This window comes from Streptomyces sp. NPDC054842, from assembly GCF_053611025.1.
Window position 1 is genome coordinate 1 of record NZ_JBSGZN010000044.1, and the last position, 43,331, is coordinate 43,331.

Here is a 43,331-nt window from a genome sequence, read left to right on the forward strand (position 1 = left end):
GGCTCGGGGCGCCAAGCGGTATGCCCCGGCATTCGCCCGCCTGGCGCCCCGCCCCCCCCCCCCGCTGGCTGACGCGCCCCGTTCCCGCCGCCGGGCGTTCCGGCAACCGCCCCGCCGGGCGTCGGGCACTCGCCGGCAAAAGCCCCCGGCCCTCGCTGATGGGAGCCGCCAAGCCGAGGCGCCTGCCGTACGGCGGGGCGCCTCACCCCCTCGCTCCGCGGGGTCCCCGCAATCGCCCCGCTGCGTGCCCGGCACTCGTCCACAGGCGCGGCCCGCTCCCCCCCCGCTGTCCGGAACGCCCCGCCCCCGCCGGCCGGGATGTCTGGTGCCCACCGGCGGACGCCCGCCGTCGCCCGCCGGGCGCCCCGGACCGACCGGCGGGTTTCGGCCACCTCGTCCCGCCGGGGCGCCGTGCCCTTCCGTTTCCGCCCCGCGACAGAGCCCGCCCGGACCTCTCGCGAACCCTCGGGGACCCCGCCCGGCGGCCTCCCCGAACGGCCCCCAGGGCATTCCGTTTGGGTTTTCGGACTGTCAACCGGAAGACTGCACCCGTGACGTCCCGTAACCCGCGCGACTCCAGGCTCCGACTCGTCCGCCCGCGGCCCCTGGCCGCCGCCCCCCGAGCGGTGGCCCAGAGCCGCTCCCGCCGCCCCGCACCCCGACCGCCCGAGGGCACGCCGGCGCCCGCGGAACTGGCCCGTATGGCGCGCGCCGGCCTGGCCGGCGCCGCCCGCGTCGCCCGCTGGGCCGACACCGCGCTGCGTCCCGGAGGCGACGGCGCGACCCCCGACGGCAAGGGCACCCTCTCCGAGGCCACCGCCGAACGGGCCGCGGCCGAACTGGGACTGACCCCCGCTCAGGTCCGCGCCGACTGGGACACCGCACGCCTGGCCGGCCTCGTCGAGGTGCACGGCAACAGCGCCCGGCCCGGCTGGCGCCTGCGCGCCTGGAACCGCGACGACAGCGCCGTACTGCGCGGCTGGGTCGCCCTCTTCGACGCCTGGTCGCTCGCGTATCCCGAGCCGACGGACCGGGAACCCGCCGCCGTCGCCGAAGTCGTCTCCGCGATGCCCCAGGTGCTCTCCTTCCTCCAGCTGTCCGCGGGCCCCGTCGACGTGGCGCAACTGCTGGACCTGCTCGAACAGCGCGTCACGGAACTGCGCACCGAGCGCTGCGAGATCCCGTACGGCCCCGGCCCCGAACCGGCGGCCCAACCCCAGTTCCCGGACGCCCCGGACACCCCGCTGGCCCCGCTCCTCGACTGGGCCCTGCACGCCCTCGCCTCCGTGGGAGCGCTCACCTGCGCCGACGGACAGGCCACGCTCACCCCGCTCGGCAGCTGGGCGGTCTGGGTCAAGCTGGAGCAGATCTGCGTCGCCGCGCAGAGCCCCGCGGGGAACATCGAGCAGTCGGCCGAGGACATGCTCCGCGGCTGTGCCCGGCTGCGGCCCAACGCGGCCCGTGCCGAGTACCGGGCCTGGCTCGCCGCCCGCCCCGTCGGCAGCGCCGTCACCGAGCTGCTCACCGCGGCCCGCGGTGAGGACGCCCTCCTGCGCGGTCTCGCCTTCGAGGCCCTGCGCGTGGTCGGCGCCCCCGCCGAACCGGACGTGCGCGCCGTCGCCGACGAGACCCCGCTGCGCCCCTACGCGCTGCTGTGGCTCGCCGAGCACGAGGGCCACGACCCGGAGGACGCGCACGAGGTGCTGACCCGCGAGGAGGCGACCTGGCTGTGGGTGGACACGGCGGCCGCCGTCGCCGACCACGGTGAAGCCCCGCTGCTGGTGCGGCACTTGGAGTCCGCCGTGCAGCCCACCGTGCCGGCGCTGCTCGACGAGGTCCGGGCGGTCGGGCACCCCCGCACCGTGCAGGTACTGGTCGCGCTCGCCGCCGCCCATCCGGACCCCGCGCTGGCCAAGGCCGTGCGCCGGGCCGCCTTCCAGGTGCACACCGGGGGGAGCTGACGGGGACTCAGGTCCCGGTGTCGGGCGTGTACGTCCCGAAGCTCCATATGTTGCCCTCCAGGTCCCGGGCCATGTAGTCCCGGGAGCCGTAGTCCTGGTCCGTCGGGGGCATCAGTATCTCCGCGCCGTGGTCCACGGCCTGCTGGTGGTGCGCGTCCACGTCGTCCACCACGACGTACACCCCCGCGGGCCCGGCGTCCTTCATGGCCGTGTCGAAGACGCCGCCGCGGCCCTTGGAGCCCAGCATCACCGCGCCCCTGCCCTGCGCCAGCTCGGCGTGCAGCACCGTGCCGTCCTCGCCCTCGTACACCGACAGTTCGGTGAAGCCGAAGGCGTCCGTGAGCTGTCTGATGGCCCCCTTCGCGTCCGCGTACAGCAGTGTCGGGTAGATGCTCGGGCGGCCGCCGTCCGTGCCTGCCATGCCGACCACGCCCTCTCGTCTCGGCGCCGAATGTGACCTGTCCCACAGTCTCGCACCCCCCACTGACAATGCCCCGGCGAGCGCACGGGACCGCGCCCCCGCCTCGGAGGGCCGGCGGGGGCGCTGAAGCAGGGCTCGTGGGTCGGCGGAGGCACCCGCTGCCGGAGGGTCGTCAGCCGGCGGAGGCGTCCGCTGCCGGAGGGTCGTCGGTGAAAGGCGCCCGCTGCGGGAGGGCGTCAGCGCGAGGCGCCCGCTGCGGAAGGAGCTTCCGCGAGGCACCCGCTGGACAAGAGGGGCCTCGGCGGAAGGCGCCCGTCGCGGGAGACGTCGTCACCGGAAGGTGTCGCACCGCGCCATGTCGCCGGTGCGGTAGCCCTGCCGGAACCACTCCTGGCGCTGCTCGGCCGAGCCGTGCGTCCACGACTCCGGGGACACCCGGCCCTGGAACCTCTCCTGGATCCGGTCGTCGCCGACGGCCGCCGCCGCGTCCAGACCGTCGCGGATGTCCGCGGCGGTCAGGCTGGTGATCAGCGGCCTGCCGGTCTTCTCGTCCTTCGCGGTGGTCGCGTGGTGCGCCCACACACCGGCGTAGCAGTCCGCCTGGAGTTCCACCCGCACCGCGTTGCTGTTCGCGCCGGTACGCCCGTCCTGCGACCTGTCCAGCGTCCCCGTCAGGTCCTGCACATGGTGTCCGTACTCGTGGGCGATCACGTACGCCTGCGCGAACGGCCCGCCGCTCGCCCCGAACCGCGTCCGCAGCTCCCCGAAGAAGTCCAGGTCCAGATAGACCTTGCGGTCACCCGGGCAGTAGAAGGGCCCGACGGCCGAGGTCGCGTTCCCGCACGCGGTATTGACCCGCTGGCTGAACAGGATCGTCGGCGACGACGTGTACCCGTCGCCGCGGCGCTCGAACTCCTGGCCCCAGTAGTCCTGCACGCTGTTGACCACGGCGACGACGCGGCAGTCGTCCCTGGTGTTCGCGTCCCGCCCGGTGTGGCAGTCCTGGCTGACCTCGTCCAGGGAGGAGGCGCTCGCCGAGGGTTCGTCGCCGTCCGACGAGAGGCCCAGCTGGTCCGGCCCCACGCCGAAGAACAGGCCGAGCAGCAGCGCGATCACACCGGCGACGCCACCTCCGACGGTCGCTCCGCCGCCGGGGATCCGGCTGCCGCGCCTGTCCTGCACCTCCGAGGTGTCCAGGCCGGCGTCGTCGTCGAACTGCATGAGCGCACCACCCTCTGCGTACGTCGTTACGTGGCCGCGTCCGTCCGCGGCCGCCCCTGGTCGCGGCGCCGCGGACCTCCGTCCGGGCGACACGTCCCGCCCGTACGCCGTGTCCCGGCGCCCCCGCACCCGCTCCCGCCTACGCTCTGCGCCTGATCCGTGGGCCGGGGCGATCGCAGGGGGCAAGGGTGGTCGTACCGCCGATCAAGGCGACCGAGCCGGACCCGGCCAGCCCTCGCGGAGGACCGCTCACCGTGTCCGGCCGGGCGACCGCCACGGCGCATCCCCGGTACCCCCGAACCGATCGGCGAATCTCCCGCCGTCTGCTGCCCGCCGCCGTCGCCCTCCTCGCGGCCGCCCTGCTCCTGGCGGCGGCCCACCGGGCCCGGCCGGCCCCCTACGGGGACCGCCTCACCCTCCACGCGCGCGTGGAGCACCCCACGCAGATCCGGCTGCGGACCGGCCCGGGCGGTGTGCTGGCCCGCGACGCGGAGACGGGCCGCGCGCGCTGGACGCACGCCCGTGACGGGCACCGCCCACTCGCCGTCCTCCACGCGCGTGTGCACGCCTTCGCCCTGTGGGACGACGGACTGGTCACCGACACCGAACCCGACGGCGGCGCGGTCCGCTGGCACCGCGCCCTGCCCGGGGCCGCCGGCTGGCTCGCCGCCCACGGGGGACGGGGCGTCCTGCGGACCCTCGACCCCGGGGCCCGCATGCTCGCCGTGCTCACCCCGCACCGGATCGCCGCCTACCGCACCGCCGACGGCGACCTGCGCTGGACCCTGCCCGCCCCGCCGGGCTGCTCCTTCGCCCCCGGGCGGGCCGTGCACCACCGCGGAACACTGCTGGTCGCGCAGCCCTGCGCCGCCGACGCAGCCTGGACCGCACAGATCGTCGCCGTCGACGGACTCGGCCGGATCACCCCCCACCGGACACCGCTGGGCAACGGGCGACGGGGCGTCGAACACGCGTACACCGGAAAAGTGGTTGCACGGTCCCGTTAGACTTGGCCCATGGCCATTCTCCTCGCGCATTAGACGGCGGGAACGTCATCAGCCGTCCAGTCCGTCAACGACCCTGCCCAGGAGTCTGTCCGTGATCTCCGCCTCCGGTATCGAGCTGCGCGCCGGCGCCCGTGTCCTCATCGAGTCCGCCACCTTCCGCGTCGCCAAGGGCGACCGCATCGGCCTGGTCGGCCGCAACGGCGCGGGCAAGACCACGCTCACCAAGGTCCTCGCGGGCCAGGGCATCCCCGCCGCGGGCACCGTCACCCGCTCCGGCGAGGTCGGCTACCTCCCGCAGGACCCGCGCACCGGCGACCTCGACGTGCTCGCCCGCGACCGCATCCTCTCCGCCCGCGGCCTGGACACCCTGATCCGCAAGATGCGGGAGAACGAGCAGCGCATCGCGAACGGCTCCGGCGCCACCCGCGAGAAGGCCATGCGGCAGTACGAGCGCCAGGAGACGGAGTTCCTCACCAAGGGCGGGTACTCCGCCGAGGCCGAGGCCGCCACCATCGCCGCCGCGCTCAACCTGCCCGACCGCGTGCTGGGCCAGCCCCTGCACACGCTCTCCGGCGGTCAGCGCCGCCGTGTCGAGCTGGCCCGCATCCTGTTCTCGGACGCGGACACGCTGCTGCTCGACGAGCCGACGAACCACCTCGACGCCGACTCCATCGTCTGGCTGCGCGACTACCTGAAGACCTACCGGGGTGGCTTCATCGTCATCTCCCACGACGTCGACCTGGTCGAGACGGTCGTGAACAAGGTCTTCTACCTGGACGCCAACCGCGCCCAGATCGACGTCTACAACATGGGCTGGAAGCTCTACCAGCAGCAGCGCGAGGCCGACGAGAAGCGCCGCAAGCGCGAGCGGCAGAACGCCGAGAAGAAGGCGTCCGCGCTGCACTCGCAGGCCGACAAGATGCGCGCCAAGGCGACCAAGACCGTCGCCGCGCAGAACATGGCCCGCCGCGCCGACAAGCTGCTCGCGGGCCTGGAGGCCGAGCGGAAGTCCGACAAGGTCGCCAAGCTGCGCTTCCCGGAGCCCGCGCCGTGCGGCAAGACCCCGCTGATGGCCGAGGGCCTGTCGAAGTCGTACGGATCGCTGGAGATCTTCACCGACGTCGATCTGGCGATCGACAAGGGCTCCCGCGTCGTGATCCTCGGGCTGAACGGCGCCGGCAAGACCACCCTCCTGCGGCTGCTCGGCGGCGCCGAGAAGCCCGACACCGGCCAGGTCATCGAGGGGCACGGCCTCAAGCTCGGCTACTACGCGCAGGAGCACGAGACCCTGGACCCGGAGCGCACGGTCCTGGAGAACATGCGCTCCGCCGCCCCCGACCTGGACCTGGTCGAGGTCCGCAAGACGCTCGGCTCGTTCCTGTTCTCCGGCGACGACGTCGACAAGCCGGCCGGGGTGCTGTCCGGCGGCGAGAAGACCCGTCTGGCGCTCGCCACCCTCGTCGTCTCCTCCGCGAACGTCCTGCTGCTCGACGAGCCGACGAACAACCTCGACCCGGCCAGCCGCGAGGAGATCCTCGGCGCGCTGCGCACCTACAAGGGCGCGGTCGTCCTCGTCACCCACGACGAGGGCGCGGTGGAGGCGCTGCAGCCGGAGCGGATCATCCTGCTGCCCGACGGCGTCGAGGACCTGTGGGGCTCCGACTACGCGGACCTGGTCGCCCTGGCGTGACCCCCCGGCGGGCCGCCGCGCGCGCCGGCCCGCCCTTGATCGAATGACTGATCCACTGCGTATGGATCATTCGGCCGATCCGTGATCCATCATCTGTGTGAGATCTCCTCATACCGAGGTGTGTCGTACATCGATTTCACGGTCGAGCCCCCGGCCCCCGGGGGCTCGGCCGTCTCGCGTCGCTGACCTGCTGCTTCGTCCACGAACCCGTTCGGCCTGCTGCGGGCCACTGTGCGGAAGCTTGAGTTCCGCTCGTGGGGACGGGCTCCTGTCGTCAAAACCGTGTCTTACGGACCTTGCCGAATGGGTGGCCATGAAGCGCGGAAGGGGTGATCATGAGAAGTCCAGAGCGCACTTCCCATGAGGAGGCACGGGTGGCCGAGACTCTGAAGAAGGGCAGCCGGGTTACCGGCGCCGCGCGCGACAAGCTCGCGGCAGACCTGAAGAAGAAGTACGACTCCGGTGCGAGCATCCGGGCGCTGGCCGAAGAAACCGGTCGCTCGTATGGCTTCGTGCACCGGATGCTCAGCGAGTCGGGCGTCACGCTCCGTGGACGTGGCGGTGCGACCCGGGGCAAGAAGGCCGCTTCGGCCTGAGGCCGGGCGTCCCCATCGGCTTCGGTGGTGGCCACCCGGTCGGTCAGTCGATCGACCGGGTGGTTACTGTGCAGTCACTTGAGGGTGCCGTCGTACGGCATCCTCCGTGACCGCACTCATCGGAGGCTTCCCATGGCTTCGCTCGACCCGGTACTCGACAAGGACGGCGTACGGCTCACCGTCGACGAGGCAGTCGCCACGGTGACGCTGACCAATCCGGCCAAGCGCAACGCCCAGAGTCCTGCTCTGTGGCGGGCGTTGACGCAAGCCGGGCGGTCGCTGCCGGGCACCGTCCGGGTCGTCGTGCTGCGCGCCGAGGGCAAGTCCTTCTCCGCGGGGCTGGACCGGCAGGCGTTCACGCCCGAGGGCTTCGACGGCGAGCCGTCGTTCATCGACCTCGCGCGTGGCTCCGACGCCGATCTCGACGCGACCATCGCCGAGTACCAGGAGGCGTTCACCTGGTGGCGGCGCAGCGACATCGTCTCCGTCGCCGCCGTCCAGGGGCACGCCATCGGGGCGGGTTTCCAGCTCGCGCTCGCCTGTGACCTGCGCGTCGTCGCCGACGACGTGCAGTTCGCCATGCGCGAGACCGGCCTCGGCCTCGTGCCCGACCTCACCGGTACGCACCCGCTGGTGCACCTCGTGGGGTACGCCCGCGCGCTCGAGATCTGCGCGACCGGACGCTTCGTCTTCGCCGAGGAGGCCGAGCGCACCGGCCTCGCCAACCTCTCCGTCCCGGCCGAGCAGCTCGACGCCGCCGTCCGGGACCTGATCGCCCCGCTGCTGGCGGCGCCGCGCGACGCCGTCGTCGAGACGAAGGCGCTGTTGCGGGGGGCGCAGGACCGGTCCTACGAGGACCAGCGCACCGCCGAGCGCGCCGCCCAGGCCCGCCGCCTGCGTGACCTCGCCGGCGTCGGCGACTGACCCACCCGAGCAACCACGGCCCGCCCACTCCGCCCGTGCCGGGACTGAGTGACCTTCCCTCCCGTGCCGGGGACTGAGCCGTGGCTTCCCCGAGGTCGTCGGCATCCGCAGGTCTCTCGCCGGGGAGGGACATGCGGCGCCTCGGGGGCTGTCCGCCTGTCGCGCGCCGGGGGGCGGACCGGCCGTATCCCGGCGGGGCTGTCGCGCCCCCGCGCCGGGGCGGAGTGGTCGGGCCCTCGTCGCCGTAGGACTCAGTCCGTCGCTGTGACCAGGACCGCCACCGACGGGTGGTCCGGCAGGGCGGCCGTCACCGCGGCGCGGACGGCGCGTGCGGTGTCGACCGCCCGCGCGTCCGCCGTGACCGCGATCTCGACGCGGACGTGGCGGCGCGGGAGAGCGGCGCCCCCGTCCGCGGTGTCACCCGTCCGGTCCTCGATGTGCACCGGACGGCCCAGTACGTCCGTCAGACGGGCCACGCCCGGAACGGCCAGCGCGGCCGCGCCCGCGCCGGACTCCTCACCGTCCGCCGGGACGGCCGCGGCCCGCCGCTCATCGGCGGTCACTGCGGGCGCCTCCCCGTCCTCCAGCAGCCCGGTCACCCGCAGGTCCACCTCGGCGACCCGCAGCCCGAGCCGCTCCGTCGCCGCCGCGAGCAGCGCCACCCGCAGCCGGGCCGCGGTGGTCGGCAGGGGCTCCGCCGCCGGTGCCGTCGGGTCCGCCGAGGCCAGGAACTCCGCGTCCACGCGCAGGGGACCCGGCGGCAGGGCACTGGGCGGCGCCGGCACCGCGGCCTCGTACACCTGGTCGGGATCGGCGAGCGCGATCCTGAGTTTCCCGAGGCGGACACCGCCCACGGGGGCAGCCGCCCGCCGCAGCACCGTGTCGGCCGCGGCCTCAGTGATCCACGCCCCGTCGCGCGCGCTGCCCAGCGGCAGCAGCCTGCCGAGTCTCAGCTGATTCCGTACCGCCTGCGTCCATCGGTCCGCCGTCATTCCTCCAGCCTGCCGCATCCCCGGCGCGAGACGGCGCAACCCCGCTTACTGTGGGTGAAGAAGGACGAACGAAAGGGACAAACGGCGATGACCGAGATGACGGAGCGGAACAGGCCGGACAACCCCCAGGGCGAGTCCGTCGGAAGCGCGCAGACGCGCAAGGAGAACGTGACCAGGCGTGGTGGCGGGGACCCGGGCGGCCGGGGCCGGACCACCATCGCCGACGGTGTGGTGGAGAAGATCGCCGGTCTCGCGGCCCGCGACGTGCTCGGCGTGCACGCCATGGGCAGCGGGATGAGCCGGACCCTCGGTGCCATGCGCGACCGGGTTCCCGGCGGCGGCCAGAAGTCCGTCACGCGCGGGGTCAAGGCCGAGGTCGGTGAGGTGCAGACCGCGCTCGACCTGGAGATCGTGGTCGAGTACGGCGTGTCGATCGCGGACGTCGCCCGCGACGTGCGGGAGAACGTGGTCGCGGCCGTCGAGCGCATGACCGGGCTCGAGGTCGTCGAGGTCAACATCGCCGTCAGCGACGTGAAGCTGCCGGACGAGGAGGACGAGGAGCCGGAGTCCCGGCTGCAGTGAACGCCGGACACCCGGACTGTTGAGGAGCACGCATGAGTGTGGCCGTGATCGGCATGTTCGCCGGTATGGCACTGGCCTTCGCCGGGTATTTCGGCGGCTTCGGGGCCTTCCTGCTGGTGGCGGCCCTCGGGGCCGTCGGCTTCGTGGTCGGGAAATTCGTGGAGGGCGACCTGGACCTGAACGATTTCATCCGCAGCCGCGACGACCGGCGGCGGTGACGCGTGCCGTCCCACCTCAGCCGGCCCGGTGAGACCCGAAAGCCCGTGAAGGCCGTCGCGGCGGCCGAGCGGGGTGCCACCAGGATCGCCGACCGGGTCGTCGCGAAGATCGCCTCGCAGGCGGCCCGGGAGGCGCTGGACACGCTGCCCGCCGACGCCGGGCGCCCGCACGCCTCGGTCGCCGTTCACCACGGCACCGCCCGCGTCCGGATCAGCCTCGAACTCGACTACCCCTCCGACATCGGCGGCCAGTGCCGGGAGGTGCGTCGGCACGTCGCCCAGCGGGTACACGCACTGGCGGGATTCGAGGTGCCGGAAGTGGCCGTCCACGTCGAGCGGCTGCATCCGGCACAGGCGTACGCAGCGGCACAGGGGAGGACGCAGTGAGTGAGCCCCGGGACCACGACGACCCGTCCGGAAGCACCCGGCGGCTGCCCGTCCTGGAGAAGGACCCCGTGGAGGGGACGGACGGCGGACCCGGCCGCGATACGGCCGACCGCGACCCCGAGCCCACCCCGGACGACGAGGGCGGGCACGCCGGCCGCTTCTGGTCCGCGCGCCGGGTACCCGCCGGGATCCTCGCGCTGCTCGTCCTCGCGGGCACCGGTCTTCTCCTCTACGACATCGTGGCCGTACGCGCCGACCGCCCCGGCATGCAGTGGCGCCGGTGGCTGGCCCGTCAGCTCGACGAACGCCCGCTGGACGACACCTGGGTGCTGGTGGCCGCCGGGGTCGCCGCGGCCCTCGGCCTGTGGCTGCTGCTCCTCGCCCTGACCCCGGGGCTGCGGGCTGTGCTGCCGATGCGGCGCGCCCACACCGACGTCCGGGCCGGACTGCACCGGGACGCGGCCGCCATGGTGCTGCGGGACCGGGCCATGGACGTCTCCGGGGTGCGCTCGGCCAAGGTGCGGGTCAAGCGCCGCAAGGTCGACGTCCGCGCGGTCTCCCACTTCCGTGAACTCGACGACGTACGCGCCGACTTGGACGACACGCTGACCGACGGCATCCGGGGGCTCGGGCTCGCCCGGCGGCCCTCGCTGTCGGTGCGGGTCGGCCGTCCCGGCCGGAAGGGATAGGTGAGGTCCGGTGCTGAGGTCCGTCAACCGTGTGCTGCTGGGGATCGCCGGGCTGGTGCTCGTCGTCCTCGGGGGCTCCGTGCTCGCCATCGGGCTGGGATTCGACCCGCCTTCCTGGTGGATCCACGACGGGCGGCACGACGTGCTGCTCAGCGACGCCGACCGGACCCGGTGGCGGGACGAGGGCTGGTGGTGGCCGGCCGTCATCGCCGCCCTCGCCGTCCTCCTGCTGCTGGCCCTGTGGTGGCTCGCGGCGGTGCTGCGGCGGCGCAGGCTCTCCGAGGTGCTCGTCGACACCGGCGACGGCGAGGGCGCGCTGCTGCGCGGACGCGCGGTGGAAGGCGTCCTGGCCGGTGAGGCCGGGGAACTCGACGGCGTCGAGCGGGCCCACGTACGGCTGACCGGGCGCCGCACCGGGCCCCGGACGCGGATGCGGCTCGTCCTGCAACCGCACGCCGACCCCGGGGACACGCTGCACCTGCTGGCCACTCGGGCCCTCGCGCACGCCCGTGACTCGGCGGGCCTGGCCGCGCTGCCCTCGGAGGTACGGCTCCGCGCCGCCAAGCACCGGGCCGAACGCGTCAACTGACCGCACGGCCGGTGGCGCACCGCGATCCGCCCGGGAACGGCTCCGGCACCCCCGGGCGGGAACGGCTCCGGCACCCGGGGGAACGGCTCCGGCAGCCGGGCGGGAGGCCCCGACCGAGGGGACGGCCGAGCCGTCACCGTGTGCCCTCCGGCCGGCCCGGCACCGGCGGAACGCCTGGACCGTCGGGGACCCGGCACGGGCGGCATCCCTGAACCGGCGGGACCCCGGCAAGGCCGCCCCGGCACCGAAGGACCCCGGGACCCGTGCCGACTAGAAGCCGTGCCGCATGCCGCCGTCGACCGGGAGCATGATGCCCGTCAGGTAGGACGCCGCGGGGGAGAGCAGGAAGGCCGCCGCACGGCCGAACTCCTCCGGCCTGCCGTAGCGGCGTAGCGGGATACGGGACTCGTTGGCGGCGCGGGTGGCCTCCGGGTCGGCGGACAGGGCGTCGAGCTCGCGGACGCGGTCCGTGTCGATACGGGCCGGCAGCAGGCCGACGACGCGGACGCCGCGCGGGCCCAGCTCGTCCGAGAGGGACTTGGCGAAGCCCGCGAGGCCCGGCCGCAGTCCGTTGGAGATGGTCAGTCCCGGGATCGGCTCGTGCACCGAGCCGGACAGCACGAACCCGATGACACCGCCCTCGCCGAGCTCCGCCGCGGCGGCGCGGGCCAGCCGCACCGCGCCCAGGAAGACGGACTCGAACGCCGCCGTCCACTGCTCGTCCGTGTTGTCGGCGACGAAGCCGGGCGCCGGGCCGCCGACGCTGACGAGCACGCCGTCGAAGCCGCCGAAGTGGGCCCGGGCCGCCTCGATCAGCCTCGCCGGGGTCTCCGGGTCGGCGTTGTCGGCGGCCACCCCGACGGCGTTCGGGCCGAGCGCAGCCGCGGCCTCGGCGGCCTTCCGCTCCTCGCGCCCCGTGATGATCACCTTCGCGCCGTCGGCGACCAGCTCACGCGCGGCTGCCGCGCCCAGACCACGGGTGGCTCCCGTGACGACGTACACACGGTCCTTCAGTCCAAGATCCATGGCTCCTATCCTGCCCTCTCGCCCGCGTACAGGGCGAGGGCGGTGTTCACCAGACCGATGTGGCTGAACGCCTGGGGGAAGTTGCCCAGCTGGCGGCCCGCGACGGGGTCGTACTCCTCGGAGAGCAGGCCGACGTCGTTGGCCAGTCCCACCAGCCGTTCGAACAGCCGCCGCGCCTCGTCCGCGCGGCCGATCAGGTGCAGGGCGTCCGCGAGCCAGAAGGAGCAGACGAGGAACGTGCCCTCGTCGCCCGGCAGTCCGTCGACGAGCGTCGCGTCGGTCGTGTAGCGGCGCACCAGACCGCTGTGCCCGAGCTCCCCGGCGACCGCCTCGACGGTCCCGGCCACCCGGGGGTCATCCGGCGGCAGGAACCCGAACCGGGGGATGAGCAGCGTCGAGGCGTCCAGCTCCCGGGACCCGTAGGACTGCGTGAACGTGTTGCGCACGGGGTCGTAGCCCCGCTCGCAGACCTCGCGGTGCACCTCGTCGCGCATCGCACGCCAGCCCGCCAGGTCGCCGCTGAGCTTCGGGTCCTCCTCCAGGGCGCGGACCGCCCGGTCGGCCGCCACCCACGCCATCACCTTGGAGTGCACGAAGTGCCGGCGCGGTCCGCGCACCTCCCAGAGCCCCTCGTCCGGCTGCCGCCACGCCGTGCGCAGGAAGTCCATCAGGGCGACCTGCACCCGCCACATGTGCGGCTTCATGGGCAGGCCCGCGCGCCGGGCGACGTAGAGCGAGTCGATGACCTCGCCGTACACGTCCAGCTGGAGCTGGCTCACGGCGTCGTTGCCGATCCGGACCGGCGAGGAGTCCGCGAAGCCGGGCAGCCACGGCACCTCGTACTCGGTCAGCCGGCGCTCACCGGAGAGGCCGTACATGATCTGCAGGTCCGCCGGGTCGCCAGCGACCGCCCGCAGCAGCCAGTCGCGCCAGGCCCGGGCCTCGTCGAGGTAGCCGGCGGACAGCAGTGCGCCGAGGGTGAGGGTCGAGTCGCGCAGCCAGCAGTAGCGGTAGTCCCAGTTGCGGACGCCGCCCGGTTCCTCGGGCAGCGAGGTGGTCGGCGCGGCCACGATGCCGCCGGTCGGCGCGTAGGTGAGCGCCTTCAGAGTGATCAGGGAGCGCACGACGATGTCCCGGTGCGGGCCCTGGTAGCGGCAGCGTTTCGCCCACTGCTGCCAGTCGTCCAGGCTGCACCGCAGCGCCTCGTAGGGGTCCACGAGCGGGGGGCGCGGCTGGTGCGAGGGGTGCCACGTCAGCACGAAGGCGACCTTCTCGCCCGCGGCGACGGTGAACTCCGAGTGCGTGCGGAAGTTCTTGCCCCAGGTGCGCACGGGCGGATCGCTGCGCAGCCACACGGCGTCCGGACCCGCGACGGCCACCCGGTGGCCGTCCTCGCGGCGCATCCAGGGCACGACCGCCCCGTAGTCGAAGCGCAGTATGAGGGTGCTGCGCATGGTCACCCGCCCGCTGAGCCCCTCGACGACGCGTACGACGTCGGGGGCGCGCTCGCGCTGCGGCATCAGGTCGGTGACGCGGACCGTGCCCTGCGCCGTCTCCCACTCGGTGTCGAGGACGAGCGAGTCGGGCCGGTAGGCGCGCCGGGTGCAGGGGCCCGTCGCCCCTTCCGGAGCCATGCGCCACCGGCCGTGGTTCTCGTCGCCCAGCAGTGCCGCGAAGCAGGCCGGCGAGTCGAACCGGGGAAGGCAGAGCCAGTCGATGGAACCGTCGCGTCCCACCAGAGCGGCCGTCTGTTCGTCCCCGATGAGGGCGTAGTCCTCGATGCGTCGTTGCACGCAGGACGGGTTCCCGACGGCGACGGCCGCCAATCGGGCCGCCGGAGTGGCACGCGGGCTCCGGAGGGCGCTGGGGACCCGCCGGACCGAGCGGCGGAAGGGGCACCCGGCCGGTGTCCGCGGGCGGGGCGCGCCGTCCGGATCAGGCCGGCCCGGACCGTACGACGTCAGACGGCCGCCGGTGCCGCCTCCGGGGCGGACTCCTTCGCGGCGGCCTCGGCCCGGTCACGGCGTTCGCGGCGGACCAGGACGAACCAGCCGACGGGGACGCCCGCGGCGAACAGCCACCACTGGACGGCGTACGCCATGTGCGGGCCGATGTCGCTGTGCTTCGGGTCGGGGATCAGCTCGGGGGAGCCGCCCCGGGGCGCGGGCGAGGTCTGCTCGACGTAGCCGCCGAGGACCTGCTTGCCGAGCCGCTGGGCCTGCTGCGCGCTGCTGATCAGCATGATCTGGCGGTCCGGGAGGCCCTGGACGTTCTTGATGCCGCTGCCGGCGGTCGTCTGGTCGGCCATCAGACGGCCGGTGACGGTGATCTCGCCCTTCGCGGGCGCGGGCACCTCGGGGAAGTCGGTCTGCACGCCGTTCGCCGGGATCCAGCCCCGGTTCACCAGCAGGACCCGCCCGTCGTCCAGGACGAACGGCGTCAGCACGTGGAAGCCGACCTCGCCGTCCGAGTTGGTGCGGCGGCGGACCACGACCTCGTGCGCGGTGTCGAAGGTGCCCTTCGCGGTCACCCGGCGGTACAGGTCGTCGTGTTCCACGGTCCGGCCGGGAGCGGTGAGCGACTCGGCGGGCACCGGCTCGGCCGCAAGGGACGCGGCGATCACCGAGTTCAGGGCCACCTTGTGCTCGTGCCGGTGCAGCTGCCAGAAGCCCAGCTCGATCATGGTGGGGATGAGCGCGAGCGTCAGGAGGGTGAGGATCACCCACTGCCGGGACAACAGGAAGCGGTACACCCCACGACGGTACCCCGCACGTCTCGGCCTCCGCCGGGAGGGTCCCGGCGGGGGCCGACGGCGGGCCCGGCCGGGCTCAGACCTTGTCGATGATCCCCGCCCTCCCCTCCGCGCGGGCGCAGTGGGCGCCGCAGTACCAGTGCCCCTCGACCTCGACGCCCTGGCCGATGATCTGGACGCGACAGTGCTCGCAGATGGGGGCCATCCGGTGGATCGCGCAGGAGAAGCAGTCGAAGACGTGCACCGCGCCCTGCGCGTGCACCTCGAACGTCATGCCGTAGTCGTTGCCACAGACTTCACATCTCGCCATGCGCCACAGGGTGGAGCGCCGACGCGGCGCGGGCGAGCGGGCGGCGGGCGAGTCGCCCGGCAATCACCCGTCTGACGTCCGGCCGCGGGCGCGCCCTCACGCCCCGGAGGCCGGCTCCACGTCCTGGAGGAGCTGTCCGAAGGCGGCCTCGTCGACCACCGGCGTCCCGTACTGCCGGGCCTTGACGACCTTCGACGTACCCGAGTCCGGGTCGTTCGTGACGAGCAGGCTGGTGAGCCGGGACAGGCTCGTCGCGATGTGCAGCCCGGCCTCGACGGCGCGGTCCTCCAGCAGCTCGCGGTCGGTCGAGGTGTCCCCGGAGAAGGCGACCCGCATGCCCTGCTTGAGCCTTTTGCCCGCTTCGTACCGGCCCGGGTTGGGGTACGGGCACGAGGGGCGCTTGCGGGACGGGCGCCAACTGCCCGCCCCGTATCCCCCGGAGGAGTACCCGCCGGAGGACTGCCGGCCGATCCGCGGCGCGGCCGACCACTCGGTGAGCGGCCGGCACTCCAGCAGGGGCAGCCGGATGCCGCCCCGCGCGGCGGCCCGCAGGCTCGGCCGGAACGCCTCGGCCAGTACGCGCGCGTCGTCCAGGGCGTGGTGCGCCCGCTGCTGCACGACGCCGAAGTGCGCGGCCAGCGACTCCAGCTTGTGGTTGGGCAGTGGCAGCCCCAGCTCCTTGGAGAGGGCGATGGTGCACAGCCGCTGACGCACCGGCGCCTCGCGCTCGGCGCGCGCGTACTCCCGGGCGATCATCGACCAGTCGAAGACGGCGTTGTGCGCGACGAGCACGCGGTCCGCGAGGCGGGACGCGAACTCCTCGGCGATGTCGGGGAAGAGGGGCGCCCCCTCCAGCATCTCGCTCGTCAGGCCGTGGATCCACACCGGGCCCGGATCGCGCTCCGGGTTGACCGTCGTGTACCAGTGGTCCTCGACCTCGCCGCGCGCGTCCAGCCGGTAGACGGCGGCCGAGATGATCCGGTCGTCCCGGGCCAGGCCGGTGGTCTCCACGTCAACGACCGCGTATCCCTGCGGATACGCGGCCGGCCAGGCGGCGGGGGACGCTGCGGTCGCGAGGTCTTCGAGCATGGTTCACGAGGATACGGGGCGGCGCCGACAGTGGCGGTCCGGGTCGGCCGTCCGTCCGGCGCCCGGGCGCGCGGCGGCGCACGCCGGTGGCGGACTCCCTCGATGCCATAAGCGGGCGGCCTCCTGACGAACTATCAGTGCATATGCGATGAAAACGGGCGCCTCTGATCCTCGTGCCCACGCCGTCGCGACGGGCCGCCCCCGGTCAGCCGGTCGTCAGGAGGCCGTCGACCAGGGCGCGCAGGGAGAGGCCGAAGAGCCGGTCGGGGTCGGCCGGGCGGGCCAGGGCCCGGGCCAGCGCCGGATCGTCCCCGGCCGCGCCGGTGTCCCACTGTTCCGGCTCACCGGGGTGTTGCAGGGGCGCGCGTTCACGGGCGCGCTCCACCAGGACGTGCCCCACGACGTGGAAGGTGACGGCGCGGACCACCGCCGCGGCCCGCGCCCCTCGCAGCCCCGCCGCGTGCACCTCGCGCACGAGGGCCTGCTGCGCGGGCAGGAACATCCGCTCGGTCAGGCCGCGTTCGTGCACCATCGCCACCAGGTGCGGATGGTCGAGCAGGTACCGGCGCAGGGCGAGCCCCACCGACACGACGCGCCGGGCGGGGGTGCGGCCGGCCGCCCGGATCTCGCCGAGGCCGGCGGCGGTCCGCTCGACGAGCGCGTCGAGCAGGGACTCACGGTTGCCGACGTGCCAGTAGATCGAGGTGACGGCCGTCCCCAGCTCGGCGGCCAGGCCCCGCATCGTGAGCGCTGCCGGACCGTGCTCCTTGACGAGCCGGGCGGCGGTGTCCAGGACCGCGTCGCGGGTGAGTGCCGGTCTTCCCATGCCGCTCCCAAGTACGTGTCGTGCACGGGTGTTTACCCTTCGCGAGGACTGCTGTAACTGTGTTACAGGCTCACTGACGGACCATCACCAGCCCTCGCTGAGAGGCGGTACGACATGGCACGAGTGCGGTACGGGGCGCGGACCGAGGCGGAGCTCGCGTCCGCGCGCACCGCGGGGTCCGCGCTTCCCGACATCTGGTCCACCGGGGTGGTGGCCGTCTGGGAGAGCGATCCCGACGCGGTCGCGGCGGTGCTGCCGCCTCCCCTGAAACCCTCCGGAAGGCCGCTGGTTCGGGTGAACATCAGCCGCGTCGACCTGACCGGGTACCCGCTGGGCGCGGGCTCGTTCGCCGTCGCGGCCCGGCACGACGACGTCGAGGGCTGGTATCCGCTCGTCATGCCGATGACCCACGAGCGGGCCCTGACCGGCGGCCGCGAGGTCTTCGGCGAACCCAAGAAGCTCGGCGAGGTGACCGTCGAGCGCGACGGTCTCCTGGTCCGCGCCTCCCTGGCCCGGCACGGCATCGCGTTCGTCGAGGTGCGCGGCGCCGTCAGCGGCGACCTTCCGCTGCCCGCCCCGGCACGGCGGACCGACTTCTACTTCAAGTTCCTGCCCGCCGTGGACGGTTCGGGGTTCGAGGACGACCCGGTCCTGGTGCACTGCCTGCGCGAGGAGAAGGTGCGCCGGCTTCAGCGCGTCACCGGCGACGTCGTCCTGCGCGAGTCGATGTACGACCCGGTCGCCGACCTGCCCGTGCGCGAACTGCTGGAGATCACGCTCGGCGAGAAGACCACCGCCCAGCGGGGCCGGGCCGTGGAACGCGTGAGCGCCCGGGCCCTGCTGCCCTACATCCACCAGCGGTACGACGATCTGCGGCAGGTCCTGGACGCCCCGCCCGCCGGAGGCGCCTGATGGACCTGCGCGAGGGACAGGTCGCCGTCGTCACGGGCGCGGCGAGCGGCATCGGACTGGCGATGGCCCGCCGCTTCGCCGCCGAGGGCCTCAAGGTGGTGCTCGCGGACGTCGAGGAGGGCGCCCTGGAGCAGGCGGCCGCGGGCCTGCGGCGCGACGGTGCCGACGTGCACGCCTGCGTGGTGGACGTCGCCGAGCGCGGACAGGTCGGGGCGCTGGCGGATTCGGCGTACGAGCGGTACGGCGCGGTGCACGTCCTGTGCAACAACGCGGGCGTCGGCTCGGGCGCCGAGGGCCGCATGTGGGAGCACGACCCGGCCGACTGGGAGTGGGCCTTCGCCGTCAACGTCTGGGGGGTCTTCCACGGCGTCCAGGCGTTCCTGCCGCGGATGCTCGCCGCGGGGGAGCCGGGCCACGTGGTCAACACCTCGTCCGGCGACGGCGGCATCGCCCCGCTGCCCACCGCCTCCGTGTACGCCGTCACCAAGGCCGCCGTCGTGACCATGACCGAGTCCCTGTACGCCCACCTCAGGGCGGAACGCGCGCGCGTGAGCGCCTCCGTGCTCTTCCCGGGGCCCCACATGCTGCGCACCGGCCTGTGGGAGTCGCACCGCAACCGCCCCGGCCGGTACGCGAAGCGCCGCCCCCGCCGCACCCCGTACCGCAGCCTCGGCCAGTGGGAGGCCGCGATGAGGGAGGCGGGCCGCGAGGTGCGGTTCACACCCGTGGAGGAGGTGGCCGGACTCGTGGTCGCGGGCATCCGCGCGGACCGCTTCTGGATGCTGCCGCCGAGCGAGCACAGCGACCGGCAGATCCGGGCCAGGTCGCGGTCGATGCTCGGCCGGACCAACCCGTCCTACCTGGAGGACTTCGTCCTCGACTGACGCGACCGACCCGACCGAGGGGTGTGCGATGACCGAATCCGACCGAGTGGCGCGGGCCGGCGGCGAGTTGCGGACGGGGGCGGCGCACGACGGCCGGGACCCCTATCTGATCGTCTCCTCCGACTGCCACGCCGGGCTGCCGACCGAGGAGTACCGGCCCTACCTGGACGCCCGCTTCCACCGGGAGTTCGACGAGTTCCTCGCCGGGCGCGAGCGGCGGCGCGCGGAGATGACCCGCCTGGGCATCCGCAACGAGGCGTTCGCGGACCGGTGGTTCCGGGACAACGAGGAGGGCCTGCGCGGCGGTTGGGACCCCGCCCAGCGGCTGAAGGAACTCGACGGCGACGGGGTGGCGGCCGAGGTCGTGTTCCCCGACGCCGACGCGGTGGACAGCGGCACGGCCGCGCCCTTCGGTGTCGGCCTCGGCCTCTCCGGGGACCAGGACCCCGACCTGGGCATGGCCGGCGCGCAGGCGCACAACCGCTGGCTCGCGGAGTTCGTCGGGGAGAACCCCGAACGGCACTGCGGAGTCGCCCTGCTGCCCGTCACCGGCGAGGTCTCACGCGTGGTCGCCGAGGTGCACCGCGCCAGGGAGTCGGGCCTCCGCGCCCTGATGATCCCCGCCATGTGGGTCGACAAGGCGCCCTATTACGACCGCCGTTACGACCCGGTGTGGGCCGCCGCCGCGGAGTGCGGGATGCCCGTGCTCACCCACTCGGGGGCCGCGCCGCGCCACGAGTACGGGGACCACCTGGGGATCTACGTCTCCGAGGTCACCTGGTGGCCCGCCCGCCCCCTGTGGTTCCTGCTGTGGTCCGGTGTCTTCGAGCGCCACCCCGGCCTGCGGTTCGGCGTGGCGGAGTCGGGGTGCTGGTGGCTGCCCAACCTCCTGTGGTTCATGGACCGCCTCTACCTCGGCGCGCACGGCGGCAAGAAGCTCTCGCCGTTCGCGGAACTGAAGCGGCCCCCGCACGAGTACCTGGACCGCCAGATCTTCGTGTGCGCCACCAACACCAAACGCCGCGAGCTGGCCCAGCGTTACGAGATCGGCGTCGACAACATCCTCTGGGGCAGCGACTTCCCGCATCCCGAGGGCACCTGGCCCGACACGCGCGCGTGGCTGACGCGCACCTTCCACGACATCCCGGTCGCGGAGACGCGCCGCATGCTCGGCCTGGCCGCCGCGGAGGTCTTCGGCTTCGACACCGGCCGGCTGGCCCCGCTCGCCCGGCGCATCGGGCCGACCCCGGACGACCTCGGCCAGAGCGAGGACCAGGCGGCCGTGGAGGCGTCCTGGGCGCGCTCGCGCGAGGTGGGCCGCCACTGGCTCACCGGCCACGACTTCCCGGTGCTGGGGGCCACGCCATGACGGACCGCTACACCGTGATCTCCGCGGACTGCCACGCCGGCGCCGACCTCCTCGACTACCGGCCCTACCTGGAGTCCCGATACCACGACGACTTCGACGCCTGGGCGAAGACGTACGTCAACCCGTACGCGGACCTGCTCGCCGACACCGCCGACCGGAACTGGAACTCCGGGCGGCGGCTGGCCGAACTGGCGGCGGACGGGATCGTCGCCGAGGTCGTCTTCCCGAACACCATCCCGCCGTTCTTCCCGTCGGCGTCGCTGATGGCGCCCGCGCCGACCGCCGAGGAGTTCGAGCGGCGCTGGGCGGGGCTGCGCGCCCACAACCGCTGGCTGGCGGACTTCTGCGCGGCGGCGCCCGGACGGCGGGCCGGCGTCTTCCAGATCCTCCTGAACGACGTGGACGCGGCGGTGGCGGAGATCCGCCGGTCCGTCGCGGCGGGCCTGCGGGGCGGGCTGCTGCTCCCCGGCACACCCCCGGGCTCGGGCCTGCCGGAGCTGTACTCGTCGGCGTACGACCCGATCTGGGCCGTCTGCGACGAGCTGGCAGTGCCGGTCAACCACCACGCGGGCTCCGCGTCCCCGCCGCTGGGCGACGAACCGGCGGCGCGGGCGGTGTTCATGGTGGAGACGACCTGGTTCTCCCACCGGGCGCTGTGGCACCTGGTGTTCGGCGGTGCCTTCCGCCGTCACCCGGGCCTCAGGCTGGTGCTCACCGAACAGGGCTCCGGCTGGATCCCGGGCGTGCTCGACATGCTGGACTACTACCACGGGCGACTGGTGGCTGCCGCCGCGAAGTCCTCCACCGCGCAGCCCTCCACCGCGGAGTCCAAGTTCGGCGCCGGCCTCGCGGACGCGATGGGCGAGGGGCCCTCCGAGGTGTGGCGCCGGCACTGCTTCGTCGGCGCCAGCTTCATGCGGCCCCACGAGGTGCCGCTGCGGGACCGCATCGGCCTCGACCGGATCATGTGGGGCAGCGACTACCCGCACGACGAGGGCACCCACCCGTACTCGCGCGAGGGCCTGCGGGCCGCGTACGCCGGACTCCCGCGGGAGGAGGTCGCGGCCATGGTGGGCGGCAACGCGGCCCGCGTGTACGGCTTCGACCTGGACCTGCTCGACCCCCTCGCCGCCGAGGTGGGCCCGACGGTGGAGGAGCTGTCCCGCCCGCTGACCGAGCCGCCGCCGGACGCGACGAGTCCGGTGTTCGCCAAGGGCGGTTCGGTGCGCGTGTGGTGACGGGTCGGTACGCGCCCGGCGTCACCCGGGATGCGATCCTCCCGGTGTGACGGAACCTGTGCACGACGAGGCCCACGGCGGCGCGCTCGGCGCCCGGCTCAACTGGCTGCGCGCCGCGGTCCTCGGCGCCAACGACGGCATCGTCTCCACGGCGGGCCTGGTCGTCGGCGTGGCCGGCGCGACCGGCGAGCGCTCGGCGCTGCTGACGGCGGGCCTCGCGGGACTGCTCGCCGGTTCCCTGTCCATGGCGGCCGGCGAGTACGTGTCCGTGTCCACGCAGCTCGACTCGGAGAAGGCCGCGCTGGCGCAGGAGCGGCGCGAGCTGCGGGAGCAGCCGGAGGCCGAACTGGATGAGCTGACCGAGCTGCTGGAGGCACGCGGGCTGTCGCGCACGGTCGCCCGCGAGGCCGCCGGGCAGCTCACGGAACGGGACGCGCTGCGGGCCCACGCGCGCGTGGAGCTCGGCATCGACCCCGACGCCCTCACCAACCCCTGGCACGCGGCCTGGGCGAGCTTCCTCGCGTTCACCGCGGGCGCCCTGCTGCCCCTGCTCGCGATCGTGCTCCCGCCCGAAGGGCTGCGGCTGCCGGTCACCGTGGCCGGCGTGCTCGCCGCCCTCACCGTCACGGGCTGGGCGAGCGCGCGCCTGGGCGCCGCCGGCCCACGCCGGGCGATCCTCCGCAACGTGGGCGGCGGCGCCCTGGCGATGGCGATCACCTACGGAGCGGGGGCGCTGCTGGGGGCGGCGGGGGTGTGAGGGGGGCGGGGGTGTGAGAGGGCGGGCCTGTCAGGAGTGGGGGAGAGGCCGGGGCGCCCTGCTGGGAGCGGGCCGGCGGAGGACGGGGCGCGCTGCTGGGTGCGGGCCGGCGGAGGACGGGGCGCGCTGCTGGGTGCGGGATGTGAGGGGCGGGGACCGGTGGCCGCCCGGGAGTGCCGGGCCCGGTGGCCGCCGGGGAGTGTCGTCGCCTGACCCGTCCGCTCCGTTGACGGGGTACCCACGGGGCCGTGATCGACGGGGACCAACAAGGAGACCGACCGCCGCCAAGACTCCGCCGCGAAGACGCCGGTCCGGCCCACCGTGGCGGCCCCCGGCTGCTCCTCCCCGCTGGGCACCCTCGGCGAGCGTCCGGCGCGCGCCCCGGCGTACGGTGAGGTGCGCTCGACCACCCCCTGAGCGCACCACAGCCGATCAGCCGAGAAGGACCCTCGCATGCGCGCCACCACGATCCACGCCCCCTACGACATGCGCGTCGAGGACGTTCCCGACCCCGTGGCGCAATTGCCCACCGATGCGGTCGTCCGGGTGCTGCGGTCCTGCATCTGCGGCAGCGACCTGTGGGCGTACCGCGGCGAGGCGGCACGCAAGCCGGGGCAGCGGATCGGGCACGAGTTCCTCGGCGTCGTCGAGGAGACCGGCTCCGAGGTGACCGGCGTACGGAACGGTGACCTCGTCGTCGCCCCCTTCATGTGGTCCGACGGCGTCTGCGACCACTGCCGCGAGGGACTCACCACCTCATGCGAGCACGGCGGCTTCTGGGGCTCGGTCGGCTACGACGGCGGCCAGGGCGAGGCCGTCCGCGTGCCCTTCGCCGACGGCACCCTCGTCCGGCTGCCCAAGGAGGCGGCCTCCGACGAGCGGCTGCTCTCCGCGCTGCTCACCCTCTCCGACGTCATGGGCACCGGCCACCACGCCGCCCTCGGCGCGGGAGTGCGCCCCGGCGCGACCGTGGCCGTCGTCGGGGACGGGGCCGTCGGGCTGTGCGCCGTGCTCGCCGCCCGGCGGCTGGGCGCCGAGAGGATCATCGCGCTCGGACGCCACGAGGGGCGCACGGACATCGCGCGCCGCTTCGGAGCCACCGACGTCGTCGCCGAGCGCGGGGAGGCCGCCGTGGCGGCCGTGCGGGAGCTGACCCGGGGACAGGGCGCGCACTGCGTCGTCGAGGCGGTGGGCACCGAGCAGTCCATGAGCACCGCCGTGAACATCACCCGGGACGGCGGCGCCGTCGGCTTCGTCGGCGTGCCGCACGGCAGCGGCACCGGTCTCGACCTGAGCGTCATGTTCGACCGCAACATCGCCCTGCGCGGCGGCGTCGCCCCCGTGCGCGCGTACATCCCGGAACTGCTGCCGGACGTCCTCGACGGGACCATCGACCCCTCGCCCGTCTTCGACCGGACCATCGGTCTGAAGGACGTGCCGGAGGGTTACCGCGCGATGGACGAGCGGACCGCGCTCAAGGTCATGATCGCCAACTGAGCGCGAGCGGCCCGGCGCCGGCGGGGGTCGCCACCGGCCATCAGCCACCCCGCATCGGCCGCGGTCGCTGAGGCCGTGACCGCAGCCCCCGCACGCGCGCGCGTGCGGAGCCGTACGCGTCCCGCGTGGGCATGCGGGAGCCGGTAGCGTCCCGCACCTGCGTGCGGGAGCCGTACGCGTCACTCACGCACGCACGCGCGTGAGTAACGCGAGCCGTGCACGCACGCCCACGAACGCACGCACGCCCACGAACGCACGCGCGTGCACGTGGCGCGCGTCCCGGGCAGCCCGCGCGAACTCCCGGCGCCGACGGCTCACGTCCAGCGCGCCGGATCGGCGCCCCAGGGCCCGGGTGGACGCGTCCAGTCGCGCGGCCCGCCGTCGAAGACGACCGGGGACCGGGCGTACCGCAGCCGCCCCAAGGGCCCGTCGGTCAGGCCGAGCCACGGCTCCGGCCCCTCGTGGACGGCGTCCGCGGGGCCGCCCTCCGGTCGCGCGGCGCCGGTCAGCCAGTGCGCCGTGCGGGCCAGCGACAGCCGCAGCAACCGGGTTCCGCCCCGGCGCGACTGCTCGGTCAGCGCCCGCAGCACGGCCGCCGCCAGCAGATGGCCCGTGCCGTGGTCGAGGGCCTGCGCGGGCAGGGCGCCGGGCCGCCCCTCCGTCCCCTCGGTCACCGCGATCCCGGTGGCGGCCTGCACCACGCTGTCGAAGCCCCGCCGCCCGGCCCACGGCCCGTCCTCCCCCCACGCGGACAGCCGCGCGACCACCAGACCGGGCCGCCGCTCGGCCAGAGCCCGCGCCCCGAGCCCGAACCGGTCCAGTGCGCCGGGCCGGTAGCCGGTGACGACCACGTCCGCGCGGGCGAGCAGTTCCTCGAAGGCGGCTTGGCCGGACGCGAGGTCGAGGACGGCGGAACGCTTCCCGAAGCCGGTGTCCGCGTGCTGGCCGGACAGTTCGGGCAGGGACGGCGCGTCCAGGCGCAGTACGTCGGCGCCGAGGAGGGCGAGCGTGCGGGTGGCCACCGGACCGGCGATGACCCGGGTCAGGTCCAGAACGCGTATGCCCGCCGCCGGCAGCAGCGGACCGCCGCCCTGCGCCGCGAAGGTCCGCGCCGGTCCCTCGTCCAGCCGCTCCAAGGCGACCAGCGGCATGCCCGCGACGGCGGCACCTTGCGCGTGGGCGGCCCACTCCGCCGTCGTACGCAGCGCGACCGCGAGCCCGCCGGCCGCGGACACGGACTCCTCGACCCCGGCCGCCGGGCGCAGTGCCAGGGCCGCGCCGACCGCCTCCGCGTCCGCCTCGGGCGGCAGTCCCAGCGCGGCCGTCAGACTTGCCCGGTGGTGGGGGTAGTTCGCGTGCGTGCGCACCCATCCGTCGGCGGTCCGCCAGAAGCGCGACAGCGGTGCGAAGCCCACCGGCGCCCGCCCGTCGACCCGCAGGTGCCGTTCGCTGGTGAACGCCGTCGCGACCGCCCCGTCGTCGAGGCGCACCATGGGCACCGCCCGTCCGGTGCGGACGGCGGCCAGCTCTGCGGCCGCCAGGGCGCAGGCGCCGGCACAGCCCCGCGCCATCTCCCGTACGGGCAGCCGGGCGTCCAGGGCGCCGTCCCGTACGACGGCCGAGACACGGGAGAGCAGCGCGGGGTCGCCGTCCAGCGCGTCCCAGGCGAAAGCGACAGAGGAATGCGTCATGACCGGCACTGTGCCGGGTGTACTGGATCAACATGTCGGCCGGGGTCCGGACAGGATGTGCGCGGATCAACATGTCGGCCTGGGTCCGGGCAGGATGTGCGCGGATCAACATGTCGGCCTGGGTCCGGGCAGGATGTGCGCGGATCAACATGTCGGCCTGGGTCCCGAGAGGATGTGCCCGGATCAACATGCGGGCCCGGGTCCGGATTCGGCGTGTGTGCCCGGCGCGCGCGTACGGAACGGGGGCGTGGCGCCGGGGAGGTGTGCGCCGGGGAACGGCACGGGGGCCGGACGGCGTGCTGCCGTCCGGCCCCCGCGTGGCTGTGCGCCGGTGACTACCTCACCGTCACTTCGTCACCGCGTCCAGCGCGTCCGCGGTGCCCCAGCCGTAGAACCCGTTGCGGTTCTTGGTGCCCTCGCAGACGGCGTCGATCTTGCCGTCGGCGTTGATGTCGTACGGGTCGGTGCACGGCGTGGCGTCCGCCTCGGCGTACAGCAGCGCCTTCACCAGGGCGGCGGAGGCGTGCGGGTGCGTCGACTTGATCAGGGCGGCGACACCCGCGACGTGCGGCGACGCCATCGACGTACCGGCCATGTAGCCCCAGCCGCCGCCCGGCAGCGGGCCGAGGATCAGACCGCTCGTGGCGGGCGGGGCCGGGGTCTGGTAGCGGGTCGAGTCGCCACCGGGCGCGGCGATGTCGATGACACCCAGACCGTAGTTCGAGAAGGACGACTTGATGCCCTTCGCGCCCGTCGCGGCCACCGTGACCACACCCGGCAGCTGGGTGGGGATGTCGTAGCACTCGGACGGGTCGATCACCCGGTCGCCGGGCGTCGTGTCGTTCGGGGACGAGGGGTCGGTGATCTCGTCCGCGGCCAGGTCGTAGTTCTCGTTGCCCGCCGCCGCGACGTTGACCGCGCCCTTCTTCTCCGCGTACCGCGAGGCACGGGTGATGGCGTCGACCAGGGCCCGCTGGTCCGGGTCGTCCTTGCAGTTGAAGTACCAGGGGTCCGTGTAATAGCTGTTGTTGGTCACGTCGACGCCGTGCTCGGCGGCCCACACGAAGCCGCAGACCACGGCCTCCGTGTAGAAGAAGCCGGCCGTGGTGGACACCTTGATGCCGGAGACCTTCACGCCGGGCGCGACACCGGTGATGCCGACGCCGTTCTTGGCGCCCGCGATCTCGCCCGCGACGTGCGTGCCGTGCGGGCTCTCGGCGGCGCTCGGCCGCCACGCCCCGTCGGTCGTGTCCGGCTTGCCCGTCACGCAGTTGACGGACGCGTCGCGGTCGAAGTTCGGCGCGATGTCGGGGTGCGTGTCGTCGACACCGGTGTCGATCACGGCGACCGTGACCTTACGGCTGCCGAGCGTCTTCTCGTGCGCCTTGTCCGCCTTGATGGCGGGCAGGTCCCACTGCAGGGGCTCCAACGGGTCCTGTCCGGCCACCGCGTCGACGCCGGCGACGTCCTCGGCGCTGAGCACCTTCGGCGTGCCGACGTCGGTGGTCGACTGGGCCGGCAGCGGGGCGGTGCGCGTGGCACCGGCCGACTGCACACCGGGCACGGTGCGCACGGTGGCGGCGAAGTCGGCGTTCGACGAGTGGACGACGATCACGCCGATCTGGTCGTACGACGTCACGATCGTGCCGCCGGCCTCGGCGATGGCCTTCTTCACGTGCGACGAAGGGCCGTGCCCCGGGCGGACGTTGACGACGTAGCTGAGCGGGGTCGCGTCCGCCGCCGTCACCTGCGGCGCGGCGGTGTCCGCCGCAGCGGCGCCGACGTTCGGCAGGAAGGCGAGTGCCGTCGCCATGGCCATCCCGAGCGGGACGGCTATCGCGCGGCGAGAGCGCGAGTGAGGCGCTGTCATGGTGTCTCCAGTTCGTTCGCTGTACGAGCTGTACGAGCCGTGCGGGAAGCTCACAGGGCGGAAGTCCGGGACTACTTGACCGCCCGCAGCGCGTTGACGATGCCGAAGCCGTAGAAGCCGTTCACGCGCTTGCCGCCCTCGCAGGTGGCGTCCACGACGCCGTCGCCGTCACCGTCGTACGGCGCGGACGGGCAGCCCGGGTTGTCGGCCTGAGCCTTCAGCAGCGCCTGGAGCTGGGCCGGAGTGGCGTGCGGGTGCGCGGACTTCAGCAGTGCGGCGACACCGGCGGCGTGCGGCGAGGCCATCGAGGTGCCCTGAAGGAAGCCGTACTGGTTGCCCGGCATCGTGGAGAGGATGCGGCCGTTCTTCGACGGGGTGTCCGGGATCTGGTACTTGTCGCCGCCGGGGGCCGCGATGTCGATGACACCGTTCCCGTACGTCGAGTAGTACGACTTGGCGCCCGTGACGCCCGTCGCGCTGACCGTGACGACACCCGGGAGCTGGGTCGGCACGTCGAAGCACTCGTGCGGGTCGATCGTGCGGGGGACCGCGGTCGAGTCGTCGGGGCTGGAGTCGTCGAGCAGGGCGTCCGAGTCGAGGTCGTCGTTCGAGTTGCCCGCCGAGGCCAGGTTGAGCGTGCCCTTCTTCTGGGCGTACTGCTGGGCCCGGTTCACCGCGTCGACGATCGCCCGCTGGTCGGGGTCGTCCATGCAGTTGTAGAGCCAGGGGTCCACGTAGTAGCTGTTGTTGGTGACCTCGACGCCGTGGTCGGCGGCGAAGACGAAGGCGCAGACGACGCTCTCCGGGTAGAACAGCTCGCTGACCGGGTCGGCCACCTTGATGCCCGCGACCTTCACGCCCGGGGCGACGCCGGCGACGCCGATGCCGTTGCGGGCCGCGGCTATCTCGCCCGCCACGTGGGTGCCGTGGTAGTGGTCGGGGTTCGCGGGACGCCAGGCGCCCGGCGAGGTGTCCGCCTTGCCGCCGACACAGTTCGCGGACTGCGAGGCGGAGAAGTTGGGAGCCAGGTCCGGGTGGGTGTCGTCGACGCCGGTGTCGATCACGGCGACGGTCACGTTGCGGCTGCCGGGGTTGATCTTCGCGGCCTTGTCGGCGCCGATCGCCCGCAGGTCCCACTGGTCGGCCTCGAGGGGCTCCTCGCCCGCGACCGCGGTGCTCGCCTCGGCCTTGGCCACCTGGGCCGCCGACAGGTACTGCGCGGCGCCCTCGTCCGTCGTCCCCGCCGCGGTCAGCGGCGCGGTCCGGGTGGCGCCCGCGGACTGCACCCCGCGGACGGCGCGGATCTGCTTGCCGAAATCGGGGTTGGCCGAGTGGACGACGATCACGCCGATCTTCTCGTACGCGACGACGACGGTCCCCCCGGCCTTGGCTATCGCGCGCTGCACGGACGCGATCGTGCGGTGGTCCGTCCTGGTGTTGACGACGTACGCCAGCTCGGGGCTGTCCGCGGCGGTCGTGGCGGAGACGGACGCCGTGCCGGGAGCGGCCGCGGCGACACCCGGCAGCAGGCCGAGGGAGGCGGTCAGGGCCAGGGCGGCGGGTACGGCGAGCGCGAGACGGCGTCTGGAACGCAGATGAGCCATGGGATCTCCACATCATCCGGAAACGGGCACTGCCCGAACACAGGTGGTGCTCGGGCAGGTACATGACGGGGTGTGCAGGGCGAAGTTATCCCCCGCCCCACCTGGCCAGCAATGAAATACGACGACGACTTCTGAAAGAAGTGCGGGGAGTTGAACCGGTCCACGCGTGGCGCCGTGACCTTGAGCAGGGAGCACGAGCACGATCGAGCCCCCTGTCGGATCACGCTCGGGAGCCCTAACATCGCCTCCCGGTCACGTGATCCACGTCACTGTGAGGTCAGAGCCGCCCATGTCCGTGCCCAGTCCGTCCCCGTCCCCGTCCTCGTCGGCGAACCCCCACTCGCCCCCGTCCACCGTCGCAACCGCATCCGCAACGCGAGGAGACTCCGTGGCTACCGACGCACCGCCCCCCTCGAAATCCCAACCCGCGCTCCCCTCCACCGAGGAGTTCGTCGAGGTCCAGCAGAGTGCGGAGTTCGGTGAACTGCGCCACTCGCACCGCTCCTTCGCCTTCCCGCTGACCATCGGCTTCATCGCCTGGTACCTGCTGTACGTCCTGCTCTCGAACTACGCGGGCGACTTCATGGGCACCCGGCTGTTCGGCAACATCAACGTCGCCCTGGTGCTCGGCCTCGCCCAGTTCCTCACCACGTTCCTCATCGCCTGGTGGTACGCGCGGCACGCCGCCGCGAAGCTCGACCCCAAGGCCGAGGCGATCAAGTCCCGGATGGAGGGCGGCGCATGAGCCCCGCGATCACCCAGGTCCAGCTCGCGGCGGGAGAGGCCAGCGAGCACCGGCCGCTGATCATCTCCCTGTTCGCCGTCTTCGTCGTCGCCACCCTCGTCATCACCGTCTGGGCGGGCCGCCAGACCAAGAGCGCGGCCGACTTCTACGCGGGCGGACGCCAGTTCAGCGCCTTCCAGAACGGACTGGCCGTCTCCGGCGACTACATGTCCGCCGCGTCCTTCCTCGGCATCGCGGGCGCCATCGCCCTCTTCGGCTACGACGGCTTCCTGTACTCCATCGGCTTCCTGGTCGCCTGGCTCGTCGCGCTGCTCCTGGTCGCCGAACCCCTGCGCAACTCCGGCCGCTACACGATGGGCGACGTCCTCGCCTACCGCATGCGCCAGCGCCCCGTCCGCACGGCGGCCGGCACCTCCACCATCGTCGTGTCGATCTTCTACCTGCTGGCCCAGATGGCGGGAGCGGGCGTCCTGGTGTCGCTGCTCCTCGGCATCACCAGCGACGGCGGCAAGGTCGCCATCGTCGCCCTGGTCGGCGTCCTGATGATCGTGTACGTGACCATCGGCGGCATGAAGGGCACCACCTGGGTGCAGATGATCAAGGCCGTCCTGCTCATCGGCGGGACCATCCTGATCACCTTCCTGGTGCTGCTGAAGTTCAACTTCAACGTCTCCGACCTGCTCGGCTCAGCGGCCGACAACAGCGGCAAGGGCAAGTCGTTCCTGGAGCCGGGCCTCAAGTACGGCGCGACCTCGACGTCCAAGCTGGACTTCATCTCCCTGGGCATCGCGCTCGTGCTCGGCACCGCCGGCCTGCCCCACATCCTGATCCGCTTCTACACGGTGCCGAACTCCAAGGCCGCGCGGAAGTCCGTGAACTGGGCGATCGGCATCATCGGCGGCTTCTACCTGATGACCATCGCGCTCGGCTTCGGCGCCGCCGCGCTCATCAAGCCCGACGAGATCATCGCCTCCAACAAGGCGGGCAACACGGCGGCCCCGCTGCTCGCGCTCCACCTGGGCGGGGTCGACTCGACCTGGGGCGCCATCCTGCTCGCCACCATCTCGGCGGTCGCCTTCGCCACGATCCTCGCGGTCGTCGCCGGCCTGACGCTGGCCTCGTCCTCCTCGTTCGCCCACGACATCTACGCGAACGTGATCAGGAAGGGCTCCGCCACCGAGAAGGAGGAGGTCAGGGCCGCCCGCTACGCCACGATCGCCATCGGTGTCGTCTCGATCGGCCTCGGTGCCCTCGCCCGCGACCTGAACGTGGCCGGCCTGGTCGCGCTGGCCTTCGCGGTCGCCGCCTCCGCCAACCTGCCGACGATCCTCTACAGCCTCTTCTGGAAGCGGTTCACCACGCAGGGCGCCCTCTGGTCGATCTACGGCGGCCTCGTGACGGCGGTCGGCCTGGTGCTGTTCTCGCCGGTGGTTTCCGGCAAGCCCACCTCGATGTTCCCCGACGTCGACTTCCACTGGTTCCCGCTGGAGAACCCCGGCCTCATCTCCATCCCGGTCGGCTTCCTGCTGGGCTGGATCGGCACCCTGCTGTCGAAGGAGGAACCGGACACCGGCAAGTACGCCGAGCTGGAGGTCCGCTCCCTCACCGGTACCGGGGCGCACTGACCCACGCGTGCGGCCGGCCCCGTCCCGGGACCCCCGGTGGATCATCACTGGTAGGTCCCTACGACGGGGCCGTGCCGTACCTCGTGGGATCGGGCCGCCCCCGTTGTCGGTCCCGTCACGTAGGCTCGCAGTTGTCCGACAGAAGTGAACGGCATCGAGGGAGGGGGCCCACGTGCTCATCGACACCTACGGCCGGGTGGCCACCGACCTGCGCGTCTCGCTGACCGACCGCTGCAATCTCCGCTGCACGTACTGCATGCCCGAAGAGGGCCTGCAATGGCTGGCCAAGCCCGACCTGCTCACGGACGACGAGATCGTCCGCCTCATCGGCATCGCCGTCACCTCCCTCGGCATCACCGAGGTCCGCTTCACCGGCGGGGAACCCCTGCTCAGGCCCGGCCTCGTCGGTATCGTCGAGCGGGTCGCCGCCCTGGAGCCGCGCCCCCAGATGTCCCTGACGACGAACGGCATCGGCCTCAAGCGCACCGCGTCCGCCCTGAAGGCGGCGGGCCTTGACCGGGTCAACGTCTCCCTCGACACCCTGCGCCCCGACGTCTTCAAGACGCTCACCCGCCGCGACCGCCACAAGGACGTCCTCGAAGGACTCGAAGCGGCCCGCGACGCCGGCCTCACCCCCGTCAAGGTCAACTCCGTGCTGATGCCGGGGCTCAACCAGGACGAGGCGCCGGACCTGCTCGCCTGGGCCGTCGAGCACGACTACGAACTGCGGTTCATCGAGCAGATGCCCCTGGACGCCCAGCACGGCTGGAAGCGGGAGGGCATGGTCACCGCCGGCGACATCCTCGCCTCGCTGCGGACCCGCTTCGAGCTGACCGAGGAAGGCGCCGCCGAGCGCGGCTCCGCCCCCGCCGAGCGCTGGCTCGTCGACGGCGGCCCGCACCGCGTCGGTGTGATCGCCTCGGTCACCCGCCCGTTCTGCTCGGCCTGCGACCGCACCCGGCTGACCGCCGACGGCCAGGTCCGCACCTGCCTGTTCGCCACCGAGGAGACGGACCTGCGGGCCGCGCTGCGCTCGGACGCCCCCGACGAGGAGATCGCCGGCGTGTGGAAGACCGCGATGTGGGGCAAGAAGGCGGGCTCCGGCCTGGACGACCCGACGTTCCTGCAGCCCGACCGCCCGATGTCCGCGATCGGCGGCTAACGCCCGGCGGACTCCCACTGCGCCAGGGGCACCACGTCCTTCAGGAAGCCGCGCACGCTCAGGAACTGCGACAGGTGCTCCCGGTGCTCCTCGCACGCCAGCCACGTCTTGCGGCGCTCGGGCGTGTGCAGTTTCGGGTTGTTCCAGGCGAGCACCCACACGGCGTCGGCGCGGCAGGCCTTGGCCGAGCACTGCGGTGTGGAGGGGGAGGTCTGACCGGGGAGCGGGAGGTTCACGCGTCCACCCTAGACGGCCCCACAAAGGCGACGCCGAGCAGCCACGGGGGGAGCTGCCCGGCGTCGGTCCGTCGCTCCGACGGGGGATGCGGAGCGCGTACGAAGTATGTCACGGGGGACCCGGTGCCCGGCACCGGAACTACATGATTGATCTGAGCTTTTCTTGAGCTTGGTGCACGCTCCGGCACCCGGTCCCGATCCGGATTCCGCTCATCCGCGGAGGTCAGCCGCGCTCGTGCGGCTCGCCCCGAAGACCCGCTCCCGGGTCCGCCGACGCGTCCTCGCGCACGGAGCCCGGCGCGGGTTCCGAGGCGTCCTCCACCCGCGGTGGAGCGATCATCGGGCGCACCGGGACGGTGACGAAGGTCGACGGGAGCGAGGGCGCGTTCTCCCGGCCGGCGTTGGCGATGACGACGGCCACGTAGGGGAGGAGCACCCCGAGCACCAGAGCGACGAGTGCGACGTGCCGTTCCACGTTCCAGAGGGTCGCGGCGAGGATCACGGCCACGGTGCGGACGCTCATCGAGATGACGTAGCGCCGCTGCCGGCCGCGTACGTCCTCGTCGAGTCCCTGCCTGGCTCCTGTGATCCGGAAGACCTGGCCGCTGTTCTGCTTCCGCATCACGTTCCACCACCTGCCTGTGTCGGACGCTCCGGTCCGTACCACCCGGACCCGGTCAGGGATCCAGGCCCGAACGACGTCCACGTTACGCCGCGGCTGCGCCGTCTTCGAGACCGGGGGCACGTCCCGGCCGGGGGGAGGGACTGCGCCGTACCGCGTATGGCTCCGCCCGACATGCGGCGTACGGGTGGCGGACCGAGACTGGCCGAAACGCGCACGCGGAGCCGTACTAGGAGGCAGCCATGGGCTGGTTGTGGGCCATCATCGTGGGATTCGTGCTGGGTCTGCTGGCCAAGGCCATCATTCCGGGCAAGCAGCACAGTCCCCTCTGGCTGACCACGATCTTCGGCATCATCGGAGCCATCGTCGGCAACGCGATCGCCCGGGCGATCGGCATCGACGAGACCAGCGGCATCGACTGGGGCCGGCACGCACTCCAGCTCGTCGCCGCGATCGTCATCGTGTTCTTCGGCGACATGCTCTACATGTCGCTGCGGGGCAACCGGCAGCGGCAGCGCACCTGACGACGCGCGAGCGGCCGTCCCCCGAGGCGGACGGCGCAGGGGCGGTCCCATGACGGGACCGCCCGCGCGTATGTGTGACGGACGGGGCCGGGAGCCCGCTCAGGCGCCCGTGACCTCCACCGCCGCCAGGTTCTTCTTGCCCCGGCGCAGCACCAGCCAGCGCCCGTGCAGCAGGTCCTCCGCGGCGGGCACCGCGTCCTCGGCGGCGACCTTCACGTTGTTCACGTACGCGCCGCCCTCCTTGACCGTGCGCCGCGCGGCCGACTTGCTGGCCACCAGGCCGACCTCCGCGAGGAGGTCCACCACCGGACCGAGCGAGGCCACCCGGACGTGGGGCACCTCGGAGAGCGCGGCCCGGAGCGTGGGCTCGTCGAGATCGTTGAGGTCGCCCTGCCCGAAGAGGGCCCTGGACGCGGCGACCACACCGGCCGTCTGGTCGGCGCCGTGCACCAGCGTCGTCAGCTCCTCGGCCAGCGCCCGCTGCGCGGCACGCGCCTGCGGCCGCTCCTCGGTCTGCCGCTCCAGCTCCTCGATCTCCGCACGGGAGCGGAAGCTGAAGATCCGCAGGAACTTGGAGACGTCCCGGTCGTCCGCGTTCAGCCAGAACTGGTAGAACGCGTACGGCGTGGTCATCTCGGGGTCCAGCCAGACCGTGCCGGACTCCGTCTTGCCGAACTTGGTGCCGTCCGCCTTGGTGATGAGCGGAGTGCCCAGCGCGTGCACCACGGCGTCCGGCTCGGTCCGGTGGATCAGGTCCGTGCCCGAGGTGAGGTTGCCCCACTGGTCGCTGCCGCCGGTCTGGAGCGTGCAGCCGTACCTGCGGTAGAGCTCCAGGAAGTCCATGCCCTGGAGGATCTGGTAGCTGAACTCGGTGTAGCTGATGCCCGCGTCGGAGTTGAGCCGCCGCGAGACGGCCTCCTTCGCGATCATCTTGTTCACCCGGAAGTGCTTGCCCATGTCCCGCAGGAACTCGATGGCGGACATGCCCTGGGTCCAGTCCAGGTTGTTCACCATCACCGCGGCGTTCGGCCCCTCGAAGTCCAGCAGCGGGGCGATCTGCGCGCGCAGCCGCTCCACCCACTGGGCGACGGTCTCGGGGGCGTTCAGCGTGCGCTCCGCGTTCGGCTTCGGGTCGCCGATCAGGCCCGTCGCGCCGCCGACCAGACCCAGCGGGCGGTTGCCCGCCTGCTGGATCCGGCGCATCGTCAGGATCTGCACCAGGTTGCCGAGGTGCAGGCTGGGCGCGGTCGGGTCGAAGCCGCAATAGAACGTGACAGGACCGTCCGCGAACGCCTTGCGCAGTGCGTCCTCGTCGGTGGAGAGGGCGATCAGCCCGCGCCACTTCAGTTCGTCGACGATGTCCGTCACGGTTCTCGTATCTCCTTGGGATGGTGTCCGGGCCGTCGGGCGACTGCCGGCGGCTACGAGGTTATACGCCCTGGCTGACAGAGCTCATATTGAAGTCCGGCACCCGCAGGGGCGGCGCCGCGGCCCTGGTGAACCAGTCGCTCCACTCGCGGGGCAGCGTCTTCTCCGTGCGCCCGGCCTCCGTGGCCCGGCCCAGCAGCCCGACCGGCGACTCGTTGAAGCGGAAGTTGTTCACCTCGCCGACCACCTCGCCGTTCTCCACCAGGTACACCCCGTCCCGGGTGAGCCCGGTCAGCAGGAGCGTGGCCGGGTCGACCTCGCGGATGTACCACAGGGAGGTCAGCAGCAGGCCGCGGCCGGTGCTCGCGACCATCTCCTCCAGGGTGCGGTCGTCGCCGCCGTCCAGGATCAGGTTGCCGATCGACGGCCTCACCGGCAGCCCGGTGAGGGCCGCGGTGTGCCGGGTCGTCGACAGGTGCTCCAGGCGGCCCCCGGCGATCCACTCGGTCGCCGTCAGCGGCAGTCCGTTGTCGAACACCGACGCGTCGTCCCCGGAGGAGTGCGCCAGGACGAAGGGGGAGCTCTCCAGGCCCGGCTCGTGCGGGTCGCTGCGCAGGGTCAGCGGAAGCTCGGTGAGCCGCTCGCCGACGCGGGTGCCGCCCCCCGGCTTGCTGAACACGGTCCGCCCTTCGGCCGCGTCCCGGGCCGCTCCCGACCACATCTGGTAGATCAGCAGGTCCGCCACCGCGGTCGGCGGCAGCAGCGTCTCGTAGCGCCCGGCGGGGAGGTCGAGGTGCCGCTCGGCCCAGCCGAGCCGGGTCGCCAGCTCCGCGTCCAGCGCCGCCGGGTCGACGTCCTTGAAGTCCCGCGTGGAGCGCCCCGCCCACGCCGAACGGGTGCGGTCCGGCGATTTGGCGTTGAGCTCCAGCGTCCCGTTCGGCTGGTCGTGGCGCAGCCGCAGTCCCGTCGACGTGCCCAGGTAGCTGGAGACGACCTCGTGGTTGGCGAACCCGTACAGCTCGCGGCCGCCCGCGCGGGCCCGGGCGAACGACTCGCCGAGCGCCGGCGCGAAGTCCGTGAAGACGGCCGAGGAGGTCTCGGCGGGCGCGTCCGTGAAGTCCGGGGACTCGGGCACGCCGGCGACCAGCGGCTGGGCGTCCTCGGCGGGACCGGCGCCGCGGGCCGCGGCCTCGGCGGCCCGCACCAGCGGCTCCAGCTCGTCCGGTGTCACGGCCGAGCGCGAGACGACACCGGACGCCGTGCCCTCGCGCCCGTCGACGGTGGCGACGACGGTCAGCGTGCGCCCGCGGGTCACGCCGTTCGTGGTCAGCGCGTTGCCCGCCCAGCGCAGATTGGCCGTCGAGTGCTCGTCGGCGATCACCACGCAGCCGTCGGCCCGGGACAGGGAGAGGGCGCGCTCGACGATCTCGTGCGGCTTGTCCGTACGGTGCGTACGCGAGGTCATCGGCCCGCCTCCTGAGTGGTGTTGAGGATGTTCACGCCCTTGAAGAGGGCGGACGGGCAGCCGTGCGAGACCGCCGCGACCTGACCCGGCTGGGCCTTGCCGCAGTTGAAGGCACCGCCCAGGACGTACGTCTGCGGACCGCCGACCGCGGCCATCGAGCCCCAGAAGTCCGTGGTCGTCGCCTGGTACGCGACGTCCCGCAGCTGTCCGGTCAGCCGCCCGTTCTCGATCCGGAAGAAGCGCTGGCCGGTGAACTGGAAGTTGTAGCGCTGCATGTCGATGGACCAGGAGCGGTCCCCGACGACGTAGATGCCGCGGTCGACGCTGCCGATCAGGTCCTCGGTGGAGAGCCCGGCGGGGTCCGGCCGGAGCGACACGTTCGCCATGCGCTGCACGGGCACGTGGCCGGGGGAGTCGGCGTAGGCGCAGCCGTTCGAGCGGTCGAAGCCGGTCAGTTTCGCGATGCGGCGGTCCAGCTGGTAGCCGACGAGGGTGCCGTCCTTGACGAGGTCCCAGGACTGCGCGGCGACTCCCTCGTCGTCGTACCCGATGGTCGCGAGGCCGTGCTCGGCGGTGCGGTCACCGGTGACGTTCATCAGCTCGGAGCCGTACTTCAGCTTGCCCAGCTGGTCGAAGGTCGCGAAGGAGGTCCCCGCGTAGGCCGCCTCGTAGCCCAGCGCGCGGTCCAGCTCGGTGGCGTGCCCGATGGACTCGTGGATGGTCAGCCACAGGTTGGACGGGTCCACGACCAGGTCGTACACGCCCGCCTCGACGCTCGGCGCCCGCATCTTCTCGGCGAGCAGTTCCGGGATCCGCGCGAGCTCGGAGTCCCAGTCCCAGCCGGTGCCCGTCAGGTACTCCCAGCCCCGTCCGACCGGCGGCGCGATGGTGCGCATCGAGTCGAACTCGCCGCTGGAGTCGTCGACGGCCACCGCGGTCAGCTGCGGGTGCAGCCGCACGCGCTGCTGCGTCGTCACGGTGCCCGAGGTGTCGGCGTAGAACTTGTTCTCGTGCACGGTGAGCAGCGAGGCGTCGACATGGCTGACCCCGTCGGCCGCCAGCAGCCGCGCGCTCCAGTCGGCCAGCAGCGCGGACTTCTCCTCGTCCGGCACGGAGAAGGGGTCGATCTCGTACGCGGAGATCCAGGTCCGGTCGGCGTGCACCGGCTCGTCCGCGAGTTCGACGCGTTCGTCGGAGCCCGCCGCCTTGATCACCTGCGCCGACAGCTTCGCCATCGCCACGGCCTGCGAGGCCACCTTCGCGGCTGCGTCCATCGTCAGGTCCACGCCGGACGCGAAGCCCCAGGTGCCGCCGTGCACCACCCGCACCGCGTACCCGAGGTCGGTGGTGTCCGAGGACCCGGCCGGCTTGGCGTCGCGCAGCCGCCAGGACGCACTGCGCACCCGTTCGAACCGGAAGTCCGCGTGCACGGCACCCAGTGCACGCGCGCGTGCGAGAGCGGCGTCGGCGAGGGCGCGCAGAGGTAGTGCCGTGAAGGCTTCGTCGAGGGAATGAGGCACCTGGGTCTCTTTCTGTGGACGTGACGGTGGTCGCCGTGCTCTGCGATCGCTCCGATCATGTCGCCCATCGCGCCCGCGGACCACAGGTTTCCGGTCTGCGTCCGTGACTTTATGTAGGGACCCGACAGTGAGTCCCCTACGCCACTGTCGGTGCCCGATTGTCCGTCGGCGGGGCCGGACCGATAGGTTTTCGAGGAAGCCGCCTGTTGATCCAGCTGTCCGGGCGGCGCGTCAGACCGCTAACGAAAGGGTGATCCGTTGAGCCGCTCGGTTCTCGTCACCGGAGGCAACCGGGGCATCGGCCTCGCCATCGCCCGCGCGTTCGCCGAGGCCGGCGACAAGGTCGCCATCACATACCGCTCCGGTGAGCCGCCGAAGGCCCTCACGGACCTGGGCTGCCTCGCCGTGAAGTGCGACATCACCGACACCGAGCAGGTGGAGCAGGCCTACAAGGAGATCGAGGCCGAGCACGGTCCGGTCGAGGTCCTGATCGCCAACGCCGGCGTCACCAAGGACCAGCTCCTGATGCGCATGTCCGAGGAGGACTTCACGTCCGTCCTCGACACCAACCTCACCGGCACCTTCCGGGTCGTCAAGCGCGCCAACCGCGGCATGCTGCGCGCCAAGAAGGGCCGGGTCGTCCTGATCTCCTCGGTGGTCGGGCTGCTCGGCTCCGCGGGCCAGGCGAACTACGCCGCCTCCAAGGCCGCGCTGGTCGGCTTCGCGCGCTCCCTCGCCCGTGAGCTGGGGTCGCGCAACATCACCTTCAACGTCGTCGCGCCCGGCTTCGTCGACACCGACATGACCAAGGTGCTCACCGACGAGCAGCGCGCGGGCATCGTGTCGCAGGTACCGCTCGGCCGGTACGCGCAGCCGGAGGAGATCGCCGCGACGGTGCGGTTCCTCGCCTCCGACGACGCCTCGTACATCACTGGAGCCGTCATCCCGGTTGACGGCGGACTGGGAATGGGTCACTGATCACCATGAGCGGAATTCTCGAGGGCAAGCGCGTCCTCATCAGCGGTGTGCTGATGGAGTCCTCCATCGCCTTCCACGCCGCGAAGCTGGCCCAGGAGCAGGGTGCCGAGATCATCCTCACCGCGTTCCCGCGGCCCACGCTGACCGAGCGCATCGCCAGGAAGCTCCCCAAGCCCACCAAGGTCATCGAGCTCGACGTGACCAACGACGAGCACCTCGGCCGGCTGGCCGACGTCGTCGGCGAGGAGCTCGGCGGCCTCGACGGCGTCGTGCACTCCATCGGCTTCGCCCCGCAGGACGCCCTCGGCGGCAACTTCCTGAACACGCCGTTCGAGTCCGTGGCCACCGCCATGCACGTCTCGGCGTACTCCCTGAAGTCGCTGACGATGGCCTGCCTGCCGCTGATGCAGAGCGGCGGCTCCGTCGTCGGCCTGACCTTCGACGCGCAGTACGCCTGGCCCCAGTACGACTGGATGGGCCCGGCCAAGGCCGCCCTGGAGGCCACCAGCCGCTACATCGCCCGCGACCTGGGCAAGCAGAACATCCGCTGCAACCTCATCTCCGCGGGCCCGCTCGGCTCCATGGCCGCCAAGTCCATCCCGGGCTTCAGCGACCTCGCCGCGGTGTGGGACACCCGCTCCCCGCTGGAGTGGGACCTGAAGGACCCGGAGCCGGCCGGCCGCGGCATCGTCGCCCTGCTGAGCGACTGGTTCCCGAAGACCACCGGCGAGATCATCCACGTCGACGGCGGCCTGCACGCGATCGGCGCCTGACCGCACCGGCTCAGCGGCACCGGGCCCAGCCCGGGGCCGTACGAGGACGACGCCCCGTCTCCCGCTCCTCGCGGGGGGCGGGGCGTCACCCGTCCGGCCCTGCCGCCCGAGGGGAGCGGGTGTCACCCGTTCGGCCCCACCGGCCGGGCGCCCGAGGCGGGTCACCGGGCACTCTGGAGTACGCGTTCACCAGGCACTTCGGACGCGTTTCCTCCAGAGCACGGCCGAGGAGGTCACCCTTGTGCGCCTGTCACACCGAATCGCCCCGGTCATGGCCGCGCTGGTTCTCCCCGTCGCTCTCCCGGACGACGCGGCCTCGCACACCTCCCACTCACCGGAAACGGGCCTCCACGCGCGTGTGGCCGACGAGAGACCCTTCGGGGCCTCGTGCCGCACTCAGGTGCTCGGCTCCGAGGTGACCGCCTACTGCCACAACCCCTATCCGGAGACCGACCGGGTCAGCCTGCACGTCGAGTGCGACCGCTGGTGGGACATCGACAGCGACGGCACCCCCGTGGGCGCCGGGCCCGCCGAGACCGTACGGCTGACCGGGCGCTGCTGGAAGGAGATCCGGTCGGCGTGGGTCAGCCACGAGCGGTGACGGCGCCGCTCAGCCGCCGGTGACGCCCGGGTCCCCGCCCGCGCGTCCCGGACGGCACTGGAAGGGATAGCCCGCGGCCTCCGTCCCGGCCGCCGCCGCGTCGCCCGCGCGGATCGCGTCGAGCAGCCGCGTGTGGTCCATGTACGTCTCCGGCGTCAGCCGCTCGCCGACGTCCTCGCGCAGCCAGTCGCGCATGACCTCGCCCAGGTCCGCGTACATCTCGGTCATGACCTCGTTGTGGGACGCGGACACCACCGCCAGATGGAAGGTCGCGTCGGCGCTCACGAAGGCCTCCGCGTCACCCGACTCCCACGCCTCCTCACGGCGTACGAGCAGGGCGTCCAGCTGCTTGAGGTCGCGCTCGGTGCGCCGCTCGGCGGCCAGCCTGGCGGCACTGGACTCCAGCGTGGAGCGCAGCTCGGCGACGTGCCGCGGGTCGGCGTCCGCGAAGCGGCGGTGCATCACGCCCGCCAGCTCGCTGGTCGCCACGACGTAGGTGCCCGAGCCCTGGCGGATGTCCAGCAGACCGTTGTGCGCGAGCGCGCGGACCGCCTCCCGCACCGTGTTGCGGGCGACGCCCAGCTGCTCGACCAGCTCCGGTTCGGTGGGGATGCGCGAGCCGACCGGCCACTCGCCCGAGGTGATCTGGTTCCGCAGCTCGGCGATGACCTGCTCGGACAGCGCCGAACGGCGGGGGTGGCTCAGCGGCATGACGGTCCTTCGAACGGGCCTTCCTGCGGGGCCGGATGACCCGGAGATTAACGCAAGGGGGCGGACGCGAGGGGGAAGCGGGCGAGTGGACAACCAATCATCCCATGATTCTATGATGGCGTCATGGCCAGTGAGCAGACGAGGACGACGGCGCCCCCAGCGATACGCGGCTCCGTGGACACGGACCCGGCGGGCCCGGCGCCCGCGACGCGTCCCGCATCCGCGGCACCGGCCTCTGCCGCCCGTCCCGGGCCCGGGGAGCGGACGGCCGCCCCGCGCGCGTGGACGACCCGGCTGGTCGTCGCCGGCATCGTCCTCACGGCCCTCAACCTGCGGCCCGCCATCACCAGCCTGGGCGCCCTCCTCGAAGAGGTCCGCGACGGGCTCGGGATGAGCGGCAGCGTCGCCGGCCTGCTCACCTCCGTGCCGCCCCTCTGCTTCGCCGTCTTCGGCGTCATGGCACCGCGCCTCGCCCGCCGGTTCGGCGCGGCCGCCGTCGTCGGCGCGGGCATGGTCGCCATCACGGCCGGGCTGGCCGTGCGGCCGTACGCGGGCGGCACCCCGGGCTTCCTGGCGGCCAGCGCCCTGGCGCTCATGGGCATCGCCGTCAGCAACGTCCTGATGCCGGTGATCGTCAAGCGCTGGTTCCCCGACCGCGTCGGATCCATGACCGGCCTCTACTCGATGGCGCTGGCCCTCGGCACCTCGGCCGCCGCCGCGGTCACCGTGCCCCTGACCGACGTCCTGGGCGGCGGCTGGCAGTCCGGGCTGACCGTCTGGGCGTTCCTCGCCGCCGCGGCCGTCCTGCCGTGGATCCCGCTCGTCCGCGCGCGGGGGGCCGCTTCCGTGACCGCCGCCGGGGGCCCGTCAACGGCCCTGACGGCCCGGCCGACCCGCGAGCCCGCGACCGGTGACGGCGCGGCGGCGGACGCGGACCCGGACTCCACGGACGCCGGCGCGGGGGCCTCCGCGACCGACGGCGGGACCGGCTCCGCACCCGGGGGCGTGAGCGCTTTCGAGCCTGGCGACACGAACGCTTCCCGGACCGGCGGCGACACCCTCGCCGGGCCCGTCGGCAAGGCCGGCTCCGCGACCGGCGGCGGGACCGGCTCCGGGGCCGCTACCGCACCCCGTGAGCAGGCCGAGGCCGACGGGCTGCGGATCACCCGGAGCGGGACCGCCTGGGCGCTCGCCGTCTTCTTCGGCCTCCAGGCCACCGCCGCGTACATCACCATGGGCTGGATGGCGCAGATCTTCCGGGACGCCGGGGTCCCCGCCGGCACCGCGGGCCTGCTGCTCGCGGTCACCATGGTCATGGGCGTGCCCCTGGCCTTCGTCATCCCGCGTCTGGCCACCCGGCTGCCGCACCAGGGACCGATCGTGATCGCCCTCGGCGTCAGCGGCCTCGTCGGTTACGCCGGCCTCTGGCTGGCCCCGGCGGGCGGTGCCTGGGCCTGGGCGGTGCTCCTCGGCGTCGCCAACTGCTCCTTCCCGCTGGCTCTCACGATGGTCGGCATGCGGGCCAGGACCGGCGCGGGCGTCGCCAAGCTGTCGGCCTTCGCGCAGAGCACCGGATACCTCATCTCGATTCCCGGGCCGCTCCTGGTGGGTGTGCTCTACCAGCACAGCGGCGGCTGGGGGCTGCCGATCGCGTTGATGGCGGGGCTGATGGTCCCGCAGATCGGCGTGGGCATCCTGGCGGGCCGCAACCGCACGGTGGAGGACGAGGCCGCACGGCGCTGACCGGAGCCGGGGGCGCAGTCGGCGCACGCCCACGAGACGAAGGCGGCAACGCTCCCCGGGCCCAGGCCCAGGCCCAGGCCCAGGCCCAGGCCCAGGCCCAGGCCCAGGCCCAGGCCCAGGCCCAGGCCCAGGCCCAGGCCCAGGCCCAGGCCCACG

General features: G+C 73.1%; 42 protein-coding genes. 24 read left to right on the plus strand and 18 right to left on the minus strand.

Going from position 1 to position 43,331, the window contains the following annotated elements; genetic code table 11:
• Nucleotides 1-551: 551 nt before the first annotated feature.
• The gene (locus tag ACWGIS_RS28195) at nucleotides 552-1,961 is read left to right on the plus strand and encodes a hypothetical protein (RefSeq protein ID WP_453365263.1); all 1,410 of its coding nucleotides are present in this window, start codon (nucleotides 552-554) and stop codon (nucleotides 1,959-1,961) included.
• A gap of 7 nt (nucleotides 1,962-1,968) precedes the next feature.
• Here ACWGIS_RS28195 and ACWGIS_RS28200 read toward each other — a convergent pair whose 3' ends face one another.
• Together ACWGIS_RS28200 and ypfJ are read right to left on the minus strand one after the other, a co-directional pair.
• Nucleotides 1,969-2,382 (minus strand): VOC family protein, encoded by a 414-nt coding sequence (locus ACWGIS_RS28200; protein ID WP_453365264.1) that lies wholly within the window; start codon nucleotides 2,380-2,382, stop codon nucleotides 1,969-1,971.
• Nucleotides 2,383-2,712: 330 nt separating this feature from the next.
• Nucleotides 2,713-3,603, minus strand: coding sequence for a KPN_02809 family neutral zinc metallopeptidase (ypfJ, locus tag ACWGIS_RS28205; RefSeq protein ID WP_453365265.1), 891 nt, complete (start codon nucleotides 3,601-3,603; stop codon nucleotides 2,713-2,715).
• A gap of 188 nt (nucleotides 3,604-3,791) precedes the next feature.
• Between ypfJ and ACWGIS_RS28210 the strand changes: the two genes are divergently transcribed.
• The 4 genes from ACWGIS_RS28210 (at nucleotide 3,792) to ACWGIS_RS28225 (ending at nucleotide 7,820) form a co-directional block, all read left to right on the plus strand.
• On the plus strand, nucleotides 3,792-4,610 hold the full coding sequence (locus tag ACWGIS_RS28210) for a hypothetical protein (protein ID WP_453365266.1): 819 nt from the start codon (nucleotides 3,792-3,794) through the stop codon (nucleotides 4,608-4,610).
• Nucleotides 4,611-4,701: 91 nt separating this feature from the next.
• The gene (locus ACWGIS_RS28215) at nucleotides 4,702-6,300 is read left to right on the plus strand and encodes an ABC-F family ATP-binding cassette domain-containing protein (RefSeq protein WP_453365267.1); all 1,599 of its coding nucleotides are present in this window, start codon (nucleotides 4,702-4,704) and stop codon (nucleotides 6,298-6,300) included.
• 374 nt (nucleotides 6,301-6,674) lie between these two features.
• Complete coding sequence (locus ACWGIS_RS28220; RefSeq protein ID WP_006123601.1) at nucleotides 6,675-6,896, plus strand: helix-turn-helix domain-containing protein; 222 nt, start codon at nucleotides 6,675-6,677, stop codon at nucleotides 6,894-6,896.
• Nucleotides 6,897-7,028: 132 nt separating this feature from the next.
• The gene (locus tag ACWGIS_RS28225) at nucleotides 7,029-7,820 is read left to right on the plus strand and encodes an enoyl-CoA hydratase/isomerase family protein (RefSeq protein ID WP_453365268.1); all 792 of its coding nucleotides are present in this window, start codon (nucleotides 7,029-7,031) and stop codon (nucleotides 7,818-7,820) included.
• Nucleotides 7,821-8,071: 251 nt separating this feature from the next.
• On the opposite strand, the gene ACWGIS_RS28230 is transcribed toward ACWGIS_RS28225, so the two are convergent.
• Entirely contained in the window at nucleotides 8,072-8,812 is a 741-nt protein-coding gene (locus ACWGIS_RS28230) for a nucleopolyhedrovirus P10 family protein (protein ID WP_453365269.1), read from the minus strand.
• An 87-nt stretch (nucleotides 8,813-8,899) separates the two neighbouring features.
• Between ACWGIS_RS28230 and ACWGIS_RS28235 the strand changes: the two genes are divergently transcribed.
• From ACWGIS_RS28235 to amaP, 5 genes are read left to right on the plus strand one after another with little or no spacing between them, the layout of a single operon-like run.
• Nucleotides 8,900-9,394, plus strand: a complete 495-nt coding sequence (locus tag ACWGIS_RS28235; RefSeq protein WP_453365270.1) for an Asp23/Gls24 family envelope stress response protein — start codon at nucleotides 8,900-8,902, stop codon at nucleotides 9,392-9,394.
• Nucleotides 9,395-9,426: 32 nt separating this feature from the next.
• The gene (locus tag ACWGIS_RS28240; protein WP_453365271.1) at nucleotides 9,427-9,612 is read left to right on the plus strand and encodes a hypothetical protein; all 186 of its coding nucleotides are present in this window, start codon (nucleotides 9,427-9,429) and stop codon (nucleotides 9,610-9,612) included.
• 45 nt (nucleotides 9,613-9,657) lie between these two features.
• Complete coding sequence (locus tag ACWGIS_RS28245) at nucleotides 9,658-9,999, plus strand: Asp23/Gls24 family envelope stress response protein (protein WP_453365272.1); 342 nt, start codon at nucleotides 9,658-9,660, stop codon at nucleotides 9,997-9,999.
• Nucleotides 9,996-10,688, plus strand: a complete 693-nt coding sequence (locus ACWGIS_RS28250) for a DUF6286 domain-containing protein (RefSeq protein ID WP_453365273.1) — start codon at nucleotides 9,996-9,998, stop codon at nucleotides 10,686-10,688. Before ACWGIS_RS28245 ends, ACWGIS_RS28250 begins: the two co-directional genes overlap by 4 nt.
• Before the next feature lie 10 nt (nucleotides 10,689-10,698).
• A complete protein-coding gene (gene amaP, locus ACWGIS_RS28255) occupies nucleotides 10,699-11,277 on the plus strand; it encodes an alkaline shock response membrane anchor protein AmaP (protein WP_453365274.1) in 579 nt (192 codons plus the stop codon).
• 270 nt (nucleotides 11,278-11,547) lie between these two features.
• Here the strand turns inward: amaP and ACWGIS_RS28260 are convergent, their stop codons facing one another.
• The 6 genes from ACWGIS_RS28260 to ACWGIS_RS28285 all read right to left on the minus strand — a co-directional run bounded on the left by ACWGIS_RS28260 (nucleotide 11,548) and on the right by ACWGIS_RS28285 (nucleotide 17,280).
• Nucleotides 11,548-12,303 carry an SDR family oxidoreductase gene (locus tag ACWGIS_RS28260; RefSeq protein WP_453365275.1) on the minus strand — a complete coding sequence of 252 codons (756 nt, stop codon included), beginning with the start codon at nucleotides 12,301-12,303 and terminating at the stop codon, nucleotides 11,548-11,550.
• A 5-nt stretch (nucleotides 12,304-12,308) separates the two neighbouring features.
• On the minus strand, nucleotides 12,309-14,096 hold the full coding sequence (locus ACWGIS_RS28265; protein WP_453365276.1) for a glycoside hydrolase family 15 protein: 1,788 nt from the start codon (nucleotides 14,094-14,096) through the stop codon (nucleotides 12,309-12,311).
• Nucleotides 14,097-14,263: 167 nt separating this feature from the next.
• The gene (locus ACWGIS_RS28270) at nucleotides 14,264-15,055 is read right to left on the minus strand and encodes an SURF1 family cytochrome oxidase biogenesis protein (RefSeq protein WP_453365277.1); all 792 of its coding nucleotides are present in this window, start codon (nucleotides 15,053-15,055) and stop codon (nucleotides 14,264-14,266) included.
• A gap of 76 nt (nucleotides 15,056-15,131) precedes the next feature.
• Complete coding sequence (locus ACWGIS_RS28275) at nucleotides 15,132-15,365, minus strand: hypothetical protein (RefSeq protein WP_121403808.1); 234 nt, start codon at nucleotides 15,363-15,365, stop codon at nucleotides 15,132-15,134.
• 96 nt (nucleotides 15,366-15,461) lie between these two features.
• Nucleotides 15,462-16,454, minus strand: coding sequence for a DEDDh family exonuclease (locus ACWGIS_RS28280; protein ID WP_453365278.1), 993 nt, complete (start codon nucleotides 16,452-16,454; stop codon nucleotides 15,462-15,464).
• A gap of 205 nt (nucleotides 16,455-16,659) precedes the next feature.
• Nucleotides 16,660-17,280, minus strand: coding sequence for a TetR/AcrR family transcriptional regulator (locus tag ACWGIS_RS28285; RefSeq protein ID WP_453365279.1), 621 nt, complete (start codon nucleotides 17,278-17,280; stop codon nucleotides 16,660-16,662).
• A 114-nt stretch (nucleotides 17,281-17,394) separates the two neighbouring features.
• Between ACWGIS_RS28285 and ACWGIS_RS28290 the strand changes: the two genes are divergently transcribed.
• The 6 genes from ACWGIS_RS28290 to ACWGIS_RS28315 all read left to right on the plus strand — a co-directional run bounded on the left by ACWGIS_RS28290 (nucleotide 17,395) and on the right by ACWGIS_RS28315 (nucleotide 23,937).
• Nucleotides 17,395-18,192, plus strand: a complete 798-nt coding sequence (locus ACWGIS_RS28290; protein WP_453365280.1) for an acetoacetate decarboxylase family protein — start codon at nucleotides 17,395-17,397, stop codon at nucleotides 18,190-18,192.
• Nucleotides 18,192-19,076, plus strand: coding sequence for an SDR family NAD(P)-dependent oxidoreductase (locus tag ACWGIS_RS28295; protein WP_453365281.1), 885 nt, complete (start codon nucleotides 18,192-18,194; stop codon nucleotides 19,074-19,076). The genes ACWGIS_RS28290 and ACWGIS_RS28295 overlap by 1 nt, the downstream gene beginning before the upstream one ends.
• Nucleotides 19,077-19,104: 28 nt before the next feature.
• On the plus strand, nucleotides 19,105-20,445 hold the full coding sequence (locus ACWGIS_RS28300) for an amidohydrolase family protein (protein WP_453365282.1): 1,341 nt from the start codon (nucleotides 19,105-19,107) through the stop codon (nucleotides 20,443-20,445).
• The gene (locus ACWGIS_RS28305; protein ID WP_453365283.1) at nucleotides 20,442-21,683 is read left to right on the plus strand and encodes an amidohydrolase family protein; all 1,242 of its coding nucleotides are present in this window, start codon (nucleotides 20,442-20,444) and stop codon (nucleotides 21,681-21,683) included. The genes ACWGIS_RS28300 and ACWGIS_RS28305 overlap by 4 nt, the downstream gene beginning before the upstream one ends.
• Before the next feature lie 46 nt (nucleotides 21,684-21,729).
• Entirely contained in the window at nucleotides 21,730-22,440 is a 711-nt protein-coding gene (locus ACWGIS_RS28310; RefSeq protein ID WP_453365284.1) for a VIT1/CCC1 transporter family protein, read from the plus strand.
• A gap of 453 nt (nucleotides 22,441-22,893) precedes the next feature.
• On the plus strand, nucleotides 22,894-23,937 hold the full coding sequence (locus tag ACWGIS_RS28315; protein ID WP_453365285.1) for a zinc-dependent alcohol dehydrogenase family protein: 1,044 nt from the start codon (nucleotides 22,894-22,896) through the stop codon (nucleotides 23,935-23,937).
• 314 nt (nucleotides 23,938-24,251) lie between these two features.
• Here ACWGIS_RS28315 and ACWGIS_RS28320 read toward each other — a convergent pair whose 3' ends face one another.
• The 3 genes from ACWGIS_RS28320 to ACWGIS_RS28330 all read right to left on the minus strand — a co-directional run bounded on the left by ACWGIS_RS28320 (nucleotide 24,252) and on the right by ACWGIS_RS28330 (nucleotide 29,102).
• Nucleotides 24,252-25,628, minus strand: a complete 1,377-nt coding sequence (locus tag ACWGIS_RS28320; RefSeq protein WP_453365286.1) for a CoA transferase — start codon at nucleotides 25,626-25,628, stop codon at nucleotides 24,252-24,254.
• A gap of 346 nt (nucleotides 25,629-25,974) precedes the next feature.
• A complete protein-coding gene (locus ACWGIS_RS28325) occupies nucleotides 25,975-27,498 on the minus strand; it encodes a S8 family peptidase (RefSeq protein WP_453365287.1) in 1,524 nt (507 codons plus the stop codon).
• Nucleotides 27,499-27,569: 71 nt separating this feature from the next.
• Entirely contained in the window at nucleotides 27,570-29,102 is a 1,533-nt protein-coding gene (locus ACWGIS_RS28330; RefSeq protein WP_453365288.1) for a S8 family serine peptidase, read from the minus strand.
• A 388-nt stretch (nucleotides 29,103-29,490) separates the two neighbouring features.
• On the opposite strand from ACWGIS_RS28330, the gene ACWGIS_RS28335 reads away from it, so the two are divergent.
• The 3 genes from ACWGIS_RS28335 to moaA all read left to right on the plus strand — a co-directional run bounded on the left by ACWGIS_RS28335 (nucleotide 29,491) and on the right by moaA (nucleotide 32,634).
• Nucleotides 29,491-29,847 (plus strand): DUF485 domain-containing protein, encoded by a 357-nt coding sequence (locus tag ACWGIS_RS28335; RefSeq protein ID WP_453365289.1) that lies wholly within the window; start codon nucleotides 29,491-29,493, stop codon nucleotides 29,845-29,847.
• Nucleotides 29,844-31,472, plus strand: coding sequence for a solute symporter family protein (locus ACWGIS_RS28340; RefSeq protein ID WP_453365290.1), 1,629 nt, complete (start codon nucleotides 29,844-29,846; stop codon nucleotides 31,470-31,472). Before ACWGIS_RS28335 ends, ACWGIS_RS28340 begins: the two co-directional genes overlap by 4 nt.
• 172 nt (nucleotides 31,473-31,644) lie before the next feature.
• Entirely contained in the window at nucleotides 31,645-32,634 is a 990-nt protein-coding gene (gene moaA / locus ACWGIS_RS28345) for a GTP 3',8-cyclase MoaA (protein ID WP_453365291.1), read from the plus strand.
• Here moaA and ACWGIS_RS28350 read toward each other — a convergent pair.
• A complete protein-coding gene (locus tag ACWGIS_RS28350) occupies nucleotides 32,631-32,870 on the minus strand; it encodes a hypothetical protein (RefSeq protein ID WP_453365292.1) in 240 nt (79 codons plus the stop codon). The two genes, moaA and ACWGIS_RS28350, sit on opposite strands and share 4 nt — an antisense overlap.
• 223 nt (nucleotides 32,871-33,093) lie before the next feature.
• Entirely contained in the window at nucleotides 33,094-33,492 is a 399-nt protein-coding gene (locus ACWGIS_RS28355) for a DUF3099 domain-containing protein (protein ID WP_453365323.1), read from the minus strand.
• A gap of 242 nt (nucleotides 33,493-33,734) precedes the next feature.
• Between ACWGIS_RS28355 and ACWGIS_RS28360 the strand changes: the two genes are divergently transcribed.
• Nucleotides 33,735-34,016 (plus strand): GlsB/YeaQ/YmgE family stress response membrane protein, encoded by a 282-nt coding sequence (locus tag ACWGIS_RS28360; protein ID WP_453365293.1) that lies wholly within the window; start codon nucleotides 33,735-33,737, stop codon nucleotides 34,014-34,016.
• A 99-nt stretch (nucleotides 34,017-34,115) separates the two neighbouring features.
• Here ACWGIS_RS28360 and tyrS read toward each other — a convergent pair whose 3' ends face one another.
• The 3 genes from tyrS to ACWGIS_RS28375 form a co-directional block, all read right to left on the minus strand.
• Nucleotides 34,116-35,384 carry a tyrosine--tRNA ligase gene (gene tyrS / locus ACWGIS_RS28365; RefSeq protein WP_453365294.1) on the minus strand — a complete coding sequence of 423 codons (1,269 nt, stop codon included), beginning with the start codon at nucleotides 35,382-35,384 and terminating at the stop codon, nucleotides 34,116-34,118.
• 61 nt (nucleotides 35,385-35,445) lie between these two features.
• Entirely contained in the window at nucleotides 35,446-36,849 is a 1,404-nt protein-coding gene (locus ACWGIS_RS28370; protein WP_453365295.1) for a metallopeptidase TldD-related protein, read from the minus strand.
• Nucleotides 36,846-38,369, minus strand: coding sequence for a TldD/PmbA family protein (locus tag ACWGIS_RS28375; RefSeq protein ID WP_453365296.1), 1,524 nt, complete (start codon nucleotides 38,367-38,369; stop codon nucleotides 36,846-36,848). Before ACWGIS_RS28375 ends, ACWGIS_RS28370 begins: the two co-directional genes overlap by 4 nt.
• 258 nt (nucleotides 38,370-38,627) lie before the next feature.
• Between ACWGIS_RS28375 and fabG the strand changes: the two genes are divergently transcribed.
• The 3 genes from fabG (at nucleotide 38,628) to ACWGIS_RS28390 (ending at nucleotide 40,721) form a co-directional block, all read left to right on the plus strand.
• Nucleotides 38,628-39,347: a 3-oxoacyl-[acyl-carrier-protein] reductase gene (gene fabG / locus ACWGIS_RS28380; RefSeq protein ID WP_453365297.1), complete on the plus strand. Its 720-nt coding sequence runs from the start codon at nucleotides 38,628-38,630 to the stop codon at nucleotides 39,345-39,347.
• A 5-nt stretch (nucleotides 39,348-39,352) separates the two neighbouring features.
• A complete protein-coding gene (gene fabI, locus ACWGIS_RS28385; RefSeq protein ID WP_453365298.1) occupies nucleotides 39,353-40,120 on the plus strand; it encodes an enoyl-ACP reductase FabI in 768 nt (255 codons plus the stop codon).
• 241 nt (nucleotides 40,121-40,361) lie between these two features.
• The gene (locus tag ACWGIS_RS28390) at nucleotides 40,362-40,721 is read left to right on the plus strand and encodes a hypothetical protein (RefSeq protein ID WP_453365299.1); all 360 of its coding nucleotides are present in this window, start codon (nucleotides 40,362-40,364) and stop codon (nucleotides 40,719-40,721) included.
• 9 nt (nucleotides 40,722-40,730) lie between these two features.
• On the opposite strand, the gene ACWGIS_RS28395 is transcribed toward ACWGIS_RS28390, so the two are convergent.
• Entirely contained in the window at nucleotides 40,731-41,432 is a 702-nt protein-coding gene (locus ACWGIS_RS28395; RefSeq protein ID WP_453365300.1) for a FadR/GntR family transcriptional regulator, read from the minus strand.
• A gap of 123 nt (nucleotides 41,433-41,555) precedes the next feature.
• Here ACWGIS_RS28395 and ACWGIS_RS28400 point away from each other — a divergent pair, with 123 nt between their 5' ends.
• On the plus strand, nucleotides 41,556-43,175 hold the full coding sequence (locus tag ACWGIS_RS28400; RefSeq protein WP_453365301.1) for a CynX/NimT family MFS transporter: 1,620 nt from the start codon (nucleotides 41,556-41,558) through the stop codon (nucleotides 43,173-43,175).
• The last annotated feature ends 156 nt before the right edge of the window (nucleotides 43,176-43,331 follow it).

What these genes read in the sequence shown, in the direction of transcription:
- ACWGIS_RS28395 (WP_453365300.1), bottom strand. Translation starts at nt 41,432, where the DNA reads ATGCCGCTGAGCCACCCCCGCCGTTCGGCGCTGTCCGAGCAGGTCATC.
- ACWGIS_RS28400 (WP_453365301.1), top strand. Translation starts at nt 41,556, where the DNA reads ATGGCCAGTGAGCAGACGAGGACGACGGCGCCCCCAGCGATACGCGGC.
- ACWGIS_RS28295 (WP_453365281.1), top strand. Translation starts at nt 18,192, where the DNA reads ATGGACCTGCGCGAGGGACAGGTCGCCGTCGTCACGGGCGCGGCGAGC.
- ACWGIS_RS28225 (WP_453365268.1), top strand. Translation starts at nt 7,029, where the DNA reads ATGGCTTCGCTCGACCCGGTACTCGACAAGGACGGCGTACGGCTCACC.
- ACWGIS_RS28355 (WP_453365323.1), bottom strand. Translation starts at nt 33,492, where the DNA reads ATGCGGAAGCAGAACAGCGGCCAGGTCTTCCGGATCACAGGAGCCAGG.
- ACWGIS_RS28325 (WP_453365287.1), bottom strand. Translation starts at nt 27,498, where the DNA reads ATGACAGCGCCTCACTCGCGCTCTCGCCGCGCGATAGCCGTCCCGCTC.
- fabI (WP_453365298.1), top strand. Translation starts at nt 39,353, where the DNA reads ATGAGCGGAATTCTCGAGGGCAAGCGCGTCCTCATCAGCGGTGTGCTG.
- ACWGIS_RS28290 (WP_453365280.1), top strand. Translation starts at nt 17,395, where the DNA reads ATGGCACGAGTGCGGTACGGGGCGCGGACCGAGGCGGAGCTCGCGTCC.
- ACWGIS_RS28285 (WP_453365279.1), bottom strand. Translation starts at nt 17,280, where the DNA reads ATGGGAAGACCGGCACTCACCCGCGACGCGGTCCTGGACACCGCCGCC.
- ACWGIS_RS28370 (WP_453365295.1), bottom strand. Translation starts at nt 36,849, where the DNA reads ATGACCTCGCGTACGCACCGTACGGACAAGCCGCACGAGATCGTCGAG.
- ACWGIS_RS28230 (WP_453365269.1), bottom strand. Translation starts at nt 8,812, where the DNA reads ATGACGGCGGACCGATGGACGCAGGCGGTACGGAATCAGCTGAGACTC.
- ACWGIS_RS28330 (WP_453365288.1), bottom strand. Translation starts at nt 29,102, where the DNA reads ATGGCTCATCTGCGTTCCAGACGCCGTCTCGCGCTCGCCGTACCCGCC.
- ACWGIS_RS28275 (WP_121403808.1), bottom strand. Translation starts at nt 15,365, where the DNA reads ATGGCGAGATGTGAAGTCTGTGGCAACGACTACGGCATGACGTTCGAG.
- ACWGIS_RS28360 (WP_453365293.1), top strand. Translation starts at nt 33,735, where the DNA reads ATGGGCTGGTTGTGGGCCATCATCGTGGGATTCGTGCTGGGTCTGCTG.
- ACWGIS_RS28315 (WP_453365285.1), top strand. Translation starts at nt 22,894, where the DNA reads ATGCGCGCCACCACGATCCACGCCCCCTACGACATGCGCGTCGAGGAC.
- ACWGIS_RS28320 (WP_453365286.1), bottom strand. Translation starts at nt 25,628, where the DNA reads ATGACGCATTCCTCTGTCGCTTTCGCCTGGGACGCGCTGGACGGCGAC.
- ACWGIS_RS28300 (WP_453365282.1), top strand. Translation starts at nt 19,105, where the DNA reads ATGACCGAATCCGACCGAGTGGCGCGGGCCGGCGGCGAGTTGCGGACG.
- ACWGIS_RS28260 (WP_453365275.1), bottom strand. Translation starts at nt 12,303, where the DNA reads ATGGATCTTGGACTGAAGGACCGTGTGTACGTCGTCACGGGAGCCACC.
- ypfJ (WP_453365265.1), bottom strand. Translation starts at nt 3,603, where the DNA reads ATGCAGTTCGACGACGACGCCGGCCTGGACACCTCGGAGGTGCAGGAC.
- ACWGIS_RS28240 (WP_453365271.1), top strand. Translation starts at nt 9,427, where the DNA reads ATGAGTGTGGCCGTGATCGGCATGTTCGCCGGTATGGCACTGGCCTTC.
- ACWGIS_RS28340 (WP_453365290.1), top strand. Translation starts at nt 29,844, where the DNA reads ATGAGCCCCGCGATCACCCAGGTCCAGCTCGCGGCGGGAGAGGCCAGC.
- ACWGIS_RS28235 (WP_453365270.1), top strand. Translation starts at nt 8,900, where the DNA reads ATGACCGAGATGACGGAGCGGAACAGGCCGGACAACCCCCAGGGCGAG.
- ACWGIS_RS28305 (WP_453365283.1), top strand. Translation starts at nt 20,442, where the DNA reads ATGACGGACCGCTACACCGTGATCTCCGCGGACTGCCACGCCGGCGCC.
- ACWGIS_RS28280 (WP_453365278.1), bottom strand. Translation starts at nt 16,454, where the DNA reads ATGCTCGAAGACCTCGCGACCGCAGCGTCCCCCGCCGCCTGGCCGGCC.
- ACWGIS_RS28200 (WP_453365264.1), bottom strand. Translation starts at nt 2,382, where the DNA reads ATGGCAGGCACGGACGGCGGCCGCCCGAGCATCTACCCGACACTGCTG.